The 43,836-nt window shown below is 69.1% G+C and carries 28 protein-coding genes; 17 read left to right on the forward strand and 11 right to left on the reverse strand.

Translation table 11 applies throughout. The features are described 5' to 3' along the window. The first annotated feature begins 57 nt into the window (after positions 1-57). From K9U40_RS07540 to K9U40_RS07555, 4 genes are all read left to right on the forward strand, one after another. Positions 58-492 carry an HIT family protein gene (locus K9U40_RS07540; protein WP_282889598.1) on the forward strand — a complete coding sequence of 145 codons (435 nt, stop codon included), beginning with the start codon at positions 58-60 and terminating at the stop codon, positions 490-492. A 48-nt stretch (positions 493-540) separates the two neighbouring features. Next, positions 541-1,497 carry a beta-ribofuranosylaminobenzene 5'-phosphate synthase family protein gene (locus K9U40_RS07545; protein WP_282889599.1) on the forward strand — a complete coding sequence of 319 codons (957 nt, stop codon included), beginning with the start codon at positions 541-543 and terminating at the stop codon, positions 1,495-1,497. A gap of 250 nt (positions 1,498-1,747) precedes the next feature. Beyond that, complete coding sequence (locus K9U40_RS07550; RefSeq protein ID WP_282889600.1) at positions 1,748-2,890, forward strand: ATP-grasp domain-containing protein; 1,143 nt, start codon at positions 1,748-1,750, stop codon at positions 2,888-2,890. Between the two features lie 33 nt (positions 2,891-2,923). Continuing rightward, a complete protein-coding gene (locus K9U40_RS07555; protein WP_282889601.1) occupies positions 2,924-3,751 on the forward strand; it encodes a triphosphoribosyl-dephospho-CoA synthase in 828 nt (275 codons plus the stop codon). Positions 3,752-3,934: 183 nt separating this feature from the next. On the opposite strand, the gene K9U40_RS07560 is transcribed toward K9U40_RS07555, so the two are convergent. After that, complete coding sequence (locus K9U40_RS07560) at positions 3,935-7,393, reverse strand: autotransporter outer membrane beta-barrel domain-containing protein (RefSeq protein ID WP_282889602.1); 3,459 nt, start codon at positions 7,391-7,393, stop codon at positions 3,935-3,937. A gap of 189 nt (positions 7,394-7,582) precedes the next feature. After that, complete coding sequence (locus K9U40_RS07565) at positions 7,583-8,290, reverse strand: HisA/HisF-related TIM barrel protein (protein WP_282889603.1); 708 nt, start codon at positions 8,288-8,290, stop codon at positions 7,583-7,585. A 38-nt stretch (positions 8,291-8,328) separates the two neighbouring features. On the opposite strand from K9U40_RS07565, the gene K9U40_RS07570 reads away from it, so the two are divergent. From K9U40_RS07570 to K9U40_RS07585, 4 genes are all read left to right on the forward strand, one after another. Then, positions 8,329-9,294 carry an ATP-grasp domain-containing protein gene (locus K9U40_RS07570; protein ID WP_282889604.1) on the forward strand — a complete coding sequence of 322 codons (966 nt, stop codon included), beginning with the start codon at positions 8,329-8,331 and terminating at the stop codon, positions 9,292-9,294. Positions 9,295-9,363: 69 nt separating this feature from the next. After that, the gene (gene folB, locus K9U40_RS07575) at positions 9,364-9,801 is read left to right on the forward strand and encodes a dihydroneopterin aldolase (RefSeq protein ID WP_282889605.1); all 438 of its coding nucleotides are present in this window, start codon (positions 9,364-9,366) and stop codon (positions 9,799-9,801) included. 163 nt (positions 9,802-9,964) lie between these two features. Next, a complete protein-coding gene (locus K9U40_RS07580) occupies positions 9,965-10,954 on the forward strand; it encodes a class 1 fructose-bisphosphatase (RefSeq protein WP_282889606.1) in 990 nt (329 codons plus the stop codon). Between the two features lie 180 nt (positions 10,955-11,134). Next, entirely contained in the window at positions 11,135-12,742 is a 1,608-nt protein-coding gene (locus K9U40_RS07585; protein WP_282889607.1) for an AMP-binding protein, read from the forward strand. Positions 12,743-12,771: 29 nt separating this feature from the next. Here the strand turns inward: K9U40_RS07585 and K9U40_RS07590 are convergent, their stop codons facing one another. From K9U40_RS07590 to phaC, 4 genes are all read right to left on the reverse strand, one after another. Continuing rightward, positions 12,772-13,386 (reverse strand): GNAT family N-acetyltransferase, encoded by a 615-nt coding sequence (locus K9U40_RS07590; RefSeq protein ID WP_282889608.1) that lies wholly within the window; start codon positions 13,384-13,386, stop codon positions 12,772-12,774. 419 nt (positions 13,387-13,805) lie between these two features. Continuing rightward, positions 13,806-15,071, reverse strand: coding sequence for a M16 family metallopeptidase (locus K9U40_RS07595; protein ID WP_282889609.1), 1,266 nt, complete (start codon positions 15,069-15,071; stop codon positions 13,806-13,808). Then, positions 15,068-16,480 (reverse strand): threonine synthase, encoded by a 1,413-nt coding sequence (thrC, locus tag K9U40_RS07600; RefSeq protein ID WP_282889610.1) that lies wholly within the window; start codon positions 16,478-16,480, stop codon positions 15,068-15,070. The genes K9U40_RS07595 and thrC overlap by 4 nt, the downstream gene beginning before the upstream one ends. A 216-nt stretch (positions 16,481-16,696) precedes the next feature. Beyond that, the gene (phaC, locus tag K9U40_RS07605) at positions 16,697-18,517 is read right to left on the reverse strand and encodes a class I poly(R)-hydroxyalkanoic acid synthase (RefSeq protein WP_414115007.1); all 1,821 of its coding nucleotides are present in this window, start codon (positions 18,515-18,517) and stop codon (positions 16,697-16,699) included. A gap of 372 nt (positions 18,518-18,889) precedes the next feature. On the opposite strand from phaC, the gene K9U40_RS07610 reads away from it, so the two are divergent. The 6 genes from K9U40_RS07610 to recJ all read left to right on the forward strand — a co-directional run bounded on the left by K9U40_RS07610 (position 18,890) and on the right by recJ (position 26,558). Then, positions 18,890-19,207, forward strand: coding sequence for a hypothetical protein (locus K9U40_RS07610; protein ID WP_282889611.1), 318 nt, complete (start codon positions 18,890-18,892; stop codon positions 19,205-19,207). 157 nt (positions 19,208-19,364) lie between these two features. Then, positions 19,365-20,585 carry an LL-diaminopimelate aminotransferase gene (locus tag K9U40_RS07615; RefSeq protein ID WP_282889612.1) on the forward strand — a complete coding sequence of 407 codons (1,221 nt, stop codon included), beginning with the start codon at positions 19,365-19,367 and terminating at the stop codon, positions 20,583-20,585. A 42-nt stretch (positions 20,586-20,627) separates the two neighbouring features. After that, positions 20,628-21,914 carry a homoserine dehydrogenase gene (locus tag K9U40_RS07620; protein ID WP_282889613.1) on the forward strand — a complete coding sequence of 429 codons (1,287 nt, stop codon included), beginning with the start codon at positions 20,628-20,630 and terminating at the stop codon, positions 21,912-21,914. Between the two features lie 5 nt (positions 21,915-21,919). Continuing rightward, positions 21,920-22,909 (forward strand): class II fructose-bisphosphatase, encoded by a 990-nt coding sequence (glpX, locus tag K9U40_RS07625; RefSeq protein WP_282889614.1) that lies wholly within the window; start codon positions 21,920-21,922, stop codon positions 22,907-22,909. A gap of 549 nt (positions 22,910-23,458) precedes the next feature. Beyond that, on the forward strand, positions 23,459-24,709 hold the full coding sequence (locus tag K9U40_RS07630; protein ID WP_282889615.1) for an MgtC/SapB family protein: 1,251 nt from the start codon (positions 23,459-23,461) through the stop codon (positions 24,707-24,709). A gap of 49 nt (positions 24,710-24,758) precedes the next feature. Further along, complete coding sequence (gene recJ / locus K9U40_RS07635) at positions 24,759-26,558, forward strand: single-stranded-DNA-specific exonuclease RecJ (RefSeq protein ID WP_282889616.1); 1,800 nt, start codon at positions 24,759-24,761, stop codon at positions 26,556-26,558. A 57-nt stretch (positions 26,559-26,615) separates the two neighbouring features. Here the strand turns inward: recJ and K9U40_RS07640 are convergent, their stop codons facing one another. The 5 genes from K9U40_RS07640 to K9U40_RS07660 form a co-directional block, all read right to left on the reverse strand. Beyond that, positions 26,616-27,107, reverse strand: a complete 492-nt coding sequence (locus K9U40_RS07640) for a hypothetical protein (protein WP_282889617.1) — start codon at positions 27,105-27,107, stop codon at positions 26,616-26,618. Beyond that, the gene (locus K9U40_RS07645; protein WP_282889618.1) at positions 27,107-28,009 is read right to left on the reverse strand and encodes a ParA family protein; all 903 of its coding nucleotides are present in this window, start codon (positions 28,007-28,009) and stop codon (positions 27,107-27,109) included. The genes K9U40_RS07640 and K9U40_RS07645 overlap by 1 nt, the downstream gene beginning before the upstream one ends. A 71-nt stretch (positions 28,010-28,080) precedes the next feature. Next, positions 28,081-29,472: a GntP family permease gene (locus K9U40_RS07650; protein WP_282889619.1), complete on the reverse strand. Its 1,392-nt coding sequence runs from the start codon at positions 29,470-29,472 to the stop codon at positions 28,081-28,083. A 296-nt stretch (positions 29,473-29,768) separates the two neighbouring features. Then, positions 29,769-30,821, reverse strand: coding sequence for an N-acetyl-gamma-glutamyl-phosphate reductase (gene argC, locus K9U40_RS07655; protein WP_282889620.1), 1,053 nt, complete (start codon positions 30,819-30,821; stop codon positions 29,769-29,771). A 141-nt stretch (positions 30,822-30,962) separates the two neighbouring features. After that, the gene (locus tag K9U40_RS07660) at positions 30,963-32,306 is read right to left on the reverse strand and encodes a sensor histidine kinase (protein WP_282889621.1); all 1,344 of its coding nucleotides are present in this window, start codon (positions 32,304-32,306) and stop codon (positions 30,963-30,965) included. Positions 32,307-32,587: 281 nt separating this feature from the next. Here K9U40_RS07660 and K9U40_RS07665 point away from each other — a divergent pair, with 281 nt between their 5' ends. From K9U40_RS07665 to K9U40_RS07675, 3 genes are all read left to right on the forward strand, one after another. Then, positions 32,588-41,524 carry a peroxidase family protein gene (locus K9U40_RS07665; protein WP_282889622.1) on the forward strand — a complete coding sequence of 2,979 codons (8,937 nt, stop codon included), beginning with the start codon at positions 32,588-32,590 and terminating at the stop codon, positions 41,522-41,524. Between the two features lie 93 nt (positions 41,525-41,617). Continuing rightward, positions 41,618-43,393 (forward strand): type I secretion system permease/ATPase, encoded by a 1,776-nt coding sequence (locus K9U40_RS07670; protein ID WP_282889623.1) that lies wholly within the window; start codon positions 41,618-41,620, stop codon positions 43,391-43,393. Between the two features lie 15 nt (positions 43,394-43,408). After that, on the forward strand, positions 43,409-43,836 hold a 428-nt coding region (locus K9U40_RS07675; RefSeq protein WP_282889624.1), incomplete at its 3' end, for a hypothetical protein.

Consider the following 43,836-nt stretch of genomic DNA (forward strand, 5'->3'; position numbering starts at 1 on the left):
CCCTTGACCCCCTGCCCCCGCCCTGCAATCTCCTCCTCCGAGAGACGGAGGAACCCCATGACCGCAACGCCGGCCTACGACCCCAGCAACATCTTCGCCAGGATCCTGCGGGGCGAGCTGCCGGCGCACAAGGTCTACGAGGACGACAGGGCCCTCGCCTTCCTCGACATCATGCCCCGCTGCCCGGGCCACACCCTGGTCATTCCCAAGGCACCGGCGCGCAACATCCTCGACATTGATGCCGAGGACCTCGCCCATGTGGTGAAGATCGCCAAGAAGGTCGCCATCGCCGCCAAGTCCGTGTTCGCGGCGGATGGCGTCACCGTGCAGCAGTTCAACGAGGAAGCCGGCGGGCAGGTGGTGTTCCATCTCCACGTGCATGTCATTCCCCGCCACGCGGGAGAAGCCATGAAGCCGCCGGCGAGCGCTATGGAGAAGCCCGAGGTGCTGGCCGAGCACGCGGCGCGACTGAAAGCGGCCCTGGCCGGCTGAGCGCGGCGCGTGGCGCGTTCCCCATTGGACCTGGCACATGCGGCTGCGGTGACGGTACGCGCGCCCGCGCGGCTCCATCTCGGCTTCCTCGATCTCGACGGCGCGGTGGGACGGCGCTTCGGCAGTCTCGGCATCGCCATCGAGCGGCCGGTGACGGAAGTCACGGTGACGCGCGCGGCCGCGGATGCCGAAAGCGGTCCCGATGCCACCCGCGCCGCCCGTGCCCGCGATGCGGCGCGGACGGCGCTCGGGATCGAACAGGCGTTCGCGGTGGCGGTGGACGCCGCCCTTCCCGCCCATAACGGGCTCGGCTCCGGCACCCAGCTCGCGCTGGCCGTGGGCGTGGCGGTGGCGCGCCTGTGCGGCCGGAATCTCTCCGCGCGCGAAGTCGCGACCCTGCTCGGGCGGGGCCGGCGCTCGGCCATCGGCATGGAGGCATTCGAGGCCGGCGGGGTCATCCTGGACGGCGGCAAGGCCCTCTCGGGCCCGGCGACCCACGCGCCCCCTCCCCTGCTGGCCCGCCTGCCCGTGCCGGACGCCTGGCGCATCCTCCTCGTCTACGACCGGGCCCGGGAAGGTCTTTCGGGCGATGCCGAGATGAAGGCGATGGCGACGCTGCCGAAATTTCCGCCGGAGCGCGCCGCCCATTTCTGCCACCTGATGCTGCTGCGGGCCCTGCCCGCCCTCGCCGAGGGCGACGCCCTCGCATTCGGCACCGTCATCGGCGAGTGGCAGCGGGCGCTGGGCGATCACTATGCCGCAGCGCAGGGCGGCGCGCGTTTCCTCAGCGCCGACGTGGCCGCAGCCGTCGCCATGCTGGAAGAAGCGGGCGTGCCGGGCGTCGGCCAAAGCTCGTGGGGACCGACCGGCTTTGCCATCGTCGGCGACCCCGCCGAGGCCGAGACGCTGCTCGGGATCTTGCGCCGGCGCTTCGCATCGTCCACAAACCTCTTCTTCGATTGCGTGCGGGGGAACAACCGGGGCGCCGAGATCATCGCCCTGTAGGGACCTTTGCGGCAGGCCGAACACATAAAGACGACGACGAAAAAGACGAGAACAAGAACACGAGGAGGACGGCGCGGAGCCCTTGAGCCCCCGCCGATCGGCTTGCACCCAAGCGCGTCGGACGGTGAGCGCCCTGCCTTCGGGAGAGCGACGGACCCGCCGGACAGGGTTGAGCCAGATCGGTCAGGCTCGGGAGGGTCGAGACGGGCGCAAAGCGCCCCGAGCGCCGCGGAAGAACAGGCTGGGAAACATGGATCTTGCCCTCATCGCCCTTTCCGCCCGGCCGCTGGCCGCCAGTGCCGCCCGGGCGGGCTTCGCCGCGCTTTCATTCGACCTTTTCGCCGATCTCGACACCTGCGCCCATGCGGCGCGCTGCGTGCGCGTGCACAAGAAGAACGGCTGCGCCTTCGATGGCGACGATCTGATCCAGGCGCTGCACTCGCTGGCGCCGGCCGGGCTGCCGGTGGTGCTCGGAGGCGGGCTGGAGCACGACCCCGACCTCATGGCGCGCATCGCCGAACGCAACCCCATCCTCGGCAACGCGCCGGACACGGTGCGGGTGCTGAAGGACCCCATCGCCCTCGCCGCGCTGTGCGCCCATCTGGGCATTCCCCATCCGCCGATCTCGCTGGAGGCGCCCGTGACGGACGCCTTCGCCGGCGCCAACGTGCTGGAAAAGAAGATCGGCGGTGCGGGTGGCGCCCATATCCGCCGCCGCGCCGAGGGCGATCTCTCCCCGCCCGCGCCCGGCTACTTCCTCCAGCGGGAGGTCGAGGGCCAATCCCTCTCCGTACTGCTGCTCGCCAATGGCAGCTCGGCGCGCCTCATCGGCGCCTCGCGCCAGTGGCGGGCGGAGGATCCCGAGCATCCGTTCCGCTATGGCGGCGCCGCCGGCCCCATCGCGTTGCCGGAGGCATTCGCCTCCGAAATCCAGAAGGGCGCGCTCAATGTGGCGCTTGCCTGCGGCCTCGTGGGGCTGGTCTCCGTCGATTTCATGGTGTCCGACGCAGGGTGGTTCCTGGTGGAGGTGAATCCCCGGCTCGGCGCCACCCTCGACATCTTCGACGTGGACCCGCTGCCGCCGCTGCTCGGCCTGCACCTCGCCGCCTGTGGCGGCCGGCTGCCCGATGTCCTGCCGCTGCCGTCCGAGGCCCACGCCGCCGGCGTCATCTATGCCGAGCGGGACATGGTGGTCCCGCAGGAGGCGTGGCCCGACCATGTGGCGGACCGCCCGCCAGCGGGTGCCGCCGTGGCCAAGGGCGCGCCGCTCTGCACGGTGCGCGCCACCGGTCCCTCGGTGGAGATCGCCGAGGCCCGCCTCGCCGACCTGATCCGTGCGCTCAAGCGCGAACTCGGGCTCGAGCCCGAGCCCGAGCCCACCGTGGCGCCGTGAGCCCGCGGCATCGGCGGCGGGCGAGCCGCGACCATGCTGCCGGCTGAGATCGCCCGCGCCTTCGAGGCCGCCTGCCGCGCCGAGCTTTCGGCGCTGAAGCCGGGCAACGTCCACATCTTCGCCGCCGGCCACGGCATGGAGGTGGCCCAGTTCGAGCGCGCCGCCGCTGCCGCTGCACCGGCCATCGCCCGCGCGGACCTTAAGGTGGGCGCGCGCATCGAGGCGGCGGTCGAGGCTTCGCTGGCGGCAGCGGGCTGCAACACCAATCTCGGCATCATCCTGCTCTGCGTGCCCCTCGCCGCCGCCGCGTGGCCCGGCGGCGACCTGAAGGCGCACCTCGTCGCCGTGCTGGACGGCCTCGACGTGGCCGACGCCCAGGCCGCCTTCCGGGCCATCGTGGCCGCCGCTCCGGGGGGCCTGGGGGCCGTGCCGGATGCGGACGTGCGGGCTTCCGCCACGATCACGCTCAAGGCAGCCATGGCGATGGCGGCAGGGCGCGACAGTATCTCCCGACAGTATGTGACAGGCTTCGAGGACATCTTCAGCCTCGGCGTGCCCCTGCTACGGGCCGCGCCGCTCGACCGGGCGCGGGTCGAGACGGCCTATCTCGCCTTCCTCGCGGCCTTCCCCGACAGCCACATCGCCCGCAAGTTCGGGATTGCGACCGCCGAGGCCGTGCGCGCGCAGGCGCAGGCCGTAAGGGACGAGGTGGAGCGCCTCGACCCGGCAACGCGGCAGGCGCGGCTGCTGGCGTTCGACCGGGATCTCAAGGCGCGCGGCCTCAACCCCGGGACCAACGCCGATTTGACGGTGGCGAGCATCTTCGCGGCCCTCCTGGAACAGGCGCGGGTGGCGGGCTGAACGCCGCCCGTCCCACGCGCACCCGGCTGGCGGCGTCCGGCCCTGCGGCGTATGCCTTCCCGCACAGGGAGATGAAAGCGGATGCCGCGGCGCCTGCGTGAGCATCGCGGCAGCTGCTCATACCCGCGACATCGGTCTTCCACCGATGTCGCGAAGTGTCATGCTCAGGCCCCGCGCAGGCTGTCAGAACTTCACCGCCAGCGCAGCCTTGCCGGCATTGTAGCTGGCGCCGTCGCCGGCCATGCCGTCATAGGCGAGGGTCAGCGTCACGCCGGTGGCAAAAGCAAGGTCGAGGCCGACGCTCGCCACCAGACTGTCCTCGGCGATGGCCAGACCCTCGATCCCGAACGCCGTGCCGGTGTTCACGAAGGCCACGGCCGCCTCCGGCGTCACGTCGCCGAAGGCATGCCGCCAGCCGGCGGACGCGTGGGGCGTCACGCTGATGCCGTTGCCCGCCGCGAAGGTGCTGGCGAGGCGCAGGCCGAGCGTGGTGTAGGCGGTGTCGAAGGACGTGCCCTGGGAGGTGAGGCCCGCCACCGGCGCATTGGTCTCGGCGAAGCTGCCAAGATCCACGCTGGTCCAGCCGAGGCCGGCGAACGGCTCGAACGCCACGCCGCCCAGCGCAACCATATAACCCGCTTCCGCGAACAGGTTGCCGGCGGTGCCGTCATAGCTCGCCCTGGGCGCCTCGCCGGTGAGGGCGACGAAGCGGCTGGTGTCGATATTGCTCCAGCCATAGGACGCGCCGGCGCGCAGCTTGATGGCATCGAAGCGCGCGCCACCATAAGCGGCGATGCGCCAGGTCTCGGTATCCGCCGAGGCGAGGTCCGCGCTGGTGGAGGCGGAGGAATAGCCGGCGGCGAGGCCGAACACCGCATTGGCGAGGCTCACGTCGCCGCCGATCAGCACGCCACCCACATTGGTGTCGGCGGCCGCCGCATTGCCGTTCGAATCGGTGGAGAGCCACTGGCCGTAGCCCTGGGCCCAGCCAGTCCACACCGGCGCGTCGGCCGGCGCCTTGATGGCCTTGAAGGCGTTGGCGGCGGGGGAGGACGGATCGGCATAGGCCCGCGCCGGACCGCCGGCCCCGAGCGCCGCCGCGCTGCCCTTGGCGCCGGCATAGTCGGCCTGTCGCAGCCGGCCGAGGATGAGGTCGTTGACCAGCATGTTCTCGGTGGCAATCTGGCCCGGCAGGGTGGCGTGGATGTCGCCGGAGAGCTGGGCGAGGGCGAGGGTGGGGTTGTCGCCGGCGACCTGGCTGACGAAGTCGCCATAGAGGGCGGAGGAGCGCGCCTTGTCGCTGCCGCCGATGCGCTCCAGCGCGCCCGCCACAGAGAGCTGGTTGCGCGTCTGCGCATAGCTGGCGAAAGCCACGCCGGTGCGCTCCAGCGCCAGCGTGACGCGGGTGTCGTCGTAGCTCAGCTCAGGCGTGACGAAGAGATAATCAATGGGGTTCGCCACGGTGAGCCCGGCGAAGGTTCCGGAGATCTCGGTCTCGGAAGACAGGATCGTGTAGATCCGGCTCCAGGCGAGCACGCCATACATTTCCACCTCGGCGCCGGCAGCGATGGTGGCAGTGCCGCCCACGGTAATCAGGTCGGTCTTGCCGTTCGGCGCCACGTCCACGAGGTAGGTGCCGGCAAGCGTCGCATTGCCGGTGACCGCGAGGGTGCCATAGGGCGCGCTCGCCGTGCCGGGGGAGAGGAAGACGGTGCCGGAGGCGGCAAGGCTCCCGAGGGTGCCGGTGCCGGTGAGCACGCCGGCATGGGCGTCATCGCCCGACAGGATCAGCTGCGCCTTGGCGAGGGAGGCATTGTCGAGGGCGAGCGCGGACTGGTCGAACACCAGGTCCCCGGCGAAGGACGAGGCGCCGGTGAGGGTGGTCAGGGTCTGCGCCTCGGCGGTGACGCGCTCGAAATGACGATAGGTGGCGGTGTCGCCCAGCAGGCTGGCGTCGAACGTGACATTGTCGCCGAGCGCGCCGAGCTGGAGGGTATCCGTGCCGCCCTCCGCATCCACGATGCCGGTCACCTTGCTGCCGGTGTGGTAGACGAACAGGTCGTTGCCCGCACCCATCTGGACCGCATAGGTGGTGCCCGAGATGGTGCCGTAATTGACGATGGTGAGGCTTTTCGAGCCATCCACGCCCGAATTCACATAGCGGATGCCGTAGCCGTCGAGGCCCTGGATGGTGCCGTAATTGGTGACGCTCATGGCGGCAAAGGCGTCGCCGCCATTGCTGTCGTCGGCAAGGATGCCGTTGTTGGCGCCGGAGATCAGGGCCGAGGTGTGGGCGGCATCGCCGTTGACGATGGTGCCGCCGCCGATGGCGATACCCTCACTGGTGCTGGGCTTCTCCTCGCCCGGCTTGGTGCCCTTGGAGCCGAGGCCCTTGATGGTGCCGTAATTGGTGATCGTCCCGGCCTGGTCGAAATCCACGCCGTCGCCGTCGCCGAAGCTCGCGGCGGGATCGAAGGTGCCGGTGATGGTGCCGTAATTGGTCAGGGTGCCGGTGCCGTTGGAATTCACGCCCGAGCCGTTGCGGCCTTCGATGGTGCCCGAATTGGTAACAAGAAGCGTGTCGCCGGCGCCGGAGGCCTTGATGCCGTGATAGGCGCCGGAGATGAGCCCGCCCGCATAATTGTTCACGGTCATGGTGACGGGCTTGCTGATATCGTCGCCGTCGATCTTGATGGCGGAATTGTTCTGCGTATCTGCGGTCCCGTCCGCGTAATAAGACGAAATGGTCCCGTAATTGTTGATGGTGACGCCGTTCGTGCCCTGGATGGCATCGTTGTTGGCGGCGGTGATCAGACCCGTGGACCCGTTGTTGATGGTGATGACCGCATGGGTGGAATAGATTCCACCGAGGTCGATGCCCTGGCCATCAATGGTCGACTTGATCGTCCCGCTGTTGTCAATCGTGATAATGGGCGCGGCGGTGCTCGCGGCGGTCGAGCTGATCTTGATGCCGTCGTCCGTGCCCGAGACGACACCGCCCTGCTTGTTCGTCAGGGTGAACGACTGGAGCGTGTCGAAGTTCGCGGCCGTGTCGAATTTGATGGCGCGCTTGCCGCTCGACGTCGTTTCGATGGTGCCGGAATTGGTGATCTCGATGGTGCCGCCACCGAGCCGGATGGCGTCCGAGCCGGCGGAGGTGATGCTGCCGGAATTGTCGATCGACACCTGCGCGGTAGTCGCCGTCGCCTTGTCGAAGTCGAGGGCCTGGCCGGTCTGCGAGCTGATGGTTCCGGTATTCGTGACGGTCACCGTGCCGTTCGCCAGCGTGCCGTTGATGCGGAAGGCGTCGTCCTTCGACGTGACGCTGCCATTGTTGGTCAGCGTGAAGGCGCCGGAGACGTTGCTCGCCGTGTCGATGGTGCGGCCGTTCGAGGTGATGGTGCCGTTGTTGGTGATGACCACGCCGGGCGTGGCGGTCGCCGGGGCGCTCCACTGGATGGCCGAGGAGGCGCCGCCGGCCAGCGTCGCGCCCTGGTCGATGGTGCCCGTGTCGCTGTCGGAAACGGTCTGCTGGCCGGAGGCCGGGGGCACGGTGAACGAGCCCGCGAGCGCGGGCGCCGCGATGCCGGCGAGGACCAGCGAGAGGACGAGGCGGCTCGACGAGGCATACAGCGCGGGCATGGCGTTCCCCAATGGTATCGTGACGCTCCCTAGGACCCTTCCAATACAGTTGAATGACAGCCGGAGGCGTCGGCGTGACGCGGCCGGGCCCATGGTCCGCCCTATTCGCGCCACAGGCCGGAACCCACAGGACGAGGGCCGGGCAGGCCATGCGGCGGGCGATCGACACCCGCGTTCAGGTGGGACGGCTCAGGCCCACCGGCGGGCGGCGTCCGGCCCGATGCGCCCGTCATGGAGCGCCGTCGCCACCAGCACGCCCGCGGCACCCGCGGCGGCCAGCCGGACGAGATCCTCGGGCCCCCTGACGCCGCCGGCCGCATAAAGCGACGGCTGCCGGCCCGCGCGGGCCGCGCGGGCCGCGGTCCGCGCCAGAGCATCAAGGTCCGGCCCCTCCCCGCTGCCGACGCGCGCGAGCGTCATCACGATCACCCGCCCGGGCCAGAGCCTCGCATCCTCGTGGATGACGGCGGGGCCGCGCGGGCCGGCGGCGTCATGATCGAGGGACAGGATGACGCCGGGCTCCGCGAGCACCTCCACTGCGGCCGCGGCATCGGGAAGCGATTCGGTGCCGACGACGCCGGTTCCGCGTCCGCACGCCACACGCGCACGGACCTGGGCGGCCGTCGCCTCCCCGGCGTCCACCCACAGATCGAGCTGCGGAAAAGCCTTCCCCAGCGCCGCGACGACCTCGCCGTGCCCGCCCGTGCCTGCAATTGCGTCCAGATCGGCCACATAAAGCGTGCGGAACGGCGCCAGCGCGAGCAGGCCCGCGACCACGTCCTGCGGGGCGCTGGTTGCGGCGAGCGGGGTGTGGATGGGACGATATGCATCGCGCTCGCCGCGACGAGCATGGACGACGCACCCTCCCTTCAGGTCAATGACAGGGATAAGCTGCATTCTAGACTTGCCCTGTTTGCCCCGGAAAAAGGTGCCCTATGCGCGTTTTCATCTGCGAGTACGTGACATCCGGAGGATTGCGCGACAAGCCCCTGCCCGAAGCTGCACTCGCCGAAGGGCGTCTGGTGCGGGATGCGCTGGTCATGGACGCCGAGGAATTGCCGGGAATCAGCACCGTCCTCGCCTATGACGACCGCCTGCCACCGCCGAATCGCAGCGCCGTCCCGGTGCGCAAGGGCGAAGACCCATGGATCACGTGGTCGGGCCTCGCGCAGGAGTGCGACGTGGTGTGGCCCATCGCGCCCGAGGCCGGCGGCCAGCACAGCCGCATGGTGCGCCTGATGCGGGAGGCGAACGCCCGCATCATCGCCTCCGCCTCCGATACGGTCACGCTGCTGAACAGCCGGCTCAAGACGGCCAAGCGCCTCGCGGAATATGGCATTCCCCATGTGCCGACCTACCCCATCGATGCCTTGCCGCGCGGCCTCGACGGCGATCTGGTGACCCGGCCCGATGACGGATCGGGCTGGGCAAGCGCCCGTGCCTGGCCCAACCGCGCCGCCCTGCCGCGCGGCGCCGGCCTGGTGGTGCAGCCCTACGTGCACGGCACCTTCGCGAGCCTCGGCGTGCTCGCCCGCGAGGACGGCGTGACCCTGCTCGCCGTCCATCGGCTGAACATTTCCCATCTGGTGGGCGTATTCGGATTCGAGGGGGTGACCGTGGGCGCCATCCCCGACGAGGATGGCCGCCTCGCCGCTTTGGCCCGCGACGTGGTGGCGGCGTTCCCGGGCCTGTCCGGACTGCTCGGGATCGACGTGATCCTGACGCCGCAGGGCGCGGTGGTCACGGAAGTCCATCCGCGCGTCACCCCCGCTTATGCGGGGCTGCATGCCTCGCTGGGTGTCAATCCGCTCGCCTTCGTGCCGGAGCTGATCCGCGAGGGCAAGCCGCCGGCGGTGCCGCACCTGCCGCGTACCGTCCCGGTCGAGGTGAAGCTCCGTTGAAAGGCGCGGGCGAAACCAATAGAAGGCACATCGTTCAAGGCCGGCGGCCTGCCGGCACGTGAGACCCATATGACGTCCGACGACACTCCTTCCCTCGCCGAGGCGCGGGCCGAAACCGACGCCGCGGCGCGCCCGCGTCCGCACAACACGGACCGGCTGTTCCTGCGCGCCCTGCCTTTCTACGCCCGGCACGGCGTCTATGAGGCGGAGCGCGAACTCGGCCAGCGCTTCGTGGTGGATGTGGACTGCTGGCTCGACACCCGCCCCGCCGCCTGGGCCGACGACGAGGCCCTCACCGTCTCCTACCAGCAGATCTACGAGCAGGTGGCGGCGGTGGTGACCGATGATCCCGTCCACCTCATCGAGACCCTGGCGGAGCGCATCGCCACACGGCTCCTCGACCATTTCGAGATCGTGGAGCAGGTGCGCGTCGTGGTGCACAAGCCCGGCGCGCCGGTGACCGGCGTGTTCGGCGATGTCGGGATCGAGATCGTCCGCACCCGATAGAACGCGCGCCGGTCGGCCCTTCCCGCAAGCCGACCGCGTGGCGCGCTCCCGGCCTTGAAGCCCTCTTCAGGGGCGGAACGACGCGCCCCGCTTTCCCGCTCCGCTGCATTGCGTCATAAAGCAGCCGGCGGGGGCGTCCGCCGGACCAGCATGGGAGTGCGCGGTGAGCGAGTTGGTGACCTTGAAGACCTATCTCGGGACCTGGGCCGGCGCCGACGAGGGCCGCAAGGCGGTCGCGCAGGCCGTGACCGCCATCGCCGAGGCCGGCGTCGGCATCGCCGATCTCGTCGCCCGCGGGCCGCTGGAAGAGGGCCTCGCCTCCATCCGCGGCGTCGATCCCAATGCCGGCGGCGACGCCCAGAAGGAGCTGGACGTGGTGGCCGAGGAGCGCATCAAGGCCGCACTCCTGCCCACCCCCACCGCCTTCCTCGCCTCCGAGGAAAGCGAGGAACTGATCCCGCTGAACCCGGAAGGCCGCCTCGTGATCGCGGTGGACCCGCTGGACGGCTCCTCCAACATCGACACCAACGTGTCGGTGGGCACCATCTATTCCATCCTGCCCTATGACGCCGCCGTGCACACCAATCCGGTTTCGGCGGTGATGCGGCCGGGCGCGAACCAGGTGGCCGCTGGCTTCCTCGCCTATGGCCCCGCCACCATCCTCGTCGCCACCTTCGGCGAGGGCACGCAGGTGTTCGTCCACGACCGGCAGACCGGCGACTTCGTGCTCGCCCGCACGGACGTGGAGATCCCCGCCGAGACCAAGGAATACGGCGTCAACCAGTCCAACATGCGCCACTGGGCCGAGCCCATGAGCGGCTATATCGCGGACTGCCTCGCCGGCAAGGACGGCCCCCGCGCCAAGGACTTCAACATGCGCTGGGTGGGCTCCATGGTGGCCGACGCCTTCCGCATCTTCACCCGCGGCGGCGTCTACGTGTATCCCGGCGACAAGCGCAAGGGCTACGAGAACGGCCGCCTGCGGCTGATCTACGAGGCCAACCCCATCGCCTTCCTCACCGAGCAGGCCAAGGGCGCCGCCACCGACGGCAAGACCCGCATCCTCGACATCGAGCCGAACCATATCCACCAGCGCATCCCGCTGGTGTTCGGCTCCAGGGCCGAGGTGGAGAAGATCGCGTCGTATTACTGAGCGTCGTCGACGATTGCTTTCGCCCCTCATGCCCCGGACCACAGCCGGGGCATGAGGGGATCCACAGGCATTCAGGGCCCTTGACCTGCCCAGGAAAAAAACGTTCGATCGTTTCCTAACGCCCGCGCCCGCGCGGCACATGAAGCCGCCTTGAAGAGAGCGGCGACAAGGGAGACGAGAATGCTGGTGCCGGCGGCCGATTACCAGGGCCTCATCCGCGCCTTTTCCTGGCAGATTCCCGACCGCTTCAACATGGGCGTGGCCTGCGCCGATGCCCATGCGGACGGCACCGGCAAGCCCGCCCTCATCTTCGTCGAGGAAAGCGGCGCTGTCCGCACCTACAGCTTCGACGAGGTGAAGGCCCTCACCAGCCGCTTCGCCAACGCCCTCCTGGCGCGGGGCCTGACGCGCGGAGACCGGGTGGCGGTGTTCCTGCCGCAGGCGCCGGAAACCGCCATCGCCCACATCGCCGCCTTCAAGGCGGGCATGGTCTCGGTGCCGCTCTTCACCCTGTTCGGCGACGAGGCGCTGGAATTCCGTCTCGCCGCCTCGGGCGCCCGCGTGCTGGTGACCGACCTCGGCGGCCTCGCCAAGCTTGCGCGGGTGCGCGACCACCTGCCGGACCTCAAGCATGTCTTCGTCATCGGAGCCGACACCGGCGGCGCCGCCTCGTTCGACGCGGCGCTGGTGGCGGCCTCCGACCACTTCACCCCGGTGGACACGGGGCCGGACGATCCCGGCATCATCATCTTCACCTCGGGCACCACCGGAAATCCCAAGGGCGCGCTGCACGGGCACCGGGTGCTGCTCGGGCACCTGCCCTGCATCCAGTTCGTCCACCAATACATGCCCCAGCCCGGCGACCTGCACTGGACCCCGGCGGACTGGGCCTGGATCGGCGGGCTCTTCGACGTGCTGTTCCCCTCGCTCTATCTCGGCGTGCCGGTGCTGGCCCACCGGGCGAAGAAGTTCGATCCGGACGCCGCCATGGACCTCATGGCGCGGCATCAGGTGCGCAACGTGTTCCTGCCACCCACCGCCCTCAAGCTGCTGCGTCAGGCAGATGTCCGGCACGACGGCCTGAAGCTGCGCTCGCTTCTCACCGGCGGCGAGACGCTGGGCGCGGAGCTAGGCGCCTTCGTCCAGGAGCGGCTCGGGGTGGAGGCGCGGGAGATCTATGGCCAGACCGAATGCAACCTCGTGGTGGGCTCCAACTCCAGCTTCTTCCCGATCCGGCCCGGCGCCATGGGCAAGGCCATTCCCGGCCACGACGTGCGCATCGTGGACGACGAGGGCCGCGCGCTGCCCACGGGTGCGGAAGGCCATATCGGCATCCGCCGGGGCGATCCGGTGATGATGCTGGAATACTGGAAGAACCCGGAGGCGACGGCGCAGAAATATGCCGGCGACTTCCTCCTCACCGGCGACATGGGCCGGCAGGATGAAGAGGGTTATCTCTGGTATGTGGGCCGCAGCGACGACGTGATCACCTCGGCCGGCTACCGGATCGGGCCCGGGGAGATCGAGGATTGCATCCTCAAGCACCCGGCGGTGGCGCTGGTGGCGGTGGTGGGGGTGCCCGATCCGCTGCGCACCGAGGCGGTGAAGGCCTGGGTGGTGCTCAAGGCCGGCATCGCCCCTTCCGACGCACTGGCCACCGAAATCCAGGACTTCGTGAAGACGCGCCTCTCCGCCCACGAATATCCCCGCCACGTGGCCTTCGCCGACACCCTGCCCATGACCGCCACCGGCAAGATCCTGAGGCGCGAACTGCGGGCGCGCGGATAACGCGCCTCAGTCCTGGAGCGAGCCTGCTCCTACTGCGCCGCCGGCGGCACCTCATGCAGGGCGCCGCGGCGCGCGCTTTCGCGCGCCGGCATGTCGTTGCGCAGGCGACCGAACAGGATGTGGTCCTCCCACGCCCCGTTGATGCACAGATATTCCCGCGAATAGCCCTCGCGGACGAAGCCGCAGCTTTCCAGCAGGCGGATGGAAGGCTGGTTGGTCGGCATGCAGGCGGCCTCGATGCGGCGCAAATGCAGCATGTCATAGGCCACCGGCAGCAGGGCGGTCACCGCCGCCTTCATGTAGCCCTGGCCGGCATAGGGCGCGCCCATCCAGTAGCCGAGGCTCGCCGCCTGGCACACGCCCCGCCGCACATTCGAGAGGGTCAGGCCCCCCAGCAGAGCATGGTCGGAGCTTCGGAAGATGAAGAGCGGATAGGCCTCGTCGGTCACCATGTCCCGCGCGTAGCGGCGCAGGCGGCGGCGGAAGGCGCCGCGGGTGAGGTCATCCGCCGGCCAGAGCGGCTCCCACGGGGTGAGGAAGGCGCGGCTCTCCTCCCGGACATCCCGCCACTGCCCGAAATCCTTCATCTGGGGCACGCGGAGATAGACGCCATCACCCTCGATGACGGGGAGGGGCTCGACCATTAAGACGGAACTCAGCGGCCAGATGGTAGGCACCGAACGAAATCCTGCGTCGACCGGGAACCCCCTGCCCCGGCCAGGGCAGGCCGGGCGATCGCCCCGAAAAATGAGGCTGCGCGATGCAGCCTGGTGTCGGTCCAAGCGGGCCGGCTCTCAACTCCATGCCGGGGGTGCGTTGCGTTCGCACCCGCCCAGACCCCTGTGTTGGCGCGCTTTCCGCACGCAAACCAATATCCACTCCACTCTAAACCCAAGAAAGAGAACGCGTTGTCCGATCAGCTTGCGATGCAGGCTGATCGGCGCGTGCTCTAGAGCGCGATCCGAGCAAATTGATTCAATTTGCTCGGTGAATCGCCCTCCAAATTCAAGAAAGAGAACGCGTTATCCGATCAGCTTGCGATGCAAGCCGATCGGCGCGTGCTCTAGTGAACCTTCAAACGCTCCACCGCCCGTGCGGCAGGCTCAAGGCCGCCGCCCGGGCCGATGGCGGTCAATGTGGGCCGGCCCCGGCCGATGAGGCTGGACGCCGCGCGGCGCACCGCCGCCACGTCCACGCCGTCCACCCGCGCCACGATCTCCTCCACCGGGATCACCCGGCCGAAGCCGAGAATCTGCCGGGCCAGCTGGTCCGCCCGCGCGCCGGAACTCTCCAGCGCGGCGAGCAGCCCCACCTTCATCTGCGCCTTGGCGCGGGCCACCTCCAGCTCGCTCACGGTCTCCGCCGTGTCGAGGATCTGGTCGATGACAGCGTTGCTCAATTCCTCCACGTCACCGGTGTCGGTGCCGGCATAGACGCCGAACAGGCCCGTGTCCTGATAGCTCCAGTGGAAGGCGTAGATGGAATAGCAGAGCCCGCGATCCTCCCGCACGTCCTGGAACAGGCGCGAGGACATGCCGCCCCCCAGCACGTTCGCGAGCACCTGCACGGCGTGATAGTCCGCGTCCTTGTAGGAGCAGCCTTCCAGTCCCAGCAGCACGTGCACCTGCTCCAGGTCGCGGGCGAGGAGATGGGTGCCGCCGCCATAGCTGGCCTGGGGAAGCTCGGGCTTGGTGGCGGGCGCGATGACCTTCAGCCGCTCCGCCGCCTCCTCCACCAGCCGGTCGTGCTCCACCGCGCCGGCGGCGGCCACCACCATGCGCGGCCCGCGATAGGTGCGCCCGAGATAGGCGCCGAGCTGGTCGCGGCTGAAGGCGCGCACCGTCTCCGGCGTGCCGAGGATGGAGCGGCCCATGCTCTGGCCGGGAAAGGCCTGCTCCTGGAACAGGTCGAACACGAGGTCGTCCGGCGTGTCCATGACCGCGCCGATCTCCTGCACGATCACGTTCTTCTCCCGCTCCAGTTCGTCGGGGGCGAAAGCCGGCTCGGTGAGGATGTCGGAGAGGATGTCGAGGCCGAGGCCCACATCCTCGCCCAGCACGCGGACATTGTAGGTGGTCTGCTCCACCGAGGTGGCGGCATTGATGTCGCCGCCCACCTGCTCGATCTCCTCGGCGATGCGGCGGGCGGAGCGCCGGCGCGTGCCCTTGAAGGCCATGTGCTCCAGGAGGTGCGAGATGCCGTGCTCGTTCTCCCGTTCGTCCCGCGCGCCCGCCCCCACCCAGATGCCGAGGGAGGCGGTGCCGAGGTGGCCCATCTCGTCGGTGACGACGGTGACGCCGTTGTCGAGGACCGAAATCTTGACACTCATGCCGCCGCGCCCTGGGCGATGCGCGCGCGGGCGCGGATGAAGGTCTCGACAGCGGCAAGGTCGTTGGGCAGCACGCTGACACTCTCCCGGCGGGTCATGAGGTCCGCCATGTGGGGCGGCAGGGCCGGACGATGGCCGGTGGCGGCTTCCACCGCATCGGGGAACTTGGCGGGGTGGGCGGTGGAGAGCACCACCTGCGGCACCCTCGCCGCGTGCTCCACCTTGTCCGCCGCCGCAAGGGCCACCGCCGTGTGCGGATCGCAGAGATAGCCGGCGGACTGGTAGAGCTTCGCGATGGTGGCGGCGGTCTCCGGCTCGTCGGCGCGGGCGGCGGAGAAGTCGGAGCAGATGGCGGCGAGCGCGCCGCGCGGCACGCTGAAGGTCCCCGACTGGGCGAGCTGATCCATCAGCTGGCGCAGCGCGCCGCTGTCGCGGTCGAGGGCCTCGAACAGCAGGCGCTCGAAATTGGAGGACACCTGGATGTCCATGGACGGCGAGGTGGAGGGCAACACGCCCTTCACCTCGTAGCGGCCGCTGTCCAGCGTGCGCACCAGGATGTCGTTGACGTTGGTAGCGATGGTCAGGTCGCGGATGGGTAAGCCCATCTTCTTCGCCACCCAGCCGGCGAGGATATCGCCGAAATTGCCGGTGGGCACCACGAAGGAGACTTCGCGATGGGGCGCACCCAGGGCCGTAGCCGCATAAAAATAATAAACCACCTGGGCGACGATGCGCGCCCAGTTGATGGAGTTCACGCCCGCCAGCGCCAGCGCGTCGCGGAAGGCGTGGTGGTTGAACATGGCTTTGACGAGGCTCTGGCAGTCGTCGAACGTGCCTTCCACCGCGATGGCGTGGACGCTCGGCGAATTGACCGTCGTCATCTGCCGGCGCTGCACCTCGGACACGCGCTTGTGCGGGTAGAGGATGAACACGTCCACCGCGTCGGAATGGCGGAACGCCTCGATGGCCGCGCTGCCGGTGTCGCCCGAGGTGGCGCCGACGATGGTGGCCCTGCTGCCGCGGGTGGCCAGCACATGGTCCATCAGCCGGGCGAGCAGCTGCATCGCCACGTCCTTGAAGGCCAGCGTCGGGCCGTGGAACAGCTCGAGGATGAAGCGGTTGGCGCCGATCTGCGTCAGCGGGGCCACCGCGGGATGGCGGAAGCCCGCATAGGCGTCGGCGATCATCAGGTCCAGGGCGCGCTCGGGCAGCGCGTCGGCCACGAACGGGCCGATCACGGCCTTGGCGACGGCAGCATACGGTTTTCCGGCGAGCGCCGCGATCTCATCCCGGGAAAGGGCCGGCCAGGCCTCGGGCACGTAGAGGCCGCCGTCGCGCGCAAGCCCCGCGAGCAGCGCGTCGGAGAAGGAGAGAACGGGAGCTTCACCACGGGTGGAAACGTAACGCACGGGGCCTCGACCTGATCTTCGGCCACATGGCGGGCCGCCTGCCAAGGTAACCTCAAGCGGCCTCGCGCGAAAGGCGCTTGGTACAGGTCAAGGCATGGACCGGGGCAGCCGGTTGCCCTCCGCCCTTCATCACCACTCCCCTTCCGTGGAAAGGAGCCGCGTCGCGGCGGGACGGGAATGGGCCTGCCCCGCCCCTCCCCACGCGCGATTACTGCCTCAGCTGCGCGCCCGCACGTAGCGGCCGGGCGCGTCCTCGATGGGGGTGAGCCGGCCGCCGCCGATGGCGCGGGCGGGCACCTCCTCGGGATGCTGATAGCTGAACCACGAGATCCAGTCCGGCCACCAGGAACCGACGTTTTCCCGCGCCCCCTGAAGCCACAGGTCGAAGCTCGGGCCGGTCGGCCCGTCGGCCCAGTACTGATACTTCTTCTTCGCCGGCGGGTTGACCACGCCGGCGATGTGCCCGGACCCCGCGAGCACATAGCGCACCGGGCCGGACAGGAGATTGGCGCCGATATAGACCGAGTTGGGCGGCGCGATATGGTCTTCCTTGGTGGCGAGCGAATAGACCGGCACCGAGATCTTGTGCACGTCGATGCGCACCCCGGCCAGCTCCGCGAGACCGCGGGCGATGTTGTTGGTGAGGTAGCAGTTGCGCAGGTAATAAGAGTGGTTCGCCGCCGGCATGCGGGTGGAATCGGCGTTCCAGAACAACAGGTCGAACGGGAACGGCGCTTTCCCCTTCATGTAGTTGTTCACCACATAGGGCCAGATCAGGTCGTTCGAGCGCAGCAGGTTGAAGGCGGATGCCATCTTGCTGCCCTCGAGATACCCCATGTCCTTCATCTTGCGCTCGATGGAAGCCAGCTGGTCCTCGTCCACGAACACCTTGAGATCGCCCGCATGGGTGAAGTCGATCTGGGTGGTGAGGAAGGTGGCGGAGGCGATGCGGTCATCGCCCGTGGCGGCCATGTAGGCGAGCGTGGTGGCAAGCAGGGTGCCGCCCACGCAATAGCCCATGGCATGGGCCTGCCGCTCGCCCGAGGCGATGGCCACCTGGTCGAGGGCGGTCATGATGCCGTCGCGCATGTAATCGTCGAAGCCCTTGGTGGCCAGCCGGGCATCCGGATTGACCCAGGAGATGACGAATACGCTCACGCCCTGGTCTACCAGCCACTTGATGAAGGACTTCTCGGCGGTCAGGTCGAGGATATAAAATTTGTTGATCCAGGGCGGCACGATCAGGAGCGGCGTCTTCTTCACGCTCTCGGTCGTTGCCTCGTACTGGATGAGCTGCATCAGCTCGTTCTCGAAGATCACCTTGCCGGGGGTGGTGGCAAGGTTGCGGCCCACCTCGAAGGCGCTCATGTCCGTCTGGCGGATCTTGAGCGTGCCCTTGCCCTCGATGAGGTCCTCGGTGAGGTTCCGCATGCCCTTCACGAGATTCTCGCCGGACGAGCTCAGGGTCTCGCGGATCAGCTCGGGATTGGTCATCACGAAGTTGGAGGGCGAGATGGCGTTCGAGATCTGGCGCACCAGGAACTCGGCCTTGTGCTTGGTGTGGGGATCGAGGCCCTCGGCCTCGCCCACCATCTCCTCCGCCCATTGGGTGGTCACGAGATAGACCTGCTTGAGCGCGTCGAAGATGGGGCTCTCGCTCCAGCCCTGGTCCTTGAAGCGGGCGTCCTTGGCGTCGGGGCTGGTGACAGGGGCCACCTCCTCTCCCGCGAGGCGTTTCATGGTGTTGGCCCATACGGAAAGGTAACCGGCCATCAGGCGCGACTGCGCCTCCACCGTGCGCTGGGGATCGGCCATCCAGTATTCGGCCACATGGCTCACGGTCTTGAGCGCGTCGGCGATGTCCTCGGCCATGTCGTCGGTCTTGCCCGGGTCGCGCGGCGTGAGGTAGGCCGCCATGGCCTTGCCGCCCTCCTCCACCATCTGGGCGAGGTTGCGGGCGAGGGCCTCCACATCCATGCCGCTGCGCGCGCCCTCGCCGGCCGGGCCGGCGGCCGCGGGAGCCATGGATCCGGTAATCGAAGCCATGGCGGGCTTTTCCTTCGGGGCCGACGCCCTGGCAGGCGCCGCGTCCGGCACCTGCGGCACAACGGTCAGGTGCGGTGCAGGCATGTCCACGGGCGGAGCCACGCCTGGGCTGTTCCCTGCCATATTCGACGTTTCCTCTGCACGGGACATGGGTCATTCCCTTTTGGCGGGCCGTTACGTCAGGCTCGGTCCATCTTTATCGCGACGCGCCTGTCCTTCATACTCTGTCAAAGTGACAGGATCGAGCTTCTGGCGAACGCCGCCGGTCCGCAACCACAGGATCATGCCGGGAGCGTTTATGCAAAGTTTGCCAACGCGAAACCTCCCGATGCCAAGTGTGCACCGCAGCGCTATAAGAGGCTCATGACCCTGGTTGCGACCCCACCGGCCGGCCCCGGCCCGAAACCCCTCCACCGCCGCATCACGCCGCCCCGTGCCGGAGGCCGCGGCCTGCTGCGCGCCGCGTCCGCCGGCCTGCTGCTGTGCGCGCTCGCCGCCTGCGCCAGCGAGGAGGGCCTGCCGGGCCTTACGCCGCCACACACCAACGTGGCCCCGGTTGCCGACAATACCTTCCCGACCATCGGCACGGCCGCGGCGTCGAAGCGCCCGCCGCTCACGCCCGAAGCCCAGCAGAAGCTTCAGCGCGACCTCGAGCGGCTTGCAAAGGATCAGGGCAAGTAGCAGCCCGCCCCCATCCGAATGGCATGTTGCGGTGCAGAGGACGGGGTTCTGCCCCACTCCCATCGCAATCATGGCTTTTCCATTCACACAACAATGCTACAAAGCCCGACTGCCGCGCCGGGAGAATGAGCAACAGCGCGGCCTCTGGAGCCCTGAGATGACGACCGATTTCCACCGCATTCGCCGGCTGCCGCCCTACGTGTTCGAGCAAGTGAACCGCGTGAAGGCCGCCGCCCGCAATGCCGGCGTGGACATCATCGACCTCGGCATGGGCAACCCGGACCTCGACGCGCCCGAACATGTGATCGAGAAGCTCAAGGAAACCATCGGCAAGCCGCGCACCGACCGCTATTCCGCGTCCAAGGGCATTCCCGGCCTGCGCCGCGCCCAGGCAAACTATTACGAGCGGCGATTCGGCGTGAAGCTGGATCCCGAGCGCCACGTGGTGGCCACCCTCGGCTCGAAGGAGGGCTTCGCCAACATGGCGCAGGCCATCACCGCCCCGGGCGACGTGATCCTGACCCCGAACCCGTCCTATCCTATCCACGCCTTCGGCTTCCTCATGGCGGGGGGCGTGATCCGCTCGGTGCCGGTGGAGCCGGGGCCGGAATTCTTCCACGCCATGGAACGGGCGGTGCAGCACTCCATCCCCAAGCCCATCGCGGTGGTGCTGTGCTACCCGTCCAATCCCACGGCCTGCGTGGCGGATCTGGAATTCTACAAGGACGTGGTGGCCTTCGCGAAGAAGAACGACCTCATCGTCCTCAGCGACCTCGCCTATGCCGAGCTCTATTTCGACGACAACCCGCCGCCCTCGGTGCTTCAGGTGCCGGGCGCCATGGATGTGACGGTGGAGTTCACCTCCATGTCCAAGACCTATTCCATGGCCGGATGGCGCATGGGCTTCGCGGTGGGCAACGAGCGCCTCATCGCCGCCTTGTCGCGGGTGAAGTCGTATCTCGATTACGGCGCCTACACCCCGATCCAGGTGGCGGCGACGGCGGCGCTCAACGGGCCGCAGGAGTGCATCGCCGAGATGCGCGAGACCTACAAGAAGCGCCGCGACGCGCTGGTGGAGAGCTTCGGCCGCGCCGGCTTCCCCGTGCCCTCGCCGCGCGCCTCCATGTTCGCCTGGGCGCCGATTCCGGAGCCGTTCCGGGCCATGGGCTCGGTGGAATTCGCCAAGCTCCTCATCGAGAAGGCGGAGGTGGCGGTGGCGCCGGGCGTTGGCTTCGGCGAGCACGGGGACGATTATGTCCGCATCGCCGTGGTGGAGAACGAGCAGCGCATCCGCCAGGCGGCGCGCAACATCCGTCGCTTCTTCGAGCAGGCGGGCACGACGCTCCATAATGTGGTGCCCCTCAGCGCCGCGCGCTAAAAGCGCGACGCTTTTCATCAGGCGAAGAACCGGTCCGATCCCATGAGCGAACTGAAAGTGGGCCTTGCCGGCCTCGGCACCGTCGGGGCGGCGGTGTTCCGCATGCTCGAACGCCGCAAGGCCGAGCTTGAGGCCCGCACCGGCCGTACCCTCAGGGTGACGGCGGTGGCGGCCCGCGACCGCAGCCGCGACCGCGGCCTCGACCTCAGCGGCGTCGCCTGGTTCGAGGACCCGGTGGCGCTGGCCCACGACGGCGACATCGACGTCTTCGTGGAGCTGATGGGCGGCGACGGCGACCCGGCCAGGGCGGCGGTGGCCGCAGCGCTCGACCGGGGCATTCCCGTGGTCACCGCCAACAAGGCCCTGCTCGCCAAATGCGGCGCGGATCTCGCCCGCCGTGCGGAAGCCTCCGGCGCCGGCCTCCATTTCGAGGCGGCGGTGGCCGGCGGCATCCCCATCGTGAAGACCCTGCGCGAGGCGCTGGCCGGCAACACCATCGAGCGCGTGTCGGGCATCCTCAACGGCACCTGCAACTACATCCTCACCCGCATGGCGGAGGAGAAGCTGTCGTTCCATGTCTGCCTCACGGAGGCGCAGCGGCTCGGCTATGCGGAGGCGGACCCCACCTTCGACATCGACGGCTTCGACACCGCCCACAAGCTCGCCATCCTCACCTCGCTGGCCTTCGGCACGCAGGTGGATGCGGACTCCATCTATGTGGAGGGCATCCGCCAGCTCACCCTCGCCGACCTCGAGGCGGCGGACGACCTCGGCTACCGGGTGAAGCTCCTGGGCGTCGCCGTGCGCACTGAAACCGGCATCGAGCAGCGGGTGCATCCCACCATGGTGCCCAAGCACTGGCCCATCGCCCAGGTATCCGGCGTCACCAATGCGGTGGCGGTGGATGGCGACGCGGTGGCGCTGACTTTGGTCGGCCCCGGCGCCGGCGGCGCGGCGACCGCCTCGGCGGTGGTGGGCGACCTGTTCGACGTGGCCCGCGGCGCCACCGGCTTCGCCTTCGGCCTGCCCGTGGCCGGGCTGACCAGGGCCGAGCGCGCGCCCATGCAGCGCCACGAGGGCGGCTACTACATCCGCCTCGCGGTGGTGAACAAGCCGGGCACCGCCGCCACCATCGCCCGGCGCATGGCGGACGAGCAGATCTCGCTCGAATCCATCATGCAGCGCCGGCCCGACGGGGCGGAGACCGCCCGCGTCATCCTCATCACCTATGCGACGACGGAGGAAGCCGTGCGCCGCGCCATTGCCGCCATCGAGGCCGACGGGGTCATCTCCGCCCTGCCCCAGGTGATCCGCATCGAGAAGGATTGACGGCCATGCGCGTTGCCCGGATGCCCCAGGTGCTCGACCGCCGCCTCGCCCTGGACATGGCGCAGGTCACCGAACGCTGCGCGGTGGCCGCCGCCCGGCTGCGGGGCCGGGGCGACGAGCAGGCCGCCGACCTCGCCGCCATGGCCGCTTGCCATCGGGAGCTGAAGCTGATCCCGGTCTCCGGGACGGTGGTCATCGGCGAGGGCATCGAGGGCGAGTGCGACCGGCTGTTCGTGGGCGAGCGGATGGGCACCGGCGGTGCCGAGGTCGACCTCGCCGTGGACGCGCTGGAAGGCTCGACGCTCTGCGCCAAGAACATGGAAGGCTCGCTCTGCGTGCTGGTCATCGCCGAGCGCGGCTCCCTCCTGAAGGTGCCGGACGCCTATATGGAGAAGCTCGCCATCGGCCCCGGCTATCCGGACGGCATCGTGTCGCTCGCCCAGAGCCCGCAGGACAACATCCAGGCGCTGGCCGAGGCGAAGGGCGTGCCACCGTCCGAGATCACCGCCCTCATCCTCGACCGCCCGCGCCATGCCCCGCTGGTGGAGGCCGTGCGCAAGACCGGCGCCGCCATCAAGCTCATCACCGACGGGGACGTGGCGGGGGTCATCCACACCACCAACCCCCACGAGAGCGGCATCGACATCTATCTCGGCCTCGGCGGCGCGGCCGAGGGCATCCTGGCGGCGGCGGCCCTGCGCTGCATCGGCGGCCAGATGGAAGGCCGCCTCGTGCTCGACACCGAGAAGAAGCGCGCCCAGGCCAAGGCCCTCGGCATCCGCGACGGCGCCAAGATCTACAAGCTGGAAGAGATGGTGCGCGGCGACTGCCTGGTGGCCGCTACCGGCGTCACCGACGGGGCGCTGCTGAAAGGCGTGCGTTTCAACCGCGAGGTGATCGAGACCGACACCATCGTGCTGCGTGCCGCCACCGGCACCGTGCGCCGCATCGCCACCGAGCACCGCGACTTCCGCAAGTTCCGCCTCGACGACTGAGGCCGGGTCGCCCTCGGCTCGCCCCCTCGAAACGCCAGGCCGGCACAGGGGGAAAGCGGACGGGTGCCGGAGACCGCCTGCGGCGGGCTCCCGATGCTGGACGCCAACTCGTCTACCGCACCCCTTAATACCACCGCCCCGGTCTTCGACCGGCGCCAAGCGGGTTCGCCCAAGCGCGGCGCGGCCTGGCCAATGGTCGATGAGGCAAGCTCGCCGGCCGACACCGCCCCTGCCCTCGGGCGTGAGCGGCGCCGGACGTGGGATGGCGGGTCGAGATTGGGGAACCCCCGCAAGAACAAAGCAAAAATCCCCCGCTGCGACCGATTCGGTCCTGCTGCGTTCGCTGTTGGTGCCGGCATCCGCAACGGGCGTGCCGAATTGGGACGGCGCATTGCGCCCGCCATCGGGTTCGGCGCGCGTGTTTACTCCTCCCTGCCCTGCCGGAGAGGGGTTCGAGGCCTGGCGCAGCCGAGCGCCGGGCGGCGCATCGGCGCGGCGCAACACGGCGTAAAATAGTATATAATGTAAAAAGATAGCGGGACGCATGCCATGAACGAGCTCATCTTTCGCCTCGCGGTCGCCCTCGCCATCGGGCTGGTGGTCGGGGTGGAGCGGGGGTGGCGTGAGCGCAGCGAACCCGCCGGCAGCCGGACCGCCGGTGTGCGCACTTATGCCCTGTGCGGCCTGCTCGGCGGTGTCAGTGCCGCTCTGTCCATGGCTATCGAGAGCCCGGCCGTCCTCGTCGCCGCGAGCCTGGGCTATGCCGCCGTCTTTGCCGGCTTCAAGTATCGCGAGATGGTGAAGGACAACGATTTCGGCATCACCGGCATCGTCGCCGCCTTGCTGGTGTTCGCGCTGGGCGCGCTGGCGGTGGCGGGCGACCCCGCCGCGGCGGGCGCCGCAGCCATCGCCGCGACGGGGTTGCTGGCGGCGCGGGAGCTGCTGCACGGCCTTCTCGCCAGGCTCACCTGGGTGGAGCTGCGCTCCGCCCTCATCCTGCTGGGCATGACAGTGATCGTCCTGCCCCTGCTGCCGGACCGCACCCTCGATCCCTTCGACAGCATCAACCTGCGGCAGATCTGGCTGTTCATGGTGCTGACCGCCACCATATCATTTGCCGGCTATGTTGCAGTGAAGGTGGCCGGGCCGGAGAAGGGCATCCTCATCAGCGCGCTGGCCGGCGCGCTGGTCTCTTCCACCGCCGTTACCATCGCCTTCGCCCGCCGTGCCGCCGCCGGGGAGCCGGCGGCGCTGCTCGCCGGTGGAGCGGCGCTGGCGGCCATGGTCTCGCTTTTGCGCGTGCTCGTCATCTGTACCGTGGTGGCCCCGAGCCTGCTCGTCACCCTCGCCCCGCCGGCGCTGGCCGCGGCCCTGGCTTTCGCCATCACCGGCGGCCTGCTGGTCCGCAACGCCGGGGAAATGGCGGGCGAGGCGAGCCTCGGCAACCCATTCGAACTCGGCCCCCTCGCCGCCTTCGCCGGCATGTTCGGCTTCGTCTCGGCCGTGAGCGGCATCCTGCTGAAATATGTCGGGCCAGGTAGCCTCTATCTCGTCAGCGCGGTGGCCGGCATCGTGGATGTGGACGTGCCATCCCTGAACGCCGCGCGCCTCGCGGGCAACGGCCTGTCGCTGGAAGGCGCCGCGCTCGCCATCCTGATCGCGCTCGGCATGAACGCCCTCGGCCGGGTGGGATTTGCCGCGGCGGCGGGTCCCATGAGCTTCACGCTTCGCCTTGGCTCCGCCACCGCCGCTGCGGCAGGGGTGGCGCTCATCGTTCTGCTGTTCGCGCAGGGGGTGTGATCGCCGGCCGCGGCTCGACGGGAGGGGCCGCTTCTGGCTTGATGCGGACGTGAACATCGCCCTGCCGAATCGCCTCTTCCTCGACGTCGCCCGCTCCGCCACCGGCCGCACTTGGCGCGAGCGCCTGGACGTGCGCGGCGCCCAGACCGCCCTTGCCATGGCCCAGCGCACCGGCATCAGCGAGTTGCTGGCCCGCGTGCTGGCCGGCCGCGACGTGCCCCTCGACGCGGTGGAGCAATATCTCGACCCCTCCATCCGCACCCTTCTGCCCGACCCCGACACCCTCACCGACATGGGTCCCGCCGTGGAACGCCTCGCGCGGGCGGTCACCCGGGGCGAGCAGGTGGCGGTGTTCGGCGACTATGACGTGGACGGCGCCTGCGCCACCGCACTCATGGTGGGCGTGCTGCGGGCGGCGGGCCTCGACCCGCTGTTCCACATTCCCGACCGCATCTTCGAGGGCTACGGCCCCAATGTCCCGGCCATCGAGCAATTGGCGGCGCGCGGCGTGACCCTGCTGGTGACGGTGGATTGCGGCACCACCTCCATGGAGCCGCTGGCCGCCGCCCGCCGCCTGGGCATGGACACGGTGGTGATCGACCACCACCAGTCCGGCGAGCGCCTGCCCGAGGCCGCCGCCATCGTGAATCCCAACCGGGAGGACGACCTCTCCGGCCTCGGCCATGTGTGCGCGGCGGGCCTTGCCTTCGTCACCTCCGTGGGGCTGGTGCGGGACCTGCGCCGGAGCGGCCATTTCAACGCCGCCCGCCCGGCCCCGGACCTGCTCGACACGCTGGATCTGGTCGCCCTTGCCACCGTGGCGGACGTGGTGCCGCTGAAGGGCCTCAACCGCGCCTTCGTCACCAAAGGGCTCATCGCCATGCGCCGGCGCGGGCGCATCGGCCTCACCGCGCTGATGGATGCCGCCCGGCTCGACGGGCCGCCGCGGCCGTTCCATCTCGGCTTCCTCATCGGGCCGCGCATCAATGCCGGCGGGCGCATCGGCGAGGCGACGCTGGGCGCGAAATTGCTCCTCACCCAGGATCCCGCGGAAGCCCGCCAGATCGCCACCGAGCTGGACCGGCTCAATGGCGAGCGGCAGGAGGTGGAGCGCGCCATCCTCGCCGCCGCCGAGGCGGAGGCCGAGGCTGCGCTGGGCGCCTGCGACGACGGCTCGGTGATCGTGGTGAGCGGGGATGGCTGGCATCCGGGCGTGGTCGGCCTCGTGGCGTCGCGGCTGAAGGAGCGCTTCCAGCGCCCGGCCTTCGCCATCGCCTTCAACGGGGAGACCGGCACCGGCTCCGGCCGCTCGCTGCCCGGCGTCGATATCGGCCGCGCCGTGCGGGCGGCGCTGGAGGCGGGACTGCTGGTGAAGGGCGGCGGCCATGCCATGGCGGCCGGGCTCACGGTGGAGCGCTCCCGCCTCGGGGCGCTGCGGGCGGCGTTCGAGCAGCGCCTCGCCGCCGACGTGGCGCGGGCGCGGGCCGAGGGCACGCTCGCCATCGACGGCGCGCTCACCGCGCGGGGGGCGACGACGGATCTTGTCGAGATGGTCTCCCGCGCCGGCCCGTTCGGTGCCGGCAATGCGGAACCGGTGTTCGCCTTTCCGGGCCACCGCATCAGTTATGTGGAGAGCTTCGGCGCCGGGCATGTGCGGGCGCGCATCTCATCCCCTGATGGCACCACGCTGAAAGCCACCGCCTTCCGCTGTGCCGAGGAGCCGCTGGGCCGCGCCCTGCTGGCCGCCCGTGGCCGGCCCCTGCACGTGGCCGGGTGCCTGGAGCTGGACACCTGGCAGGGCGAGACCCGCGTGGCGCTGCGCATCCGCGACGTGGCCGAGGCGGGCTGAGGCCGAGGTAGGTTGAGGGCGAGATGGGCTGAGGCGCCGGCCGGGCCCGCCCCTGCCTCACCGCTCCTCGGACACCCGCAGCGCTGCCCGTCCCGTGATCTTGCGCTTGCGCGGCGCCGGCGCCGCGGATGGATCCTTCGCCGCCTCTTCCTTCGGAGCCGCATCCGGGCCGGCGGGCGCCTTCCTCGACGCCGCCTTCCTCGCCGGCTTCTCCACGGGCACGCTGGGCGCGCGGCTGCCGTCGGCGAGGGCGAGCAGGGCCTTGATGCGATCCCCCGGCTGGGCCAGCGCCGGCCCGTGGGGATCGGCTCGGGTCAGGAGCGCCTTGGTCTTGGGCGCCGGCACGCCGTCAAGGGCTTCCGCGAAGGCCGCCGGGCCGAGCAGCGCGCGGATCTGCCGAACCTGATCGAGGCCCGTTCCATCAGCGACGAGCTGGGCGCGCACGATCTCGTTCACGGCCTTGCGGGCCGCGTGGCCGGAGGCGGAAAAGAGCGCGGCCTTGCCGCCGATGGCCGCCATCAGCTGAAAGAAGTCCGTCTCCTCACCCATCAAAGCCGTCTCCGTGTCTCGGTCACGAGGTCGCGGACCTGACCCAGCGCCCGGTTCCATTTCTGCTCGAACGTGGGCGCATAGGGAAAGTTCTCCGGATCCATGGCCCGCTCGATGGACGCCTGGTTGTCCACCTCCAGATCAAACATCTCGAACACCGCGCCGGGCTCGGCCGCTTCGTTGCGCAGGCTGGCGAGGGTCTCGCGATGCTGGACCTTGTTGCCGTTCACCCGGCTCGCCAGCACCAGCGGCCGTCGCTTCGGCTGCGGCAGCGCGGACCGGGTGACGTGCGCATTCTCCCACACCGAGGCGCGGAAGGCATCAAAGCCGAGGGTGGAAAGATAATCGGGGATGGTGGGCACGATCACCATGTCAGCAAGGCGGATCGCGACCTCCGTGAAGGCGGAGATGCCGGGGGCGCAGTCGAACAGGATGACATCGTAGAGCGCGCGCAGCTGGCCCAGCGCCTCCTCCAGCACGCGCAGCGACTGGCCTTCAAGAGACCGCATGCCGAAATTCTTCTCGGCGAGGCGCAGCACAATCTCCCGCTCCAGCAGGCGCAGGCGGGGGCTGGCCACCACCATGTCGATGGCGAGCGGCTCGCCGGCCTTCATCACGTGGGAAATGTCGTGGGAGAGATAGGCGGTGATGGGGGTGCGGTCACCGTAGAGCAGCCGGTCGGCGAGAAAGGACGTCACCGACCGGCGCTGTTCCAGGATGACTTTCAGCTGCTCGTCCGGGGCGAAGCAGTAGGAGGCGTTGGCCTGGGCGTCGAGGTCGAGCACCACCACCTTGTGCCCGGCCTCGGCCAGCCCTTCCGCCAGCATGACCACCGTGGTGGTCTTGCCGACTCCCCCCTTCATGTTGGCAACGGCGATCACTCGCCCGTCAGCGTCCGCCATCGGTGCCCCATCCCCGCCCGCTTGTGCGTCGCAACATAATGGGGGAGTGGTGCCCGCTCAACACAACCGGGTCAATACAGCCCGGTCAGATAGTAGAAGCCGATGACGAAAAATACCGCTGCCGTCTTGATGAGGGTGATGGCGAAGATGTCGCCGTAGGACTGGCGATGACTGAGGCCGGTGACTGCCAACAGGGTGATGACCGCGCCGTTGTGCGGCAATGTGTCCATGCCGCCCGAGGCCATGGAGGCCACGCGGTGCATCACCTCCAGCGGAATGCCGTGGGCGTGCGCCTGGGCGATGAACTGGTCCGCCATGGCCGCGAGCGCGATGGACAGGCCGCCCGACGCCGATCCGGTGATGCCGGCCAGCGTCGTCACGGTGATGGCCTCGTTCACCAGCGGGTTGGGGATCGCGCTGAGCGCCGACTTGATGACGAGGAAGCCCGGCAGCGCCGCGATCACCGCGCCGAAGCCGTATTCCGTGGCGGTGTTCAGGCTGGCGAGCAGCGCACCCGACACCGCATCCTTGGAGCCCCCCGCGAACTTGCCGGCGATCGCCTTGAAGCCGAACAGCACCACCGTGAGGATACCCAGCAGCAGCGCCGCCTGAACCGACCAGATGGCCGCCCAGGTGCCGGTGGGCACGCTGACCGCCGCGGCGCCTTCCACCAGGGTGGCGCTCGCGGTGGCGCCGAACCAGCCCGGAATGAGCTTTGCAAAGATGAGGTTGGCGATGCCCACCACCACCAGCGGCAGCAGCGCGAGGAAGGGCGAGACCAGCGGCACGCTCTCGTCCACCACCACCTCGTTGATGTGGCCCTCGCCGTAGCCCTCGCCCTTCTTCTGGGCCTGGCGGCGGCGGAACTCCAGGTAGCTGATGCCCACCACCAGCATGAACAGCGAGCCGGCGATGCCGAGGATGGGCGCCGCATAAGCGGTGGTCTTGAAGAAGGTGGTGGGGATGATGTTCTGGATCTGCGGCGTGCCGGGCAGCGTGTCCATGGTGAAGGAGAAGGCGCCGAGCGCCACCACCGCCGGCAAGAGCCGCTTTGGAATGCCTACCTGCCGGAACATCTCCGCGCCGAACGGATAGATGGCGAACACCACCACGAACAGCGAGACGCCGCCATAGGTGAGCAGCGCGCCCACCAGCACGATGGACAGGATGGCCCGCGACGGCCCCAGCAGCTTCACGATGGACGAGACGATGGAACGCGAGAAGCCCGACAGCTCGATGAGCTTGCCGAACACGGCGCCCAGCAGGAACACGGGGAAGTAGAGCTTGATGAAGCCCACCATCTTTTCCATGAACAGGCCGGAGAAGATGACCGGGACCGCGGAGGGGTCCGTCAGCAGGACGGCGCCAATGGCCGCCACGGGGGCAAAGAGGATGACGCTGAAGCCGCGATAGGCGACCAGCATCAGGAAGCCGAGCGCGGCCAGGCAAATGAGGAAGCTCATAATGCGTCCGGGAAAAGAGGTAGGGGAATCCCTATGGGGAGATAGGGAAGCTAGCCTGTCCTATACCTCTTGGCGACTAGACTTGTGTTTGTGTCCCCCAGCGTAAAGTGCGCCGGCTTGGCAGTGTCCACCGGCTCTGGAGGGCGTCTGGACGCGGGCCGCGAGGATGGCTACCGCGGCCTCGGAGCCGCGCCGGGATCGTCGCCGCCGGGACTGCCGGCACGCCGGTGCCGCCGCCCCCCCCGGGAGGGACGGCGCCGGCACGGCTACCGGGCGGCCCGCAGCCCGCGGCCCGATCAGGGCATGAGGGCGATCTGGTCGAGCCCCAGGGTCTCGGGGAAGCCGAGCACCAGGTTCATGTTCTGCACCGCCTGGCCGGAAGCGCCCTTCACCAGATTGTCCAGGGTCGAGATGAGGATGGCGCGACCCGGATTGCGATCCGCCACCACGCCCAGCATCACCATGTTGGAGCCGCGCACATGGCGCGACTGCGGCACCTGCCCGAACGGCATCACATGCACGAAGGGCTCGCCCTTGTAATAGTCGGCGAGGATGGAATGCAGGTCCTCGGCCCGGGCGCCGGTGGTGCGCACATAGAGGGTGGCGTAGATGCCCCGGTTCATGGGCGCCAGCACCGGCACGAACATGGGCGCCACGGGCCGGCCCGCCGCCTTGGAGAATTCCTGGTCCAGCTCGCCCATGTGCCGGTGGCCGGAGACCGCATAGGCGTGGATGCCCTCCGACACCTCGGAGAACAGCATGGCCTCCTTGGCGGAGCGGCCGGCGCCCGACATGCCGGTCTTGGAATCCACCACGATGCTCTCCGGCTCGATGGCGCCGGCTTCCAGGAGCGGCACGATGGGCAGGATGGCGGTGGAGGAATGGCAGCCGGGATTGGCCACCAGCCGGGCCTTGCGGATGTCGTCGCGGTAGATCTCCACGAGGCCGAACACCGCCTCCTGCTGGAGTTCCAGCGCCTGGTGGGGATGGCCGTACCACTGCTCGTAGGCGCCGGGGTCCTTCAGGCGGAAGTCGGCGGAGAGGTCCACCACCTTCACGTTCGGCGCGGCGTCGAACACCTTCTTGATCACGAGCTGTGTGGTGGCGTGGGGCAGCGCGCAGAACACGAGATCGACGCCGCTGAAGTCCACCTCGTCGATGGTCACGAGCTTCGGCAGGTGGAAGGGCGCGAACTGGGGAAAGACCTCGGCCATGGTCTGGCCGGCCTTGCGGTCGGCGGTGAGCGCCACGATCTCCACGCGCGGATGGCGCAGCAGCAGGCGCACCAGCTCGGACCCGGTGTAGCCGGAGGCTCCGAGAACTGCGATCCTTGCCTTTGCGTCTGCCATGGGGCTCTCCATCGTCGGCGCGCGGGGGTGTTGAGCCGGCGCCGGGCGTCGCTGTCTACACTGCTTTTTGCGACGAATGAAGGACACCAGACCTGTGGTTCCGGCCAATCCGCCGGACGGGCCGGTTGGGCCATTCCCTTGCTATCGCGTGCCGGCTGACCCCGCCGGGCGGAGACCGAGGGGAAGCAGGACCTCCACGCACACGCCGTGAGGCTCCGCGTTTCCCAGGCGGATGTCGCCCCGCATGGCCTCGACCCGGCTGTTGAGGCTGGAGAGGCAGGCCCGGCCCGGATCGGGCGGCCCACCCGGAAAGCCCGGCCCGGCATCGCTGACGGTGAGCACGAGACAGCCCTGTCCCGCCCGCGCGTGAACCGCCTGCCGGACGCCGCCGCCATGGCGGAAGCCGTTGGCAAGGGCCTCCTGCACGATGCGGAAGGCGCTCACCTTCACCGATTTGCGCACATGGGGCGGCAGGGGGCCGAGGCTCAGGGCCACCTCTTTGCCGGTGATCTTCTCATGCCCGGCCACGGCGAGGCGGATCGCGCCCTCGAGGTCCTGGCCGTCCAGCTCCGGCAGGGCCAGCCCGGAGGTGATGTCGCGCAGCTCGGCCACGATCTGCTGCATCTCCTCGCCCAGCGCCCGCCCCGCCTGCGTCTCGTCGAGCCGCAGGGCCAGGATGGCGAGGCGCTGGATCGGGCCGTCATGAATGTCGGAGCCGACCCTTGCCAGGGTCTTCTCGATGGCGACCATCGCATCGTGCCGCGCCTGCTCCGCGAGGCGTGTCAGCACCGCGCTGCGCCGGCCGAGGAGACGGGCGTGGCGCGCCTGCCGCACCAGCGCCGTGCGCTGTCGCTCGATGGTCGCCGCTGCGCTGGTGACAAGCAGATAGAGCAAGCCGATCATCACCACCGTCGCGGCACCGACGATGGGCCAGGTCTTGAGGCTTTCCGCCCGCGCCACGCGATCAATCTCGCCACTCCACTGGTCCGCGCCGGCAATGGCGGCGATGGTGCCGGCCGCCGGATCAAGGACGGGGGTGAAGACGCGCATGACGGCGCCGCGCTCGGTGTGGAACGCGGAGCCGCGCTGCCGCACCACGGTCTCCCCCGAAAGCACGCTGGTCCGCACGTCGACCGGCAAGGTTTCGCCCATTGCCTGCCGACCCACGGAAAAGACCTCGACCCCGTCGGTGGTCCAGACCGTGATCGCCGCGAACTCCTTGCGCAGGCCGCCCTCGAACTCCGCGGAAAGCAGCCGGGCGGCGACTTCCGCCCTGGGATCGGAACGGGACATCAGGACGGCCACATGGTCGCTCAGCATGTCGTCGAGGAAGCGGGCGGTGGCGGCGATGGCGCTCTGCCGCCAGTCGGTTTCGATGCGGCTCTGGATCCAGGCGCCCAGCACCAGCATGAACCCGGCGAACATGAGCGATGCGGACAGCAGGAACTTGGTGCGCAGGCCAAGCCGCATCCACAGACGGACCAAAGTCGCGGGGCCTGTTACCGACCAAGGTCGGAGCTTGCCCGGTCCATCAGCCTCAGGGCTTTCCCGGTAATCGACGGGTCCAGAACGCGGGACCTTCTGGTCTATGTGGTTTGCCATGGCTTGTTCACCATCACCACGACTGGAACAGTCAGGGTAGCGGCAATTCCGCGTCCGGCCAAAGAAATAGTGACCCTGCGGAAACGGACCCGCGCCCCTGGAAGTCTTAGGGCCCTGCCCGGAAGGAATTCCGCGTGCCGGGGCCGTCACCGACGGAGGGCGTCATGGTCCAGCTGGTGCGCAACGATCTCGAATTCATCCTGCAGCAGATCAAGATTGCGGAGGCCCATGCGGCGGGGATCCCGCTGACGGAAATCCGGCTCGACGCCAATGGCGACGTGATCGCCGATCCCGCCTGGTACCTTTCCCCCGCCTTCGACCCGAATGCGCCGCGCGCCATTCCCGATCCCAAGACCCCCTTCGGCCTGCGCACGGTGGACGGCACTTACAACAACATCGTCGATGGCCGAGAAACCTGGGGCGCGGCGGACCAGCCGATGCCGCGCATGCTCGACCCCAACTTCATCAACGACGCCGACAGCGACCAGATGGATCTCGGACCGGGCGGCATCGTCACCAACACCGATTATGGCGCCGCCGGCAACGTGGCGGACGCAGACCCGAGGCTCATCTCGAACCTCGTGGCCGACATGAGCTTCAACAATCCCGCCGCCATCGTCGCCGCCCTCACCTATGCCGGCTCGACCACCATTTATGGCGTCGGCGGCGACCTCGAGCAGGTGCGCGACGGCCATGCCGCGCTCATGGCGGCGCTCTCCGATCCCGGCGCGGACCAGGCGGCGAAGGACGCCGCGCAGGCGGCCTTCGACGCGCTGCTGGCCGCCAAGGGCCTTGAGCAGGCGAACGGCTCCCTCGTCATCCCCAACGTGGCGCCCGACGAGGGCCTCTCGGCGCCCTTCAGCAGCTGGATGACCTTCTTCGGCCAGTTCTTCGACCACGGCCTCGACCTGATCTCGAAGGGCGGCAACGGCACCATCTTCATCCCGCTCGCGCCCGACGACCCGCTCGTCACCCATGGTCCGGACGGCATCCCCGGCTCGGGCGACGAGGTGTCGCCGCAGAACGCCTTCATGGTGCTCACCCGCTCCACCCCGGTCGCGGGGCCGGGGGCGGACGGCGTCATGGGCACCGCCGACGACACCACCCACGAGGCGGTGAACACCACCACGCCCTTCGTGGACCAGAACCAGACCTACACCTCCCACCCCTCCCACCAGGTGTTCCTGCGCGAATACGCCACCGGGACCGACGGCAAGACCGTGGCCACCGGCCGCCTGCTCAACGGCGCCGATGGCGGCCTGCCCACCTGGGGCGACGTGAAGGCGCAGGCCCGCGAGATGCTCGGCATCGAGCTCACCGACGGCGACGTGGTGAACCTGCCGCTGCTGCGCACCGACGCCTATGGCCGCTTCATCCCCAACGCGGACGGCTATGCGCAGGTCATCGTCGGCATCGGCGTCGACGGCATTCCCAACACGGCGGACGACGTGGTGGTGTCGGGCACGGCCGATGCGCCGGTGAACACCTTCACGGCGGGCGCCATCCGCACCGGCCACGCCTTCCTCGACGACATCGCCCACGCCGCCAACCCCATTAACAGCCAGACCGGGGCGCTGAAGACCGAGGATGCGGATGGGGTCGTCAACGGCGACCTCGACGGCAATGGCGTCATCGACGGGGCCGAGGTGGCGCTCCAGCCGGGCGCCTATGACGGTGAACTGTTGAACCTCCACTACATCACTGGCGACGGGCGCGGGAACGAGAATATCGGCCTCACCGCGGTCCACCACGTCTTCCATTCCGAGCACAACCGGCAGGTGGACGCGCAGAAACTCACCATCCTCAATTCCGGCGACACCGCCTTCATCAATGAATGGCTTTCCGGCTCCTTCTCCGGGCTGCCGGCAGGCTTCGCCGAGATGACGAAGCTGGAGCAGCTCGACTATGCGAATACGTTGAGCTGGGACGGCGAGCGCCTGTTCCAGGCCGCGCGCTTCGCCACCGAGATGCAGTACCAGCACCTCGTCTTTGAAGAATTCGCGCGGAAGATCCAGCCGGCCATCGACCCGTTCGTCTTCAACAGCGTCACCGACATCAACCCCGCGATCTTCGCGGAGTTCGCGCACACGGTCTATCGCTTCGGCCACTCGATGCTCACCGAGAACATCGCGATGGTGGATGGCAACGGCCAGATGACGGAAATGGGCCTCATCGAGGCCTTCCTGAATCCCACCGCCTTCGCCGGCCTCGGCACCTCGGACGAGGCGACCGCCGCCCTCATCCATGGCATGTCCATGCAGCCGGGCAACGAGATCGACGAGTTCGTCACCGGCGCGCTGCGCAACAACCTGCTGGGCCTGCCGCTGGACCTTGCCGCCATCAACATCGCCCGCGGCCGCGACACCGGCGTCCCCTCCCTCAACGACGCGCGGGAGCAGCTCTACGCCGCGACCGGCTCCAGCTTCCTCACCCCTTACGAGAACTGGGTGGACTTCGCGGCGAACCTGAAGAACCCGCTATCGGTGGTGAATTTCATCGCCGCCTACGGCACACACGCCAGCATCACCGCCGCCACCACCTCCGAGGACAAGCGCGCGGCCGCATGGGATCTCGTGTTCGGCGTCGCCGGCGAAACGGCCGAGCAGAAGGCCGAGCGCCTCGCCTGGCTCAACGGGCCGGCGGCGGAGACCGGCGTGAACAGTATCGACCTGTGGATCGGCGGCCTTGCGGAGAAGGAGATGCCGTTCGGCGGCATGCTCGGCTCCACCTTCAACGCCGTGTTCGAGGCGCAGCTTGAAAACCTGCAGGACGGCGACCGCTTCTACTACCTCACCCGCACCCAGGGCCTGAACTTCCTCAACGCCCTGGAGCAGAACTCCTTCTCCAAGATGATCCTTGCCAACACCGACCTGGCCGATCCCGGCCCGGACGGCATCCGCGGCACGCCGGACGACATCGTGGCGCGGCACGTGGGCATTGATGTCTTCGCGCGCTACGACCACTACCTGGAGGTCAATGCCGCCATGCAGCTGGAGCCCGATCCCACCGGCAACGATCCGGTGCTGGAAGGCATGGGCCTCGGCAAGGTGCAGCGCGACAATCCGGCCACTCCCGGCCTCGACACCAACTACCTGCGCTACACCGGCGGCGAGCACGTCAATTTCGGCGGCACCAACGGGGATGACATCATCATCGCCGACTTCGGCGACGATTCCATCTGGGGCGACGCCGGCAACGACCGCATCGAGTCGGGTGCGGGCGTCGATCTCGTCAATGGCGGCGCCGGCGACGACATCCTCACCGATTCCGGCGACACCGGCGACTTCCTGAAGGGCGAGGCCGGCGACGACGTGATCGCCAATTCCAACGGCCTCGACGTCCTCATGGGCGGCACCGGCAAGGATGCCATCTTCGTCGGCGTGGACGACACCGAGGTGTTCGGCGGCGAAGGCGACGACTTCATCCTTGGCGGCGCGGGCGTCGACTTCCTGCTCGGCAATGAAGGCGACGACTGGATCGAGGCCGGCGCAGGCTTCGACACCACCGCCGGCGACAATTCCCAGCTCTTCTTCAACTCGAACATCATCGGGCACGACGTGATGTTCGCCGGCTCCGACGAACATGATTTCGATGCCGAATCCGGCGACGACATCATGGTCCAGGGCGAGAGCGTCATGCGCAACGAGGGCATGTTCGGCTTCGACTGGGTCACCTTCCAGGGTGCGAACATCGACGGCTATGCCGACATGCGCATCAAGATCTTCACCACCGAGGAGCAGGACATCCTGCGCAACCGCTTCGACAAGGTGGAGGCGCTGTCCGGGTGGCACAACGACGACACCCTGATCGGCGACGACCGCGTCGCCGACGCCGCGCTTCCGGCAGACGCCACGGCCGAGGGAACCTTCTTCCAGGACGAGCTGAGCCAGGCCGGCGTCGATCGCATCGACGGCCTGCGCCAGCTGCTCGGCACGCTGGTGGCTGCCGCGCCCGTGGGCGCCAGCGCGGCGGAGCTTGAAAGCGTCATTGCCTTCACCGGCGGCAACATTCTGCTCGGCGGTGGTGGCTCGGACCGCCTCCAGGGCAACGGCGGCGACGACGTGATCGACGGCGACGCCTGGCTCAACGTGCGCATCCGCATCACCCAGCCGGGCACGGAAAACAGCGCGGCCAACGAGATCGCCAGCGTCGACAGTCTCGGCCACGTCTTCCCGGCGGATTTCGCCAACCCGGCCTGGGCCGGCAAGTCCCTGTTCCAGCTGATGATCGACCGCGTGATCACACCTTCGCAGCTCCACATCGTGCGGGAGATCGAGGCGGCGCCCGACAGTGAAGTCGACACCGCTGTGTTCTGGGACGTCCAGGAAAACTACGTGATCACTCCCGTTCTCAGCTCCGGCCCGGAACGCCTGGTCACGGTCACCCACGTCACGGTGACCCCCGGGGTCATCGACCCGAGCACGGGCCGCCCCCACGTCTCCGACGGCACCGACACGCTGCGCAACGTCGAACTCCTGCAGTTCGCCGACGGCACCATCGAGGTCGCGGACTTCTTCCCCGACCCGAACAGCCCGGCCACCGGCGCGCCGGCGATCAGCGACGCGACGCCCACCGAGGGGCAGGTGCTCTCCGTGAACGTCGCGACCATCGCCGACGCCAACGGCGTCGGGACCCTTGCCTATCAGTGGCAGACCTCCTCGGACGGCGGCACCACGTGGAACAACGTTCCGGCCGCCCAGGGCGGCACCGCGCCGACCTTCACGCCGGCCCAGGCCCAGGTGGGCGCGCTGCTGCGCGTCGCGGTCTCCTTCACCGATGGCGACGGCTACAGCGAGAGCGTCACCTCCGCGCCCACCGGCGTGGTAGGCGACCTGTTCACCGGGGCGAACGGCATCAACAACACCTTCAACGGCACGGCCGGCGACGACATGGCCACCGGCGGCAACCCCGGCGGGTTCTTCGGCCTCACGGGCGGTAACGACACCCTCAATGGCGGCGCCGGAAACGACGTGCTGAACGGCCTCAACGGCAGCGACACCCTCACGGGCGGGGCCGGAAACGACACCCTCACCGGGGGCGGAGGGCTCGTGGACACGGCCGTCCATGCCGGCAGCGCGCGCAACTTCAACTTCGCCCAGTCGGGCGCCGACATCGTCGTCTCCGACCTGACCGGGGCGGAGGGTACGGACACCCTCAACGGCATCGAGCAGATGCGCTTCGCCGGCACCGACTATACCGTGGTGACCAGCGCCACGAACACGCTCAATGGCGGCACCGGCCTGCTGCAAGGCAACCGCGCCGACATCCTGCTCGGCTTCGCCGGCGCCGACACCATGAACGGCAACGGCGGCACCGACATCCTGGTGGGCGGCGCCGGCAACGACACGGCCAACGGCGGCGCCGGCAACGACACAATCCTGTGGCGGGTGGGCGACGGCCGCGATTTGATGGATGGCGGCACCGGCACCGACACCGTCCATGTGGCCGGCGACAGCACCACGGAGACGTTCCACATCTGGACGGTGGCGGAGGCCACGGCTGCCGGCATCACCGGGCTCGCCGGCACGACCGAGATCGTCATCACCCGCAACGGCACCAATACTGCTGACGTCATCGCCGAGCTCGACAATATCGAGGAGATCGTCATCAACGGCTTCGGCGGCGGCGACACCTTCGTGCCGCACGGCAACTTCGGCACGACATCGCTTTCCACCAGCACCATCACGCTCGAAGGCGGCTCCGGCGACGACACGGTGGACATCTCGCAGCTCACGTCCGCGCACCGGGTGGTGTTCCGCTCCAACGGCGGCAACGACACCGTCATCGGCACGCCGCGGCCGCAGGACGTGTTCGACGGTTCGTCCATCAGCTTTGCCGGAACCGACCCCGGAACATCCGGCGGGAGCGGGGATGACGGCCCCACCGGCGCCTTCGCCCTGACCCCGCGCGATATCGAGGGGCTGAAGAAGCTCATCTCCGGCGTCCTGCCCTTCCCGGACGACGACGACGCCGAGAACGGGCTGGGACCGCGCACCATCTCCGGCGCCGGCAACAATGTGGACAATCCGGACTACGGCAAGTCCGATACCCTGTTCCTCCGCCTCACCCAGGCGCGCTACGGGGAATACGACGCGGCCACCGGCAACCACGCGGTCAATCCCATCTTCGACGGGCTCGACCCGCGGGCCATCTCCAACCTCATCGGCACCCAGGAGGCGGGCCTGCCGACCAATGCCGAAGGCGCCAACATCTTCTTCATGGCGTTCGGCCAGTATTTCGACCACGGCCTCGACTTCATCGCCAAGAGCGCGGCCAACGGGAAGATCGAGATCGGCGGGGCCGGCACCGGGGCGCCGGGCTCCGGCAATCCGGCCGACCTCACCCGTGCCGAAGTGGTGGGCTTTGACGCCGACGGCACGCCGCAGCACATCAACAAGACCACCGCCTTCGTGGACCAGAACCAGGCCTATGGCTCGCACGGCCTCGTTGGCCAGTTCCTGCGGCAGGGCGATGGCGAGGGCGGGCTCTCGTCCTATCTCCTGAAGGGCGCGCCGGACCCCTCCAGCCCGACCTTCGCCCTGCTGCCGACCCTGCGGGAGGCGCTCCAGCACCACTGGGACAACGACACGGTCTTCACCGACCCGTCCCTGCCCGGCGGCGCCGTCTCCTTCCGCGACTATTTCACGGATTACGAGGTCTCGCCCGGGGTCACGGCCGACCTCGTCAATCCCGATGGCAGCTTCAACCCGGACGTGGTGGCGAAGCTCGCCGGCAACTTCATGGGCTCCGGCCAGGCCCTGCTGCTCGACGTGAATCCGTTCATGAACCTGCTCGACAATTACGTGGCGGGCGACGGACGGACCAACGAGAACTTCGCGCTCACCTCGGTGCACACCATCTGGGCGCGGAACCACAACTTCCATGTGGACCAGCTGAAGGCCGCCGGGTTCGACGGCACCGAGCAGGAACTGTTCGACGCCGCCAAGGTGCTCAACGAAGCCGAATACCAGCGCGTCGTCTTCACCGAGTTCGCCGACAAGCTGCTCGGCGGCATGCGGGGCGACGGCGACCACGGCCACAGCGACTACAACCCCGATGCCGATCCCGGCATCTCCCACGAGTTCGCCGCGGCCGCCTACCGTTTCGGCCATTCGCTGATCGGCCAGACCCTGACCGTGCTCGACGCCAACGGCCAGCCGCGACAGGTGGCGCTGTTCGACGCCTTCCTCAACCCCACCAACGACGCGGAGGCGTTCACCACCGATCCCACCGCCCATTACACGCCGCAGCCCGGCTATGAACAGCTCGGCGTCAACGCCATCCTCGGCGGCATCGTCAGCCAGCCGGCGGAGGCGGTGGACTTCAACATCGTCGACGCGGTGCGCAACGACCTGGTGCGCCTCAACGCCGACCTGTTCTCCTTCAACCTCGCCCGCGGCCGCGATGTGGGCCTCGGCACGCTGAACCAGGTCCGCATGGACCTCGCCGCCTCCACCGACCCCTATGTGCAGGAAGCGGCGGGCCATGCCGGCGACATGTCGGCCTATGCCTCCTGGGAGGACTTCCAGCAGCGCAACGGCCTCTCCGACACGGTGATCGCCCAGTTCAAGGCCGCTTACCCCGACCTCGTCCTGGCGACGCCGGAGGACATCGCCGCCTTCGTCGCCGTCAATCCGGACATCGCGCTTCTCGACGGCGACAACGGGGCGAAGATCGTCAAGGGCATCGACCGGGTGGACCTGTGGGTAGGCGGCCTCGCCGAGACCCATGTGAACGGCGGCATGGTGGGCCAGACCTTCTGGACCATCCTGCACGAGCAGTTCGACCGGCTCCAGGAAGCCGATCGCTTCTACTACAAGGACCGCGTCGAAGCCTTCGACTTCTACGAAGACTTCATCGACGGGCAGGAGTTCTCGGACATCATCCTGCGCAATACCGGTCTCCAGGGCCTCGCCGAAAGCGTCTTCGACACCGAGATTCCCGACGACGCGGACGAGGACGACGAGACCGCGAACGACGGGGACGAGGACGACGACACCCCGGAGGACCCCGTCGGGGAGGACGATGACGACGAGGTCGCCGAGAACGACGAGGACGAGGAAGAGGACGAGGAAGAAGAAGAGGACAACGATAACGAGGAGGAACAGGACGAGGACGAAGACGAGGACGAGGAGGACGTCGCCGAAAACGAGGAGGAGGACGACGACGACCACGCCCCCGCCCCTCCGGCGCCATCGAACCCTGCGAATCCGGCCGCCGCCATCGCGGCGTTCCTGGAACACTTCTTGGGCGGACGCGGGGGCGATGCCCTCTCGGGCCTGGTGGAGAAACTCACGGCCTTCCTCGACCGCTTCGGGGACGATCGCGGCCCGCGCCATGCGGACGACGACGCCCAAGGCACGACGCAGGGCACGACACAGGTCGCCGGCACCAACGGGAGCGATCACGACGACAGCGACGCTCCATCCGGCGGACGGCCCGATGACGACTGGCACCACCGCGGACGGTTCGACCGGCGGGACGACACGCGGGACGACGATGACGGCCTTCCCGGCCTTGCCGCCACGGCGGCGGCGCCGGAAGCACCCGACGCCGGCCATGCCCCGCGCGGCATGTGGGGGCACACCGCCCTCGACCGGTCCGACGGCCCCGCCGACCGCACGGTCGATCTCGACCGGACGGACGACGGCGGCCACGGCCATCATGTCCATGGGCGCGGCGGCTGGGGTGGCTGGGGCGACCGCGAGGGCCGGAACGTGTCCACCGGCTCCGGGGACGACACCATCGTCGCCGGTCGCCGCGCCAATGTGATGGACGGCGGCGAGGGCGAGGACGTCTTCGTGTTCCGCTCGGTCATGGCGGCGGACGGCGACAGGATCCTCGGCTTCGAGCCCGGCGACATGATCGACCTCTCCGCCATCGACGCGAACCGGGGCATGGCAGGGGAACAGGCCTTCACCCTGGTCAACGGCCCGCTCAGCGGACCGGCCCAGGTCGCCGTCACGGTCGAGACCAGCGAGGCGGGAGAGGCGGGAGAGGTCACCGTCATCGAGGGCTCCGTGAATGACGATGCCGCCGCCGACTTCCGCATCGAGATCGCGGGCCGGCACGACGTGAAGCCCGAGAACCTCGTGCTGTGATGTCCCGAGGCGGGGGCGCCCCAGCCCCCGCCTTTTCCATCTGTTCCCGCAAGTCCCCGTGTCTCCTCCAGTGGTTCATCAGGGCGGCCCACCATGGCGACCTCATCCAGCGCTTCCGCCAGATCCCGCACAGATCGCGAGCGCGACCTGAAAAAGCTGACGGCCGGCTTCCGCAGCATGGCGGTGTTTCTGTTCATCGTCTCCGGCGCCATCAACATCCTGGCACTCACCGGCTCGTTCTACATGATGCAGGTGTACGACCGGGCACTCACCTCCGGCAGCATCCCCACCCTTGTCGCGCTCTCGGTTCTGGCCCTCGGGCTCTACATGTTCCAGGGCGCGTTCGACCTCATCCGGTCGCAGGTGCTGGTGCGGGTGGGGGCGCGCTTCGACCGGTCGGTGGCGCCCATCGCCCACAAGGTGGTGGTGGACATGCCGCGCCTCGGCTTCTCCACCACCGAGGCCATCGAGCGCGGCCGCGACGTGGACACGGTGCGCAACTTCCTCGGCAGCACCGGGCCCGGCGCCCTGTTCGACCTGCCCTGGGTGCCCATCTACGTCGCCTTCGTCTACATCCTGCATCCCTGGCTCGGCGCGCTGGTGCTCGGCGGGGCCATGGTGCTCACCGTGCTCGCGCTGGCGAGCGAAGTGGTCTCGCGCCGTCTCGCGGCGGACACGCGCCGGGCGGCGCTGGCGCGCAACACCATCGCCGATTCCAACGCCCGCAACGCCGAGGTGCTCAAGGCCATGGGCTTTGCCGGCGATGCCGTCGAGCGCTTCCGCGTCGCCAATATCGAGCACCTCGCCCTGCAGACCCGATCCAACGACATCACTGGTGCGTTCGGGGCCGTGTCACGGGTGCTGCGCATGGTGCTGCAATCGGCGACGCTCGGCCTCGGCGCCTATCTCACCATCCATGGCGACATGTCGGCGGGCGGCATCATCGCCGCGTCGGTGGCCGGCGGCCGGGCCCTCGCCCCGGTGGACCTCGCCATCGGCAACTGGCGCGGCTTCGTGGGCGCACGGCAGGCCTTCGGGCGGCTCAAGGAGACCATCGTCGCCCTCGGCAAGCTGCCCGAGCGGATCGAGCTGCCCGCCCCGTGCGCCTCGCTGAAGGTGGAGAAGATCACCGTGGCGGCGCCGGGCAACGGCCAGGTGCTGCTCAGCGAGGTCGCCTTCGAGATCAAGGCCGGGCAGGCGGCCGGCATCATCGGGCCGAGCGCGGGGGGCAAGACCACCCTGGTGCGCGCCATCACCGGCATCTGGCCCTGCCTGCGCGGCGGCGTGCGCCTCGACGATGCGGAGATCGGCCAATGGACGGAGGAAGCCATCGGCCGCCATGTGGGCTACCTGCCGCAGAATGTGTGCCTGCTGGACGCCACCGTGGCGCAGAACATCTCGCGCCTCGCCAGCGTGCGCGACGATGCGGCGGTGGTGGAAGCGGCGAAGGCCGCCGGCGTGCACGAGATGATCCTGCGCCTGCCGGAGGGCTACCAGACCCCCCTCGGCTCGGAAGGCGCGGCGCTGTCGGCAGGCCAGCGCCAGCGCATCGGCCTTGCCCGCGCGCTCTACGGCAACCCCTTCCTGGTGGTGCTGGACGAGCCGAATGCCAATCTCGATGCCGACGGCGAGACGGCGCTCCGGGAAGCGATCACCGCGATCAGGGCGCGCGGCGGCATCTGCGTGGTGGTGGCCCACCGGCCCAGCGCGCTTGCCGCGGTGGACCTCGTCGGACTTGTCCAGAACGGACGCCTCGCAGCCTTCGGCCCGAAGGAAGAGGTACTGCGGCTGGAGGCCGTCGACGCGCGAGCGGCCGAAAGGCCGCGCACCGCGCCGGCCCAGCCGGCCTTTCAGGCCGTGGGAGCGTGAACTCGGGAGCGTGACATGATCATCGTGAAGGGAACCCGCACCGGCGGTGGGCCCAAGGCAGCCGCCGCCGAGATCTACCGAACCCACGACGAGAAGCCGGGCGGGCGCATCGTCGCCCTGGTCAGCGCCGGCCTTGCCGGTGCGCTCGCCTTCCTGGCGGCCGGGACCACCGGCGCCGAGGCAAGGCCCGAGCCGGCGCCCGCACCGAAGCCTGCCGGCAACGAACCGGATGCGCCCACGGCCGAGCCGGCGGCCACGGCGGGCGCCGCCGCAGCGCTTGAGGAACCGCCGGAGCAGGAGCCCGACGCGCCCTATGCCCCCCGGCTGCCGGAGATGACGGCATTCGCCGACGCCCCCATGGTGCCCGACATGCCGGGCCGCCTCGGCCGTTCCGGCGCGGCCATGCGACAGCCCTCCGACGACGCCGCGCCCCTGCCCGCCCC

This window comes from Xanthobacter autotrophicus (genome assembly GCF_030015065.1).
Taxonomy (GTDB): domain Bacteria; phylum Pseudomonadota; class Alphaproteobacteria; order Rhizobiales; family Xanthobacteraceae; genus Xanthobacter; species Xanthobacter autotrophicus_D.

What these genes read in the sequence shown, in the direction of transcription:
- K9U40_RS07540 (WP_282889598.1), top strand. Translation starts at nt 58, where the DNA reads ATGACCGCAACGCCGGCCTACGACCCCAGCAACATCTTCGCCAGGATC.
- K9U40_RS07550 (WP_282889600.1), top strand. Translation starts at nt 1,748, where the DNA reads ATGGATCTTGCCCTCATCGCCCTTTCCGCCCGGCCGCTGGCCGCCAGT.
- K9U40_RS07555 (WP_282889601.1), top strand. Translation starts at nt 2,924, where the DNA reads ATGCTGCCGGCTGAGATCGCCCGCGCCTTCGAGGCCGCCTGCCGCGCC.
- K9U40_RS07560 (WP_282889602.1), bottom strand. Translation starts at nt 7,393, where the DNA reads ATGCCCGCGCTGTATGCCTCGTCGAGCCGCCTCGTCCTCTCGCTGGTC.
- K9U40_RS07565 (WP_282889603.1), bottom strand. Translation starts at nt 8,290, where the DNA reads ATGCAGCTTATCCCTGTCATTGACCTGAAGGGAGGGTGCGTCGTCCAT.
- K9U40_RS07570 (WP_282889604.1), top strand. Translation starts at nt 8,329, where the DNA reads ATGCGCGTTTTCATCTGCGAGTACGTGACATCCGGAGGATTGCGCGAC.
- folB (WP_282889605.1), top strand. Translation starts at nt 9,364, where the DNA reads ATGACGTCCGACGACACTCCTTCCCTCGCCGAGGCGCGGGCCGAAACC.
- K9U40_RS07585 (WP_282889607.1), top strand. Translation starts at nt 11,135, where the DNA reads ATGCTGGTGCCGGCGGCCGATTACCAGGGCCTCATCCGCGCCTTTTCC.
- K9U40_RS07590 (WP_282889608.1), bottom strand. Translation starts at nt 13,386, where the DNA reads ATGGTCGAGCCCCTCCCCGTCATCGAGGGTGATGGCGTCTATCTCCGC.
- K9U40_RS07595 (WP_282889609.1), bottom strand. Translation starts at nt 15,071, where the DNA reads ATGAGTGTCAAGATTTCGGTCCTCGACAACGGCGTCACCGTCGTCACC.
- K9U40_RS07610 (WP_282889611.1), top strand. Translation starts at nt 18,890, where the DNA reads ATGACCCTGGTTGCGACCCCACCGGCCGGCCCCGGCCCGAAACCCCTC.
- K9U40_RS07615 (WP_282889612.1), top strand. Translation starts at nt 19,365, where the DNA reads ATGACGACCGATTTCCACCGCATTCGCCGGCTGCCGCCCTACGTGTTC.
- K9U40_RS07620 (WP_282889613.1), top strand. Translation starts at nt 20,628, where the DNA reads ATGAGCGAACTGAAAGTGGGCCTTGCCGGCCTCGGCACCGTCGGGGCG.
- glpX (WP_282889614.1), top strand. Translation starts at nt 21,920, where the DNA reads ATGCGCGTTGCCCGGATGCCCCAGGTGCTCGACCGCCGCCTCGCCCTG.
- K9U40_RS07630 (WP_282889615.1), top strand. Translation starts at nt 23,459, where the DNA reads ATGAACGAGCTCATCTTTCGCCTCGCGGTCGCCCTCGCCATCGGGCTG.
- K9U40_RS07640 (WP_282889617.1), bottom strand. Translation starts at nt 27,107, where the DNA reads ATGGGTGAGGAGACGGACTTCTTTCAGCTGATGGCGGCCATCGGCGGC.
- K9U40_RS07645 (WP_282889618.1), bottom strand. Translation starts at nt 28,009, where the DNA reads ATGGCGGACGCTGACGGGCGAGTGATCGCCGTTGCCAACATGAAGGGG.
- K9U40_RS07650 (WP_282889619.1), bottom strand. Translation starts at nt 29,472, where the DNA reads ATGAGCTTCCTCATTTGCCTGGCCGCGCTCGGCTTCCTGATGCTGGTC.
- argC (WP_282889620.1), bottom strand. Translation starts at nt 30,821, where the DNA reads ATGGCAGACGCAAAGGCAAGGATCGCAGTTCTCGGAGCCTCCGGCTAC.
- K9U40_RS07665 (WP_282889622.1), top strand. Translation starts at nt 32,588, where the DNA reads ATGGTCCAGCTGGTGCGCAACGATCTCGAATTCATCCTGCAGCAGATC.
- K9U40_RS07670 (WP_282889623.1), top strand. Translation starts at nt 41,618, where the DNA reads ATGGCGACCTCATCCAGCGCTTCCGCCAGATCCCGCACAGATCGCGAG.